The sequence below is a fragment of the Nocardia sichangensis genome, from assembly GCF_047200615.1.
Classification (GTDB): Bacteria; Actinomycetota; Actinomycetes; order Mycobacteriales; family Mycobacteriaceae; genus Nocardia; species Nocardia sichangensis.
On sequence record NZ_JBJZOK010000002.1, the window covers coordinates 228,062 to 283,824 of the forward strand.

The 55,763-nt window shown below is 69.4% G+C and carries 56 protein-coding genes, 1 tRNA gene and 2 pseudogenes (2 of these 59 running past the window's edge); 37 read left to right on the forward strand and 22 right to left on the reverse strand.

The features are described 5' to 3' along the window. Window positions 1-244: the end of an MFS transporter gene (locus ACL03I_RS03545; RefSeq protein ID WP_355070065.1), read on the forward strand. 1,217 nt of this gene lie to the left of the window's left edge; 244 of the gene's 1,461 nt are visible here — the last part of the coding sequence; its start codon lies off the left edge, out of view; it ends in the stop codon at window positions 242-244. A 2-nt stretch (window positions 245-246) separates the two neighbouring features. Here ACL03I_RS03545 and ACL03I_RS03550 read toward each other — a convergent pair whose 3' ends face one another. The 3 genes and pseudogenes from ACL03I_RS03550 to ACL03I_RS03560 form a co-directional block, all read right to left on the reverse strand. Beyond that, complete coding sequence (locus tag ACL03I_RS03550) at window positions 247-660, reverse strand: PPOX class F420-dependent oxidoreductase (RefSeq protein WP_412805135.1); 414 nt, start codon at window positions 658-660, stop codon at window positions 247-249. A gap of 61 nt (window positions 661-721) precedes the next feature. Further along, window positions 722-2,071 carry an aspartate aminotransferase family protein gene (locus ACL03I_RS03555; RefSeq protein ID WP_397275646.1) on the reverse strand — a complete coding sequence of 450 codons (1,350 nt, stop codon included), beginning with the start codon at window positions 2,069-2,071 and terminating at the stop codon, window positions 722-724. A 9-nt stretch (window positions 2,072-2,080) separates the two neighbouring features. Continuing rightward, a pseudogene (locus tag ACL03I_RS03560) lies at window positions 2,081-3,570 on the reverse strand (CoA-acylating methylmalonate-semialdehyde dehydrogenase). Between the two features lie 159 nt (window positions 3,571-3,729). Between ACL03I_RS03560 and ACL03I_RS03565 the strand changes: the two are divergent. Further along, window positions 3,730-5,325, forward strand: coding sequence for a PucR family transcriptional regulator (locus ACL03I_RS03565; protein ID WP_412805136.1), 1,596 nt, complete (start codon window positions 3,730-3,732; stop codon window positions 5,323-5,325). A gap of 107 nt (window positions 5,326-5,432) precedes the next feature. Here the strand turns inward: ACL03I_RS03565 and yaaA are convergent, their stop codons facing one another. After that, window positions 5,433-6,176, reverse strand: a complete 744-nt coding sequence (yaaA, locus tag ACL03I_RS03570; RefSeq protein WP_356961402.1) for a peroxide stress protein YaaA — start codon at window positions 6,174-6,176, stop codon at window positions 5,433-5,435. A gap of 58 nt (window positions 6,177-6,234) precedes the next feature. Between yaaA and ACL03I_RS03575 the strand changes: the two genes are divergently transcribed. Then, on the forward strand, window positions 6,235-7,992 hold the full coding sequence (locus ACL03I_RS03575; RefSeq protein WP_355070077.1) for a proline--tRNA ligase: 1,758 nt from the start codon (window positions 6,235-6,237) through the stop codon (window positions 7,990-7,992). A gap of 187 nt (window positions 7,993-8,179) precedes the next feature. Further along, window positions 8,180-9,931 carry an acyl-CoA dehydrogenase family protein gene (locus ACL03I_RS03580; RefSeq protein WP_355070079.1) on the forward strand — a complete coding sequence of 584 codons (1,752 nt, stop codon included), beginning with the start codon at window positions 8,180-8,182 and terminating at the stop codon, window positions 9,929-9,931. A 102-nt stretch (window positions 9,932-10,033) separates the two neighbouring features. Here the strand turns inward: ACL03I_RS03580 and ACL03I_RS03585 are convergent, their stop codons facing one another. Both ACL03I_RS03585 and ACL03I_RS03590 read right to left on the reverse strand, forming a co-directional pair. Then, complete coding sequence (locus ACL03I_RS03585; RefSeq protein WP_355070081.1) at window positions 10,034-10,468, reverse strand: ferritin-like domain-containing protein; 435 nt, start codon at window positions 10,466-10,468, stop codon at window positions 10,034-10,036. Continuing rightward, complete coding sequence (locus ACL03I_RS03590; protein WP_412805137.1) at window positions 10,465-11,061, reverse strand: hypothetical protein; 597 nt, start codon at window positions 11,059-11,061, stop codon at window positions 10,465-10,467. Before ACL03I_RS03590 ends, ACL03I_RS03585 begins: the two co-directional genes overlap by 4 nt. 160 nt (window positions 11,062-11,221) lie before the next feature. On the opposite strand from ACL03I_RS03590, the gene rimP reads away from it, so the two are divergent. The 12 genes and pseudogenes from rimP to truB all read left to right on the forward strand — a co-directional run bounded on the left by rimP (window position 11,222) and on the right by truB (window position 22,849). Next, window positions 11,222-11,887 (forward strand): ribosome maturation factor RimP, encoded by a 666-nt coding sequence (gene rimP / locus ACL03I_RS03595; protein WP_355070085.1) that lies wholly within the window; start codon window positions 11,222-11,224, stop codon window positions 11,885-11,887. Beyond that, complete coding sequence (gene nusA, locus ACL03I_RS03600) at window positions 11,884-12,912, forward strand: transcription termination factor NusA (protein WP_355070087.1); 1,029 nt, start codon at window positions 11,884-11,886, stop codon at window positions 12,910-12,912. Before rimP ends, nusA begins: the two co-directional genes overlap by 4 nt. A gap of 122 nt (window positions 12,913-13,034) precedes the next feature. Next, window positions 13,035-13,367 carry a YlxR family protein gene (locus ACL03I_RS03605; RefSeq protein ID WP_355070089.1) on the forward strand — a complete coding sequence of 111 codons (333 nt, stop codon included), beginning with the start codon at window positions 13,035-13,037 and terminating at the stop codon, window positions 13,365-13,367. Window positions 13,368-13,491: 124 nt separating this feature from the next. Continuing rightward, window positions 13,492-13,569 (forward strand): annotated as a pseudogene (locus ACL03I_RS03610) (translation initiation factor IF-2 N-terminal domain-containing protein); the annotation flags it as partial. A gap of 18 nt (window positions 13,570-13,587) precedes the next feature. Then, window positions 13,588-16,497 (forward strand): translation initiation factor IF-2, encoded by a 2,910-nt coding sequence (infB, locus tag ACL03I_RS03615; RefSeq protein WP_459561381.1) that lies wholly within the window; start codon window positions 13,588-13,590, stop codon window positions 16,495-16,497. Between the two features lie 74 nt (window positions 16,498-16,571). Further along, window positions 16,572-16,862, forward strand: a complete 291-nt coding sequence (locus tag ACL03I_RS03620) for a DUF503 domain-containing protein (protein WP_067810001.1) — start codon at window positions 16,572-16,574, stop codon at window positions 16,860-16,862. An 87-nt stretch (window positions 16,863-16,949) separates the two neighbouring features. Further along, window positions 16,950-17,393 (forward strand): 30S ribosome-binding factor RbfA, encoded by a 444-nt coding sequence (rbfA, locus tag ACL03I_RS03625; RefSeq protein ID WP_355070094.1) that lies wholly within the window; start codon window positions 16,950-16,952, stop codon window positions 17,391-17,393. Window positions 17,394-17,406: 13 nt separating this feature from the next. Then, window positions 17,407-18,408 (forward strand): DHH family phosphoesterase, encoded by a 1,002-nt coding sequence (locus ACL03I_RS03630; protein WP_412805138.1) that lies wholly within the window; start codon window positions 17,407-17,409, stop codon window positions 18,406-18,408. Window positions 18,409-18,880: 472 nt separating this feature from the next. Beyond that, window positions 18,881-20,206 (forward strand): MATE family efflux transporter, encoded by a 1,326-nt coding sequence (locus ACL03I_RS03635; protein WP_412805203.1) that lies wholly within the window; start codon window positions 18,881-18,883, stop codon window positions 20,204-20,206. Window positions 20,207-20,264: 58 nt separating this feature from the next. Further along, window positions 20,265-21,224: a metallophosphoesterase family protein gene (locus ACL03I_RS03640; protein WP_355070098.1), complete on the forward strand. Its 960-nt coding sequence runs from the start codon at window positions 20,265-20,267 to the stop codon at window positions 21,222-21,224. Between the two features lie 57 nt (window positions 21,225-21,281). After that, window positions 21,282-21,950, forward strand: coding sequence for a 4'-phosphopantetheinyl transferase Npt (gene npt, locus ACL03I_RS03645; protein WP_355070100.1), 669 nt, complete (start codon window positions 21,282-21,284; stop codon window positions 21,948-21,950). Then, window positions 21,950-22,849 (forward strand): tRNA pseudouridine(55) synthase TruB, encoded by a 900-nt coding sequence (truB, locus tag ACL03I_RS03650; protein WP_412805139.1) that lies wholly within the window; start codon window positions 21,950-21,952, stop codon window positions 22,847-22,849. Before npt ends, truB begins: the two co-directional genes overlap by 1 nt. A gap of 208 nt (window positions 22,850-23,057) precedes the next feature. On the opposite strand, the gene ACL03I_RS03655 is transcribed toward truB, so the two are convergent. From ACL03I_RS03655 to ACL03I_RS03665, 3 genes are read right to left on the reverse strand one after another with little or no spacing between them, the layout of a single operon-like run. Then, window positions 23,058-23,723, reverse strand: a complete 666-nt coding sequence (locus ACL03I_RS03655; RefSeq protein WP_355070104.1) for a GntR family transcriptional regulator — start codon at window positions 23,721-23,723, stop codon at window positions 23,058-23,060. Further along, complete coding sequence (locus tag ACL03I_RS03660) at window positions 23,710-24,441, reverse strand: maleate cis-trans isomerase family protein (protein WP_355070106.1); 732 nt, start codon at window positions 24,439-24,441, stop codon at window positions 23,710-23,712. The genes ACL03I_RS03655 and ACL03I_RS03660 overlap by 14 nt, the downstream gene beginning before the upstream one ends. A 14-nt stretch (window positions 24,442-24,455) precedes the next feature. Beyond that, the gene (locus ACL03I_RS03665; RefSeq protein ID WP_355070108.1) at window positions 24,456-25,196 is read right to left on the reverse strand and encodes a maleate cis-trans isomerase family protein; all 741 of its coding nucleotides are present in this window, start codon (window positions 25,194-25,196) and stop codon (window positions 24,456-24,458) included. An 86-nt stretch (window positions 25,197-25,282) separates the two neighbouring features. Between ACL03I_RS03665 and ACL03I_RS03670 the strand changes: the two genes are divergently transcribed. Together ACL03I_RS03670 and ACL03I_RS03675 are read left to right on the forward strand one after the other, a co-directional pair. Next, window positions 25,283-26,248, forward strand: a complete 966-nt coding sequence (locus tag ACL03I_RS03670; protein ID WP_412805140.1) for a D-2-hydroxyacid dehydrogenase — start codon at window positions 25,283-25,285, stop codon at window positions 26,246-26,248. Between the two features lie 12 nt (window positions 26,249-26,260). Then, on the forward strand, window positions 26,261-27,661 hold the full coding sequence (locus ACL03I_RS03675; RefSeq protein ID WP_412805141.1) for an amidase: 1,401 nt from the start codon (window positions 26,261-26,263) through the stop codon (window positions 27,659-27,661). A gap of 47 nt (window positions 27,662-27,708) precedes the next feature. Here ACL03I_RS03675 and ACL03I_RS03680 read toward each other — a convergent pair whose 3' ends face one another. Both ACL03I_RS03680 and ACL03I_RS03685 read right to left on the reverse strand, forming a co-directional pair. Further along, window positions 27,709-28,203, reverse strand: coding sequence for a DUF3830 family protein (locus ACL03I_RS03680; protein ID WP_355070114.1), 495 nt, complete (start codon window positions 28,201-28,203; stop codon window positions 27,709-27,711). Between the two features lie 59 nt (window positions 28,204-28,262). After that, window positions 28,263-29,504 carry an aspartate aminotransferase family protein gene (locus ACL03I_RS03685; protein WP_355070116.1) on the reverse strand — a complete coding sequence of 414 codons (1,242 nt, stop codon included), beginning with the start codon at window positions 29,502-29,504 and terminating at the stop codon, window positions 28,263-28,265. A gap of 134 nt (window positions 29,505-29,638) precedes the next feature. On the opposite strand from ACL03I_RS03685, the gene ACL03I_RS03690 reads away from it, so the two are divergent. Continuing rightward, window positions 29,639-31,111: an NAD-dependent succinate-semialdehyde dehydrogenase gene (locus ACL03I_RS03690; RefSeq protein ID WP_412805142.1), complete on the forward strand. Its 1,473-nt coding sequence runs from the start codon at window positions 29,639-29,641 to the stop codon at window positions 31,109-31,111. A gap of 10 nt (window positions 31,112-31,121) precedes the next feature. Beyond that, the gene (locus ACL03I_RS03695) at window positions 31,122-32,204 is read left to right on the forward strand and encodes a tartrate dehydrogenase (RefSeq protein WP_355070120.1); all 1,083 of its coding nucleotides are present in this window, start codon (window positions 31,122-31,124) and stop codon (window positions 32,202-32,204) included. Between the two features lie 271 nt (window positions 32,205-32,475). On the opposite strand, the gene ACL03I_RS03700 is transcribed toward ACL03I_RS03695, so the two are convergent. The 4 genes from ACL03I_RS03700 to ACL03I_RS03715 all read right to left on the reverse strand — a co-directional run bounded on the left by ACL03I_RS03700 (window position 32,476) and on the right by ACL03I_RS03715 (window position 35,514). Continuing rightward, the gene (locus ACL03I_RS03700) at window positions 32,476-33,144 is read right to left on the reverse strand and encodes a metal-dependent transcriptional regulator (protein ID WP_355071001.1); all 669 of its coding nucleotides are present in this window, start codon (window positions 33,142-33,144) and stop codon (window positions 32,476-32,478) included. A 210-nt stretch (window positions 33,145-33,354) separates the two neighbouring features. Continuing rightward, a complete protein-coding gene (locus ACL03I_RS03705; protein WP_355070122.1) occupies window positions 33,355-33,849 on the reverse strand; it encodes a hypothetical protein in 495 nt (164 codons plus the stop codon). Further along, window positions 33,846-35,033 carry an aminotransferase-like domain-containing protein gene (locus ACL03I_RS03710; RefSeq protein WP_355070124.1) on the reverse strand — a complete coding sequence of 396 codons (1,188 nt, stop codon included), beginning with the start codon at window positions 35,031-35,033 and terminating at the stop codon, window positions 33,846-33,848. Before ACL03I_RS03710 ends, ACL03I_RS03705 begins: the two co-directional genes overlap by 4 nt. 1 nt (window position 35,034) lies before the next feature. Then, the gene (locus ACL03I_RS03715; RefSeq protein ID WP_355070126.1) at window positions 35,035-35,514 is read right to left on the reverse strand and encodes a cupin domain-containing protein; all 480 of its coding nucleotides are present in this window, start codon (window positions 35,512-35,514) and stop codon (window positions 35,035-35,037) included. Window positions 35,515-35,917: 403 nt separating this feature from the next. Between ACL03I_RS03715 and ACL03I_RS03720 the strand changes: the two genes are divergently transcribed. From ACL03I_RS03720 to ACL03I_RS03740, 5 genes are all read left to right on the forward strand, one after another. Then, the gene (locus ACL03I_RS03720; RefSeq protein ID WP_355070128.1) at window positions 35,918-36,889 is read left to right on the forward strand and encodes a bifunctional riboflavin kinase/FAD synthetase; all 972 of its coding nucleotides are present in this window, start codon (window positions 35,918-35,920) and stop codon (window positions 36,887-36,889) included. 227 nt (window positions 36,890-37,116) lie between these two features. After that, entirely contained in the window at window positions 37,117-37,386 is a 270-nt protein-coding gene (gene rpsO / locus ACL03I_RS03725; RefSeq protein ID WP_039799352.1) for a 30S ribosomal protein S15, read from the forward strand. 956 nt (window positions 37,387-38,342) lie between these two features. Further along, entirely contained in the window at window positions 38,343-40,631 is a 2,289-nt protein-coding gene (locus ACL03I_RS03730; protein ID WP_355070130.1) for a polyribonucleotide nucleotidyltransferase, read from the forward strand. Window positions 40,632-40,669: 38 nt separating this feature from the next. Next, a complete protein-coding gene (locus tag ACL03I_RS03735) occupies window positions 40,670-42,010 on the forward strand; it encodes a M16 family metallopeptidase (protein WP_355071003.1) in 1,341 nt (446 codons plus the stop codon). A 146-nt stretch (window positions 42,011-42,156) separates the two neighbouring features. Then, complete coding sequence (locus tag ACL03I_RS03740; protein WP_412805143.1) at window positions 42,157-42,579, forward strand: hypothetical protein; 423 nt, start codon at window positions 42,157-42,159, stop codon at window positions 42,577-42,579. Between the two features lie 21 nt (window positions 42,580-42,600). Here ACL03I_RS03740 and ACL03I_RS03745 read toward each other — a convergent pair whose 3' ends face one another. Beyond that, complete coding sequence (locus ACL03I_RS03745; protein WP_355070134.1) at window positions 42,601-42,930, reverse strand: ArsR/SmtB family transcription factor; 330 nt, start codon at window positions 42,928-42,930, stop codon at window positions 42,601-42,603. Window positions 42,931-43,023: 93 nt separating this feature from the next. Here ACL03I_RS03745 and ACL03I_RS03750 point away from each other — a divergent pair, with 93 nt between their 5' ends. From ACL03I_RS03750 to ACL03I_RS03780, 7 genes are all read left to right on the forward strand, one after another. Then, window positions 43,024-44,238 carry an MFS transporter gene (locus ACL03I_RS03750; RefSeq protein WP_412805144.1) on the forward strand — a complete coding sequence of 405 codons (1,215 nt, stop codon included), beginning with the start codon at window positions 43,024-43,026 and terminating at the stop codon, window positions 44,236-44,238. 70 nt (window positions 44,239-44,308) lie between these two features. After that, window positions 44,309-44,384, forward strand: a tRNA-Gly gene (locus ACL03I_RS03755). Between the two features lie 387 nt (window positions 44,385-44,771). After that, window positions 44,772-44,903 carry a hypothetical protein gene (locus ACL03I_RS03760; protein ID WP_364426928.1) on the forward strand — a complete coding sequence of 44 codons (132 nt, stop codon included), beginning with the start codon at window positions 44,772-44,774 and terminating at the stop codon, window positions 44,901-44,903. Beyond that, on the forward strand, window positions 44,903-45,901 hold the full coding sequence (locus ACL03I_RS03765) for a PfkB family carbohydrate kinase (protein WP_412805145.1): 999 nt from the start codon (window positions 44,903-44,905) through the stop codon (window positions 45,899-45,901). The genes ACL03I_RS03760 and ACL03I_RS03765 overlap by 1 nt, the downstream gene beginning before the upstream one ends. Before the next feature lie 293 nt (window positions 45,902-46,194). Continuing rightward, the gene (locus ACL03I_RS03770; protein ID WP_355070142.1) at window positions 46,195-46,872 is read left to right on the forward strand and encodes a PAS and ANTAR domain-containing protein; all 678 of its coding nucleotides are present in this window, start codon (window positions 46,195-46,197) and stop codon (window positions 46,870-46,872) included. A 150-nt stretch (window positions 46,873-47,022) separates the two neighbouring features. Continuing rightward, window positions 47,023-47,520, forward strand: coding sequence for an STAS domain-containing protein (locus ACL03I_RS03775; RefSeq protein WP_412805146.1), 498 nt, complete (start codon window positions 47,023-47,025; stop codon window positions 47,518-47,520). Between the two features lie 89 nt (window positions 47,521-47,609). After that, the gene (locus ACL03I_RS03780; RefSeq protein WP_355070146.1) at window positions 47,610-48,431 is read left to right on the forward strand and encodes an RNA polymerase sigma factor SigF; all 822 of its coding nucleotides are present in this window, start codon (window positions 47,610-47,612) and stop codon (window positions 48,429-48,431) included. A gap of 43 nt (window positions 48,432-48,474) precedes the next feature. On the opposite strand, the gene ACL03I_RS03785 is transcribed toward ACL03I_RS03780, so the two are convergent. Together ACL03I_RS03785 and ACL03I_RS03790 are read right to left on the reverse strand one after the other, a co-directional pair. Continuing rightward, a complete protein-coding gene (locus tag ACL03I_RS03785) occupies window positions 48,475-49,428 on the reverse strand; it encodes a helix-turn-helix transcriptional regulator (RefSeq protein WP_355070148.1) in 954 nt (317 codons plus the stop codon). 218 nt (window positions 49,429-49,646) lie between these two features. Beyond that, complete coding sequence (locus ACL03I_RS03790) at window positions 49,647-49,799, reverse strand: hypothetical protein (protein ID WP_412805147.1); 153 nt, start codon at window positions 49,797-49,799, stop codon at window positions 49,647-49,649. 9 nt (window positions 49,800-49,808) lie between these two features. Between ACL03I_RS03790 and ACL03I_RS03795 the strand changes: the two genes are divergently transcribed. Then, window positions 49,809-49,958 (forward strand): hypothetical protein, encoded by a 150-nt coding sequence (locus ACL03I_RS03795; protein ID WP_355070152.1) that lies wholly within the window; start codon window positions 49,809-49,811, stop codon window positions 49,956-49,958. 46 nt (window positions 49,959-50,004) lie between these two features. Here the strand turns inward: ACL03I_RS03795 and ACL03I_RS03800 are convergent, their stop codons facing one another. Then, window positions 50,005-50,433: a low affinity iron permease family protein gene (locus tag ACL03I_RS03800; RefSeq protein WP_355070154.1), complete on the reverse strand. Its 429-nt coding sequence runs from the start codon at window positions 50,431-50,433 to the stop codon at window positions 50,005-50,007. Window positions 50,434-50,565: 132 nt separating this feature from the next. Then, on the reverse strand, window positions 50,566-51,522 hold the full coding sequence (locus ACL03I_RS03805) for a YihY/virulence factor BrkB family protein (RefSeq protein ID WP_355070156.1): 957 nt from the start codon (window positions 51,520-51,522) through the stop codon (window positions 50,566-50,568). Between the two features lie 198 nt (window positions 51,523-51,720). Between ACL03I_RS03805 and ACL03I_RS03810 the strand changes: the two genes are divergently transcribed. Then, window positions 51,721-52,209 (forward strand): FBP domain-containing protein, encoded by a 489-nt coding sequence (locus ACL03I_RS03810; protein WP_364426907.1) that lies wholly within the window; start codon window positions 51,721-51,723, stop codon window positions 52,207-52,209. 316 nt (window positions 52,210-52,525) lie between these two features. On the opposite strand, the gene ACL03I_RS03815 is transcribed toward ACL03I_RS03810, so the two are convergent. Beyond that, window positions 52,526-52,918 (reverse strand): DUF4440 domain-containing protein, encoded by a 393-nt coding sequence (locus tag ACL03I_RS03815; RefSeq protein WP_397275681.1) that lies wholly within the window; start codon window positions 52,916-52,918, stop codon window positions 52,526-52,528. A 91-nt stretch (window positions 52,919-53,009) separates the two neighbouring features. On the opposite strand from ACL03I_RS03815, the gene ACL03I_RS03820 reads away from it, so the two are divergent. Continuing rightward, window positions 53,010-54,122 (forward strand): alcohol dehydrogenase catalytic domain-containing protein, encoded by a 1,113-nt coding sequence (locus tag ACL03I_RS03820; protein WP_412805148.1) that lies wholly within the window; start codon window positions 53,010-53,012, stop codon window positions 54,120-54,122. Window positions 54,123-54,172: 50 nt separating this feature from the next. On the opposite strand, the gene ACL03I_RS03825 is transcribed toward ACL03I_RS03820, so the two are convergent. Continuing rightward, window positions 54,173-54,607 carry a MarR family winged helix-turn-helix transcriptional regulator gene (locus ACL03I_RS03825; RefSeq protein WP_356961451.1) on the reverse strand — a complete coding sequence of 145 codons (435 nt, stop codon included), beginning with the start codon at window positions 54,605-54,607 and terminating at the stop codon, window positions 54,173-54,175. A 55-nt stretch (window positions 54,608-54,662) separates the two neighbouring features. On the opposite strand from ACL03I_RS03825, the gene ACL03I_RS03830 reads away from it, so the two are divergent. Then, window positions 54,663-55,130: a hypothetical protein gene (locus ACL03I_RS03830; protein ID WP_412805149.1), complete on the forward strand. Its 468-nt coding sequence runs from the start codon at window positions 54,663-54,665 to the stop codon at window positions 55,128-55,130. 99 nt (window positions 55,131-55,229) lie between these two features. Further along, window positions 55,230-55,763 carry the 5' portion of a 4-hydroxy-tetrahydrodipicolinate reductase gene (gene dapB / locus ACL03I_RS03835; protein ID WP_397275686.1) on the forward strand. 213 nt of this gene lie beyond the right edge of the window, so the window shows 534 of its 747 coding nt (coding positions 1-534); the start codon lies at window positions 55,230-55,232; the stop codon falls past the right edge of the window.

The window sequence follows — 55,763 nt, forward strand, 5'->3', positions numbered from 1 at the left end:
CGTGGCCATCGGCCTGCTCACCCCGATCGCCGCCTCCCGCACCCTCTCGCTCGGCGGCCGCACCGAGAAGGTGGCCGGGATGACGTCCGCGGAGATCGCCGCGCTCGGCAACGGCTACACCCTGGTGCTGTTCGTCTGCGCCTTCGCCGCGTTCGCGGCCGGGCTGGTCGCCCTGACCCTGCGCTTCACCCCGCAGCAACTGGCCATGGCCCAGCACGCCCAAGAAGAAGCCCAGCAGGCCTGAACTCAGAACCTCCCCGCTACTCGACGGGGTGTCACGCGCACGATGACGCGCGGGCCGTCGTTGACGGAGGCGGGGTTGAAGTCCACGTACTTCTGTCCGGTGTACTTCGCCGACAGCTCGTTGGGCAGCGTCTTCTCCGGATCGGGCGTGAGGGTCGCGCTGCCCCGGATCTCCGCGTAGACGTACGGGTTGTCCGGCGGATTGATCAGCACGGTGATGCGCGGGTCGCGCGCGAGGTTCTTGCTCTGCTGGCGATCTGTCGTGGTGGAGAAGAGCAGGTCGTTGCCGTCGCGCTTCAGCCAGATCACGGTCAGGTGCGGCTGCCCGTTGGGGCCGATCGTGGCCGCGGTGGCGAAGACCTTCTCTTCGTCCAGGTACTTCTTCAGTTCGTCGGAGAACTCAGCGGTAGTGGTCACGCTCTGAGCGAACAGCGCCAGACGGCCCCGCATTCCCGTCGGCCGCGAAAGACGCTGTCACTCAGACGGTGTGCCGGTCCGCCGCCGCCAACGCGTGGTCCAGAATCGCCAGCCCCTCCTTCGCCTCGGTCTCGGTGAGCACGCACGGCGGCACGACGTGCAGCCGGTTGAAGTTCACCAGCGGCAGCAACCCGGCCGCCCGGCATGCCGCGACCAGTTCGGTCATCGCCGGGCTCGAGCCGCCGTACGGTGCCAGCGGCTCGCGGGTTTCCCGGTCGCGGACCAGCTCGACCGCCCAGAACACGCCCAGGCCGCGCACTTCGCCGACGCTGGGATGGCGTTGCGCGAGTTCCCGCAGGCCCGGTCCGAGCACGCGGGCGCCGATGTCGGCGGCGTTCTCCACGATCCACTCCTCGCGCATCGCGGTGATGGTGGCCACCGCCGCGGCCGTGGCCAGCGGATGCCCCGAGTAGGTGAGCCCGCCGGGGTAGGCCCGGTCGGCGAAGGTCGCGGCGATGGCCGGACCGATCGCGACCCCGCCCAGCGGCACGTATCCGGAGTTCACGCCCTTGGCGAAGGTGAGCAGGTCCGGCACGACGCCGTCGAAATGCTCGAGGGCGAACCATTTGCCGGTCCGGCCGAAGCCGCACATCACCTCATCGGCGATGAACACGATCCCGTACGCGTCGCACAGGGCCCGCACGCCGGCCAGGTATCCCGGCGGCGGGACCATGATGCCCGCGGTGCCGGGGACCGTTTCGAGCACGATCGCCGCGATCGTCTCCGGACCCTCGAACGCGATGGTCTGCTCGAGATGTGCGAGCGCGCGCTCGGCTTCCTCGGCCTCGGTGGTCGCGTGGAACTGGCTGCGGTACAAGAACGGTCCGAAGAAATGGACCACGCCGCTGTTGCCGTGGTCGTTGGGCCAGCGCCGCGGGTCGCCGGTCAGGTTGATCGCGGTCTCGGTGCCGCCGTGGTAGGAGCGATAACGCGAGAGCACCTTGTAGCGGCCGGTGTGCAGCCGCGCCATCCGCACCGCGTGCTCGACGGCGTCGGCGCCGCCGTTGGTGAAGAAGATCCGGTCGAGGTCGCCGGGAGTGCGCTCGGCGATGAGCCGCGCCGCCTCCGAACGGGCCTCGTTGACGTGCTGCGGCGCGACGGTGCACAGCTTCGCCGCCTGCTGCTGCACGGCCGCGACGACCTTCGGGTGCTGGTGGCCGATGTTGGTGTTGACCATCTGCGAGGAGAAGTCGAGCAGTCGGTTGCCCTCGCCGTCCCACACGTAGCAACCCGCCGCCGCGGTGATCGTCATGAGGTCCCGATGCGCCTGCGCCGACCAGGAGTGGAAGACGTGCCTGCGATCGAGGTCGTCGGCCCGGTCGACCGACGCCCGGGCCTTGCTTTCTGTCATCGCGTCCGCCTACCTGTTCCGGGGGAAGCCGAGGTTCAGTCCACCGTGGCTGGGATCGAGCCAGCGGGTGGTGACCGCTTTGGTGCGGGTGAAGAACCGCACGCCGTCGGCGCCGTGCGCGTGCGCGTCGCCGAACAGCGAGTTCTTCCAGCCGCCGAAGCTAGTAGGACATCGGAACCGGGATCGACACGTTGATGCCGACCATCCCGACTTCGACCTCGTTGTGGAAGCGCCGCGCCGCGCCGCCGTCGTTGGTGAACAGGGCGGTGCCGTTGCCGTAGGGGTTGGCGTTGATCAGCGCCAGCGCGTCGTCGTAGCTGTCGGCGCGCACCACCGACAGCACGGGTCCGAAGATCTCGTCGGTGTAGACGCTCATGTCGGTGGTGACCCGGTCCAGAATCGTCGGACCGAGCCAGAAGCCGTCGGCCGCGCCGTCCGCTTCGACGCCCCGGCCGTCGAGAACCACGGTGGCTCCGGCGGATTCACCGGCCGCGATGTACTCGGCGACCCGGTCGCGGTGCGCCCGGGTGACCAGCGGGCCCATGTCGGCGCCCCGGGTGCCGTCGCCGGTCTTGATGGTCCCGGCCCGCTCGGCGATCTTGCCGACCAGCGCGTCGCCCGCCCCGCCCACGGCGACCACCACGCTGATCGCCATGCACCGCTCGCCCGCCGAGCCGAACCCGGCGTTCACCGCGGCGTCGGCGGCCAGTTCCAGGTCCGCGTCCGGCAGTACCACCATGTGGTTCTTCGCGCCGCCGAGCGCCTGCACCCGCTTGCCCGCGGCGGTGCCGCGCTGGTAGACGTACCGGGCGATCGGCGTCGAGCCGACGAACGAGACGGCCTTGACGCCCGGGTTGTCCAGCAGTTCGTCGACCGCCACCTTGTCGCCTTGCAGCACGGTGAACACCCCCGCGGGCAGTTCGGCTTCGGCCCACAGCCGCGCCAGCCACAGCGACGGGGACGGGTCCTTCTCGCTCGGTTTGAGCACCACCGTGTTGCCCGCTGCGATGGCGATCGGGAAGAACCACATCGGAACCATCGCGGGAAAGTTGAACGGCGAGATGATCGCGACCGGTCCGAGCGGCTGGCGGATGGAGAAGATGTCGACCTTGGTCGAGGCGTTCTCGGTGTAGCCGCCCTGGAGCAGATGCGGTATGCCGCAGGCGAATTCGACGACTTCCAGGCCGCGGCTCACCTCGCCGACGGCATCGGCGACGACCTTGCCGTGTTCGGCGGTGATCAGCCGGGCCAGCTCCTCCTTGCGTTCGTTCAGCAGCTCACGGAACCGGAACAGGATCTGGGTGCGCCGGGTCAGCGAGGTGTCCCGCCAAGCCGGGAAGGCCTTCGCGGCGGAATCGATGGCCGCGCGGGTATCGGCGACGGTCGCCAGCGCGACCTGTCCCGTCACTTCGCCGGTCGCCGGGGTTGGTCACCGGGGCCGTCGTCTGGCTGGTGCCCGCGAAAGCTTTGCCGTCGAGCCAGTGCGCGATGGTTTGCATGTCTCCTCGATTCGATCGGTGAGCATCGGCGGTGCCGTGGTTCCCGCCTGGACCGGATCGGGGGCGAGAACGCGGCCTGACTACCACTGTCCGGCATACACCCTTCTCGATGTGCCGACGATCAGTAAGGAATTCGGGAGCGAGTATTACGATTCGTCAATGCTCCTCTCCGTCGCCGATGTGCTGGCGATGCCGGTGCTGCGTGCCGGTGAACCGGAGGTCGTCGGCGGGGGATCGCTGGCGCGGCCGGTGCGCTGGGTGCACGTGAGCGAGGTGGCCGACGTGGCGCATCTGCTGGTCGGCGGCGAGCTGATCTTGACCACCGGGCAGCCCATGAGCCACGGCGATGCGGCGACGACGCGGTATCTGACCGCGCTGGCCGGTGCGGGCGTGTCGGGACTGGTGGTCGAACTGGGCGACCACGTGCCCGAGGTGTCGCCCGCTGTCGGGGCGACGGCCGACGCGCTGGGGCTTCCTTTGATCGCGCTGCACCGGGTGACCCGATTCGTGGAGATCACCGAGGCGGTGCACCGGGTGATCGTCGCCGAGCAGTACGCGGAAGTGGAGTTCGCGCGCACCGTGCACGAGACGTTCACGGAGCTGAGTGTGCGTCGCGCCGCGCTGGCCGAGATCGTGCAGACCGCGGCGGCGATGCTCGACGCCTCGGTGGTGCTGGAGGACCTGGCGCACCGGGTGCTCGCCCTGTCCGCGCGCCACGCGTCCGCCTCGGCGGTGCTGGAGAACTGGGAGGCCACCTCCCGCCTGCTGCCGGACGACTGGAACGCGGTGGCCGTCGGCCCGCACCCGCAGCGCTGGGGACGGTTGATCCTGCGCGCCGACGGCGTGCCGACCGCACGGGCGCGCATGGTGCTCGAACGCGCCGCCCAGACGCTGACGTTGCACCGCATGATCGAGCGGGATCGCTTCGGCCTGCACCGCCAGGCGCAGACCGGACTGATCGACGACCTGGTCAACGGCAGACTGGACGAGCGCGACGCCCTCGCGCGCGCCGCCGCGCTCGGGTTGGCTCGCCGTGCCGTCTACGTGCCGCTGGCCGTCGAGGTCGCCGCGGCGGCCGAGTCCGATCCGCTGGCGGGTCAGCGCCGCACGGCGGGCATCGTGGACGCGGTGACGCACGGGCTGGGGCTGGCCAAGGTGACCGCGCTGGTCGCCACCGAGCCGGGCGACCGGGTGTCGTTGATCGTCGCGCTGCCCCGGGCCGGTGATCCGGACGAGGCATTGGCCGCCGCGTGCGCCGCGATGCTCGGCGAGGTCCGGCGCGTCGACGGCGTGCGCGGAGTGGTGATCGGCGCGGGCGCGGTATCCGACACACTGCTGGACACCGCCCACGGCCTCCCGCACGCCGCGCACGTCGCGGAAGTCGCGCTCTCGCTGCGAACTTCGGCGTCTCGGCCGTTCTATCGCAGCGGCGACGTGCGGCTACGCGGACTGCTGTCGCTGATCCGGGCGGAGCCGGGCGTGCAGCGCTTCGCCGAGACCGAGCTGAGCGCGCTGCTGCGCTACGACATCCGCCACGACGCGGATCTGACCCGCACGCTGCGGCAGTTCCTCGATCTCGCGGGCAACAAGACCGAACTCGCCCGCAGGCTCGGAATCAGCCGCCCCACCCTCTACGAACGGCTCGCCCGCATCGCGCGCATCCTCGAAGTCGATCTCGACCACGGCGAGTCCCGCACCTCCCTGCACACCGCGCTGTTGATCCGTGATCTCACGGCGGGCCCGGGTCAGGGGTGATCCCGGTCGCCACGCCGTTGTCGCGCGACCGCGGTTCGCGTGAGACTGGGCCCGAGCCAACCTCGCGGCCGAACTCGCCGCGCTCACCACGGAACAGCCGGACGCGCTCAGGTGATTATCAGAAGTTCGGTGGCAGAGGCGATCTCGGCTCGCAACCCCGCTTTGGCCGCCACCCGTGCGACGCCCCGCACGTCGGCTGGTTCGGCCCTGGTGAGCACGAGGGCACGCGCCAGCAGACCCTTGTGGTGTTTGTTGAAATGACTCACCACCGTGCGCGACCCATCCGGATGCTCGGTGAGGACGTTGGCGGTGATCGCGCCGGGCACCCGCCCCAACTGCTGATAGGTGCCCGAGCGCAGGTCGACGACGAGTTCGCCCGCCGCCTCGGCGTGCAGCGCCGCCGCGAGTTCGTCGCGCCAGACGGCCGAAAGAGTAGGTAGCCCGGGTAGTTTCGAGCCGCCGGACAGACGGTACGCGGGAATCGGGTCACCGGCGCGGACCGCGCCGAACAACGCGGAGCCGATACCGAGCCGGGCATCCGCCTTGGCCCGCTGCGCCTTGGTGAACGAGCGCGCGTCGAGCGCGTCGTAGAGCACGCCGGTGTAGCGCTCCAGCGCGGGCCGCGTCGGCGAGGTGCGCAGCGCGGCGTTGCGGGCGATCTCGCCGTCGGCCCCCTTGCCGAGGCCGAGCGCGTGCCGGGAGCGTTCCGGGTCGGCCGCCAGCCGCACCACTTCCTCGATCAGCCGGGCGCGCACCGCCGTGAGCTGCGGCATCGCCAGCGAGTCCAGGGTGAGCGGCGCCCCGGCGCCGCCGTCGGACTTGGTTTCGGAGGGAGGCAGCAGGACCAGCACGAACGAATACGGTAATGCGCTGGGACCTGCGTCCGGCCAGCGACTACCCTGTGCTTCCGTGATCACCCGCCTCTCCCGCCTGTTCCTGCGCACTCTCCGCGACGATCCCGCCGACGCGGAGGTGCCCAGCCACAAACTCTTGGTCCGTGCCGGCTACGTGCGCCGCGTCGCCCCGGGTGTCTACTCGTGGCTGCCGCTGGGCCTGCGTGTGCTGCGCAAGGTCGAGGACGTGGTGCGCGCGGAGATGGACGCGATCGGGGGGCAGGAGATCTCGCTACCCGCGCTGCTGCCACGCGAACCGTACGAGACCACCAACCGGTGGACCGAATACGGCGACGGCCTGTTCCGGCTGCGCGACCGCAAGGGCGCGGACTACCTGCTCGGGCCCACCCACGAGGAGCTCTTCGCGCTCACCGTGAAGGGCGAGTACAGCTCCTACAAGGACCTGCCGGTCACGCTGTACCAGATCCAGACCAAGTATCGCGACGAGGAGCGCCCGCGGGCGGGCATCCTGCGCGGGCGCGAGTTCGTGATGAAGGACTCCTACTCCTTCGATCTGGACGAGGACGGCCTCAAGGCCAGCTATCACGCGCACCGCCAGGCCTACCAGCGCATCTTCGACCGGCTGCGGGTCAAGTACGTCATCGTGGCCGCCACCTCGGGCGCGATGGGCGGCAGCGCGTCGGAGGAGTTCCTGGCCGACAGCCCGGTCGGCGAGGACACCTACGTGCGCTGCCCGGAATCCGGCTACGCGGCCAACGTGGAGGCGGTGGTCACGCCCGCTCCCGAACCGCTGCCCATCGAAGGACAGCCCGAGGCGGTCGTGCACGACACCCCGGACACTCCCACCATCGCGACGCTGGTGGACTGGGCCAACGGCGCGGGCATCGCCGAGCGCTACGGTCGCCCCGTCACCGCGGCCGACACCTTGAAGAACGTGATGGTCAAATTGCGCCACCCGGACGGGAAGACCGAGATCGTCGGCATCGGCGTCCCCGGTGACCGCGAGGTCGACGACAAGCGCCTCGGCGCCTCGGTCGAACCGGCTGAGGTCGAGCTGCTCACCGAAGCGGACTTCGCCGAGAATCCGTTCCTGGTCAAGGGCTACATCGGCCCGAAGGCGTTGCAGGCCAACGGCATTCGGTACCTGGTCGATCCCCGCGTCGGCACCGGCACCAGCTGGATCACCGGCGCCGACGAGCCGGGCAGGCACGTCGTCGGCCTGGTCGCGGGCCGCGACTTCGTCCCGGACGGCACCATCGAGGCCGCCGAGGTCCGTGACGGCGACCCCTCGCCCGACGGGCGCGGCACCCTGGTGGCGGCGCGCGGCATCGAGATCGGCCACATCTTCCAGCTCGGCAACAAGTACACCGACGCGTTCGAGGTGGACGTGCTCGGTGAGAACGGCAAGCCGGTGCGGCTGACCATGGGGTCCTACGGCATCGGCGTCTCCCGCATGGTCGCGGTGATCGCCGAGCAGCAGCACGACGACAAGGGGCTGCGCTGGCCCGCGGCGGTCGCGCCCTACGACGTGCACGTCGTCATCGCGAACAAGGACGACGCGGCCCGCGCGGGCGCCGAAGAGGTGGTGTCCGGCCTGCACGCGCAGGGCTTGGACGTGCTCTTCGACGATCGCACCGCCTCGCCGGGCGTGAAGTTCAAGGACGCCGAGCTGCTCGGCATGCCGCTGGTGCTGGTGATCGGCCGCGGCTGGGCCGAGGGCAAGGTCGAACTGCGCGACCGCTTCACCGGCGAGACCGAGGAACTGCCCGCCGCCTCCGCGGTGGACGCGGTGGTGGCCAGAGTTCGCGGCTGACTCGTTTCCCCGAACGGCCCCCGGCAGAAAATGCCGGGGGCCGTTCGCTATCGGCACGAAGGCCGCAGGAGAATGCGCACGCGGGAACGGGGACGGTGTCCACCTACGCGACCGTAACCTGAATTCGCTGGTCACAGATCCGCAGACCTCGTCCACGCTGCTGTTACCCGCTGGTAAGTTAACCCGCATGACAAACACCGACGTGCGGTTGTTCAACCCCGCCACCTATGATCCGCAGCAGTTCGACGCCGAGACGCGGCGCCTGCTGCGCGCCACGATCGAGTGGTTCGAGGGGCGGGGCAAGCAGCGTCTGCTCGCCGACGACGCGAATGCGGTGTGGACCGCGGACTTCCTCGACTTCGTGAAGAAGGAGAAGTTGTTCGCCACCTTCCTGACCCCCGCGGCGTACGCCGACGGTGATCCGGACCGCCGCTGGGACGCCGCGCGCAACGCGGCGCTGTCGGAGATCTTCGGCTTCTACGGTCTGGCGTACTGGTACGCCGAGCAGGTGACCATCCTCGGTCTCGGCCCGATCTGGCAGAGCGACAACGAGGCGGCCAAGAAGCGCGCGGCCGCCGACCTGGCCGCGGGTGAGGTGATGGCGTTCGGTCTGTCCGAGCAGACCCACGGCGCCGACATCTACAACACCGACCTGGTGCTGACCCCGACCGAGCCGGGAAGCGCGGACGCCGAAGCCGGAATCCTCTTCCGCGCCAACGGCGAGAAGTACTACATCGGCAACGGCAATGTGGCCAGCATGGTGTCGGTGTTCTCCCGCCGCGCCGACCTCGAAGGCGCCGACGCGTACGTCTGGTTCGCCGCCGACTCCCGGCACGAGAACTATCGCCTGCTCGGCAACGTCGTGCACCAGCAGATGTACGTGAGCACCTTCCGGCTGGAGAACTACCCGGTGCGCGCAGAGGACATCCTGCACACCGGCCCCGAGGCGTTCTCCGCGGCGCTGAACACCGTGAACGTGGGCAAGTTCAATCTGTGCCACGGCGGGATCGGCATGGTCGAGCACTCCTTCTACGAGGCGATCACCCATGCGAACAACCGCGTCCTCTACGGCAACCCGGTCACCGAATTCCCGCACGTGCGGGCGAATTTCGTCGACGCCTACGCGCGCATCATCGCGATGAAGCTGTTCAGCGACCGCGCGATCGACTACTTCCGCGGCGCGAGCCTGGAGGATCGCAGGTACCTGCTGTTCAACCCGATGACGAAGTCCAAGGTGACCTCCGAGGGCGAAACCGTCATGACGCTGCTGCTGGATGTGCTGGCCGCCAAGGGATTCGAGAAGAACACCTACTTCGCCGAGGTGCAACGGCTGATCAGCACGCTGCCCCGGCTCGAGGGCACGGTGCACGTGAACGTCGGGCAGATCCTGAAGTTCATGCCCAACTATCTGTTCGACCCGCAGGACTACCCGGAGATCGGCACCCGGCAGGACGCGGCCGACGACGCGTTCTTCTGGCGCCAGGGCCCGGCGCGGGGCGCGGGCAAGGTGCGCTTCGCCGACTGGGCGCCGATCTACGACAAGCACGCCGACATCCCGAATGTGAGCCGGTTCTACGAGCAGGCGCAGGCGCTGCGCACGCTGCTGACCACGGCGGCACCGGACGCCGCGCAGCAGAAGGACCTGGACTTCATGCTGACCATCGGCCACCTGTTCTCCCTGGTGGTCTACGGCCAGCTGATTCTGGAGCAGGCCGCGATCACCGGCTTGGACCGCGACCTGATCGACCAGATCTTCGACTTCCAGGTCCGCGACTTCAACGGCTACGCCACCGCACTGTACGGCAAGCCGTCGGCCACGCCGGACCAGCAGGGCTGGGCGGCATCCGCGTTGCGGCCGCCGGTCGCCGATCGCCCGCGCTTCGACCGGGTGTGGGCCGAGGTCGCGTCCTACGACGGCGCGTACGAGATGCGGCCGTAGGTCGGTTGTCGAGCGAACGGCGGCCCGGGTCGCCCGCGGCCGCCGTTCGCGTCGTCTCCTTTGCGGCGCATCAGATCTCGGGCAGTCGATCAGGTCGACGGGTCAGGCTTTGCCAGGAAACGCGACCGTGGGCGGATTCGCGCCGAGAATCGACTGCCACGCGGCCAGCCGGACGGCGGCCTCGGTGAGCGCTTCGACACCGGTGCGCCGGATAGCCATGGAGTCACCGCGCTCGACCACCGACCGCCAGGCCACGGCGGTGTCGGACTCGACCGTCACGGCCAGCTTGGCGGCCGAGATCGGATCGGTCACGGCGAACGGCACCGTGTAGGCCGCGTCCGGCGGCGGCGCCGTCGCGCCGCCCAGAGCGAGGGCGTCCACCGTGGTGTCGCGGCGAGCCCGGTGCGCGGCGGTGTGCTCGGCGACCAGCCTGGTGCGCTCGGAGGAGGCGTAGGCGGCGATCACCCCGTAGGCGTACACCGCGCCGTATTCGGCGTTCAGCGCGCCGATGAGCGCTCGGCGTTCGTCCTCGGTCATGCCAGCAACACCCCCGTCTGCACCGCGCAGGCCGCGCTGATCGAAGCGAGCAGACCGGCCCGATAGCCGGTCAGGGCGCGGGCGAGTTCGGCCGCCGATTTCTGGGAGGCGGTGAGCTGCGTGCGCAGCGTCTCGACGCTCGGCGGCGCGGTGGGCGGCACGGCGCTGCCCGAAGCCACGGCCGACGGGCCGGACGCACCGGCGCGGGTGCGGTGCGCCGGTTTGGTGCCGTCGGCGTAGACGCCGATCGCGCGGTCGATCTCGGTGCGCAAGGCGTCGGCGTGGGCGGTGCGCTCGGCCGCGATCGCCGCCAACGCGGCGTGCCGGTCGGGCGCGACGGCGATGGCCGCGGTCGCCGCCGCGGCGTCGGAGCGGGCCGCGACCTCTTGTGCGGCAAGCGGATCCGGCTCGTGGACCACGTCGTCACCGGTGCAGCCGACCAGCGCGCCGAGGGCGAGCACCCCGGCCGTTCCGCCGCCGGCGAGACGTAGCGCGCTGCGACGATCCAGGGCGGCGCGGCGGGGCTCGTGCCGGTCGGAGGGCATGCCGGTAGTGCGCCCGGCACGCGGCGGGGCGGGAAGGCGGATGGGCACGGCACTATCGTGCCAGACTCGCGGGGCGTCGCCGGACGAGCATCGGCCGTGGCGTGCGGACTCCGAGACCGCTGGTCCTTTACACTCTCGTGGCGCGTTACGCTAGACCTTCGGTAGAGAAATTTCCCGCCGCGTCACAACTGAACCAGGAGCCGCCCACATGCCGATGCCGACCGAGGAAAGGGTGAGCCAGCTAGTAGCTGGTCTCGTCGAACGCCGAGGATTCGATCTCGAGGGCGTCGAGATCTCGACGGCGGGCACGCGCGTGGACGCGCAGGCTCGGGTGCAGGTGACCGTGGACCGCGACACCTCCGATCTGGACTCCCTGGCGACTCTGAGTACGGAGCTGTCGGCGCTGCTGGACGACGCGGGGGAGTTCGGCGAGACGCCCTACCTGCTGGAAGTCACGACCCCCGGGATCGACCGCCCGTTGACCGCCGACCGGCACTGGCGTCGGGCGCGCGGGCGGAAGGTGCGCGTGCGACTACGCGAAGGCGCACAGCCGCCGGAGGGGTCGGCGACCTTCGAGGCCAGGGTCGGCGCGCTCACCGGTGATTCGGTGGCGCTGGTGCTCGGCGGCAAACGCGACCCGCACCGGGTGACGGTCCCGCTCGCCGACATCGCCACGGCCGTAGTCCAAGTCGAGTTCTCCCCGCCGAGTGCTCGAGAGCTGGAACTCACGGGCGGAGTCGTTCCGGGGCGGCCCGCTCCGGGTGCGGACGACGCGGTGGCGGTCGAGGACGCCGCGCAGCTCCGAGGAACACCGAATGCACTGTCCGAATCCGTAACAGCGTCCGATTCGCCGACCGAAGGGATCGTGGAATGAACATCGAAATCGAAGCCCTGCGCGCGATCGTCGCCGACAAGGGGATCTCGATCGAGACCGTGATCTCCGCGATCGAGTCGGCGCTGCTCACCGCGTACCGCCACACCGAGGGCCACCAGCCCAACGCGCGCATCGACATCAACCAGAGGACCGGCGTGGTCCGGGTGATGGCGCGCGAGGTGGACGCCGACGGCAACGTGATCTCCGAATGGGACGACACCCCGGAGGGGTTCGGCCGGATCGCGGCGACCACCGCCAGGCAGGTCGTACTGCAGCGGCTGCGCGACGCGGAGAACGAGAAGTCCTTCGGCGAGTTCTCCACCCACGAGGGCGACATCGTCGGCGGTGTGGTGCAGCGCGACGCGCGCGCCAACGCCCGCGGCACCATCGTGGTGCGCATCGGCAGCGAACTGCACGGCGCGGAGGGCTTGATCCCGCCCGCCGAGCAGGTGCCCGGCGAGACCTACGAGCACGGCGACCGGATCAAGTGCTACGTCGTCGGGGTCTCCCGTGGGCCGCGTGGACCGCAGATCACGCTGTCGCGCACCCACCCGAATCTGGTGCGGCGCCTGTTCGCGCTGGAGGTGCCGGAGATCGCCGACGGCTCGGTGGAGATCGTCGCCGTGGCGCGCGAGGCGGGGCACCGATCCAAGATCGCCGTGCGCACCACGGTGCCCGGCGTCAACGCCAAGGGCGCCTGTATCGGGCCCATGGGACAGCGCGTGCGCAACGTGATGAGCGAACTGGCCGGCGAGAAGATCGACATCATCGACTACGCCGACGATCCGGCGACCTTCGTCGGCAATGCGCTCTCTCCGTCGAAAGTGGTTTCGGTCACTATCGTCGACCCGGAGGCAAGGGCGGCCCGCGTAGTGGTCCCCGATTTCCAGCTTTCCCTGGCGATCGGCAAGGAGGGACAGAACGCCCGCCTGGCCGCGCGGCTGACCGGCTGGCGCATCGATATCCGCAGCGACGCCGCGCCCGACATGGGCGGATCCGTTCGGACGGAGGCGCATCGCAGTTGACCGGAGCCCGCCCGCGGAGTGCTCGGGATGACAGGTTCGTAACTTCCGCGGGGGAGGGGTTCGGCGTTCCGAGCGTGGCAGCGGTAGAGTGGTCCAAGGTTCAGTCCGAGTCTTCGGTTTCCATGCCCGACCGCACCACCGAGCAGCACCAGGCGCCCCGGCGCCGAGCGGCTCCGGTACGGACGTGTATCGGGTGCCGGAAGCGCGAGCTGGCCGTCGATCTGTTGCGGATCGTGGCTCGGGACCGTGAGACCGGAGACGGCTCCCACGTCATCGAGATCGTTCCCGATCCGCGGCGCAGACTTCCCGGACGGGGTGCCTGGCTGCACCCCCTTTCGGCTTGTCTGCGCGCGGCAGAGCGGCGCCGAGCGATCGGCAGAGCACTACGAGTGTCCGGACATCTGGATATCTCAGCCCTGGAGCATTACCTCGAGAACAGGCACGAGCACTCATGAGCACACCGTGAAGTACCAACGATGAACGTCCATCGGAGATAACCCGAGGTCGTGCGGGCCGCCGTCCCCAACGGTGGCGCTGCTCGGCCTCTCAGTGAGGAGAGCAGTGGCAGGCAAGGCCCGCGTGCACGAGTTGGCAAAAGAACTCGGTGTCACGAGCAAGGAACTACTCGCAACGCTCAAGGAGCAGGGCGAGTTCGTGAAGTCGGCGTCCTCGACGGTGGAAGCTCCCGTCGCCCGCCGGCTGCGTGAGTCGTTCGCGGCGAAATCCGCCCCGTCCAACGGCAACAAGCCGGGTGCACGCCCCGGACCGTCCGGTCGTCCGGCCCCCAAGCCCGCGGGCGGAGGCCCGCGTCCAGGTCCCCGTCCGTCGGCGCCCACTCCGGCGCCCACCGCGCAGGAGACCGCGGCCCCGGCCGCGCGTACCGGTGAATCCCCGGCCGTGAAGCCGGGCCCCGCCGCGCGTCCCGGACCGTCCCCGGCGCCCAAGCCCGCCGCCCGGGAATCGATCAACCCGCAGGCCGCCGCGGCTTCGGGCGCGAGCGCGAGTTCCGCGCCCGCCCCGGCCGGTCCGCGTCCGACGCCGGGCGGCGCGCGCCCCGGGCAGCAGCAGCGTCCCGGCGGCCCCGGCCAGGGTGGACATCGCCCGGGTGGCGCGGCTCCCGGCCCGCGTCCTGGGCCGAAGACCCCGCGTGTCGGTAACAACCCCTATTCCTCGGCTCCCGAGCGTCCCGCGCCGCGTCCGGCCCCCGGTCAGGGTGGTCCGCGTCCCGGTCCGTCCCAGGGTGGTCCGCGTCCCGGCCCCGCTCAGGGTGGTCCGCGTCCCGGTCCGTCCCAGGGTGGTCCGCGTCCCGGCCCCGCTCAGGGTGGCCCGCGTCCGGCGCCCGGCCCTGGTGGTCCGCGTCCCGGCGGCCCGCGGCCGAGCCCCGGCTCGATGCCGCCTCGTCCGAATCCCGGCGCGATGCCGTCGCGTGCGGCGCGTCCCGGCGGCGCCGGAGGCCCCGGTGCGGGTCGTCCCGGTCGTCCCGGTGGCGCCGGTGCCGGTCGTCCCGGTGGCGGCGGTGGCGGTGGCTACCGCGGTGGCGGTGGCGGCGCTCCCGGTGCGGGTGCGGGTGCGCCCGGTGCCGGTGGTGCGGCCGGTGGCTTCCGCGGTCGTCCCGGTGGCGGCGGTGGCGGCGGCGGTCGTCCTGGCGGTCCCGGTGGCCGCGGTGGTGCGGCAGGCGCGTTCGGCCGTCCCGGTGGCGCGCCCCGGCGTGGCCGCAAGTCGAAGCGGCAGAAGCGGCAAGAGTACGACTCGATGCAGGCGCCCGCCGTCGGCGGCGTGCGGCTGCCGCGCGGCAACGGCGAGATCATCCGGCTCGCTCGCGGCGCGTCGCTGTCGGACTTCGCCGAGAAGATCGATGCGAACCCGGCCGCGCTGGTGCAGGCCCTGTTCAACCTCGGTGAGATGGTCACCGCGACCCAGTCGGTGAACGACGAGACCCTCGAGCTGCTGGGCAGCGAGATGAACTACGTCGTCCACGTGGTCAGCCCCGAGGACGAGGACCGCGAGCTGCTGGAGTCGTTCGACCTCACCTACGGCGAGGACGAGGGCGGCGAGGAAGACCTCGAACAGCGTCCGCCGGTGGTGACCGTCATGGGTCACGTCGACCACGGTAAGACCCGCTTGCTGGACACCATCCGCAAGGCGAACGTCCGCGAGGGCGAGGCAGGCGGCATCACCCAGCACATCGGCGCCTACCAGGTGCTCACCCACCTCGGCGACGAGGACCGGCTGATCACCTTCATCGACACCCCGGGTCACGAGGCGTTCACCGCCATGCGCGCCCGTGGTGCGAAGGCCACCGACATCGCGATCCTGGTGGTCGCCGCCGACGACGGCGTCATGCCGCAGACGGTGGAGGCGATCAACCACGCGCAAGCGGCCGACGTGCCGATCGTCGTGGCGGTCAACAAGATCGACAAGGAAGGCGCCAACCCGCAGAAGGTGCGTCAGCAGCTCACCGAGTACGGCCTGGTCGCCGAGGAATACGGCGGCGAGACCATGTTCGTCGACATCTCCGCCAGGCAGAACATCAACATCGATGCGCTGCTCGAGGCGGTCCTGCTGACCGCGGACGCGGCGCTGGACCTGCGGGCCAACCCGGACATGGACGCGCAGGGTGTGGCCATCGAGGCGCACCTCGACCGTGGCCGCGGCCCGGTGGCGACCGTGCTCATCCAGCGCGGCACCCTGCGGGTCGGCGACTCGATCGTGGCGGGAGACGCCTACGGCCGGGTGCGCCGGATGGTCGACGAGCACGGCGACGACGTCGAGGCGGCGCTGCCGTCGCGGCCGGTTCAGGTCATCGGCTTCACGTCGGTGCCCGGCGCGGGTGACAACCTGCTCGTGGTCGACGAGGACCGGATCGCCCGGCAGATCGCCGATCGGCGCAACGCGCGCAAGCGCAATGCGCTGGCCGCACGCAGCCGCAAGCGGATCAGCCTGGAAGATCTGGATGCCGCGCTGAAGGAAACCAGCGAGCTGAACCTGATCCTCAAGGGCGACAACTCGGGTACGGTCGAGGCCCTCGAAGAGGCGCTGCTCGGGATTCAGGTGGGCGACGAGGTGCGGCTGCGGGTGATCGACCGCGGCGTCGGTGGCGTCACCGAGACCAACGTCAACCTCGCTTCGGCGTCGAACGCGATCATCATCGGATTCAACGTCCGCGCCGAGGGCAAAGCGACCGAGCTGGCCAACCGTGAGGGCGTCGACATCCGGTACTACTCGGTGATCTACCAGGCCATCGACGAGATCGAGAAGGCCCTCAAGGGCATGCTCAAGCCGATCTACGAAGAGGTCGAGCTGGGGCGGGCCGAGATCAGGGCGATCTTCCGTTCGTCGAAGATCGGCAACATCGCCGGTTGCATGGTCACGTCGGGCTCGGTCAAGCGCAACGCCAAGGCGCGCCTGCTCCGGGACAACGTGGTGATCGCCGAGACGATGTCGATCTCGTCGCTGCGCCGGGAGAAGGACGACGTCACCGAGGTCCGCGAGGGCTTCGAATGCGGTATGACGGTCACCTACTCCGACATCAAGGAAGGCGACATCATCGAGGCCTACGAACTGCGCGAGAAGCCGCGCGACTGATAGACCGAGACGAGTCCGGGCGCCGCGCGAAGTGCGCGGCGCCCGGCGGGTCTTCCTGACTGGGGAGGGTGTGGGTGTACCTGGGTGCACTGGAGTTCGACCTGCTGCTCGGCGATGTGCATTCACTGAAACAGAAGCGCTCGGTGATCCGGCCTATCCTGGCCGAATTGCAGCGTTTCGGTGTGAGTGCCGCCGAAGGCGGGGAACACGATCTATACCGTCGTTCGCTGCTGGGCGTGGCCATGGTCAGTGCGGGCATGGATCATCTGACCGAGGTGCTGGACAAATGTGAACGGCACGTCGCGGCCCGTCCGGAGTTACAGTTGCTGGCGGTGCGCCGCCGAATCTTCGGGCCCGAGGACTGACCGCGGCGCAGCGACGGAACTCGGGTGGCGGCCGCGAGCACGCTCCGACCGCCATCGAACAGAGTTGATAGTGAGGAGGAAACGGCCATGGTGGATCAAGCCAGGGCACGCCGACTCGCCAAGCGGATCTCCTCGATCGTCGCGACCGCGATCGAATACGAGGTGAAGGACCCGCGGCTGCGTTTCGTGACCGTGACCGACGCCAAGGTCACCGGCGATCTCCGGGAGGCGACGGTGTACTACACCGTGATGGGTGAAACCCTCGACGCCGAACCGGATTACGACGGTGCGGCGGCCGGACTGGAGAAGGCCAAGGGAGTTCTGCGCTCCAAGGTGGGCGCGGGAACCGGGGTGAAGTTCACCCCGACGCTGGCATTCGTACTGGACACCGTGCCCGACGCGGCACGGCAGATGGAGGAACTGCTCGCCAGGGCGCGGGCCGCGGACGACGAGGTCGCCAAGGTGGCCGCCACCGCCAGGCCCGCGGGCGACGCCGACCCATACAAGATCGAACGCGACGCCGACGAGTGACATGCGGTAGTCGATGACGACGATGCGAGAAACGGCCGGCTTGGACACGGCCGTGGCGGCGCTCGACGCCGCGCGCTCGGTGACCATCGTCTGCCATGTGCAGCCCGATGCGGACACCATAGGAAGTGGTCTGGCGCTGGCGCTGGTGCTGCACCGGCGCGGCGTCCCGGTGCAGGTGTCGTTCGCCGAGCCGGCGGAATTGCCCGTATCGATGCGGTCGCTGCCCGGCGTAAGGCACCTGGTGGCGCCCGCCGCAGTGCGCGCCGAGGTCGACCTGCTGGTCGCGGTCGACTGCGGCAGCGCGGGCAGGCTCGGTGCGCTCGCCGACCGATTGTCCGATGCCGCAACGACACTGGTGATCGATCACCATCGGTCGAACACGCGGTTCGGAGCGATCAACGTGGTCGATCCCGCCGCGGAGTCCACCACGAGCCTGATCGCGCGACTGCTCGACGCGTGGGGTGTGCCGATCGATGCGGACGTGGCGCATTGCCTGTATGCCGGTCTGGTCACCGACACGGGCTCGTTCCGGTGGGTGCGGCCGGGTACCCACGAACTGGCGGAGCGGCTGCTGGCCACCGGAATCGACGGCGCGCATATCGCCCGCACCTTGATGGACACGCACCCGTTCGGATGGCTGCCCATGTTGGCGCGGGTGCTCGGGACGGCGCAGCTCGTCCCGGAGGCGCGCGGCGGCGTCGGATTGGTGTACGCGTTCGTGCGGCGCGACGACATCGACGACGTGCGTTCGGAGGAAGTCGAGAGCGTCATAGATATCGTGCGCACGACCGCCGAAGCGGGAATCGCCGCGGTGTTCAAGCAATCTCGTGTGGTGCCGGATCGGTGGACGGTATCGCTGCGCTCACGGGACAGCGGAGCGTGTGCGGGCGACGGGGTGGACGTCGCAGAGGTGGCCACGACACTGGGTGGTGGTGGGCATCGCTTCGCGGCCGGGTACACCGCACACGGCGCGCCCGAGGACCTGATCGGCGCGCTGCTGACCGCGCTCGGATGATCGTGTTCGATCATCGGCGAATGCCGGGTCGGCTCTCACCAAAACGTCCCGGTCCGTCGGGTTTTCGAGTGCTGAGGCCGAATTCGTCGTCCGGACGGGTCGACGGATCGACCGGGGCGGTGTGCGGATGCGGCGCACTCTCGGCGTGTGCGGGGCGCCCCGCGTTCGTGCCCGGTGCCCTGCGGGCGTTTGCCTGTCGAGTGGCGCTGGAAGTCGAGCCGGTTCGCCCGCCTCGCCATCCGAGCCTGGTTCGGCGTCGTGCCACACATCCGGAATCACCGGTGATGCGACCCTCTCCGCGACCGGAGCCGGACGCCGCCGAGTTTGTCGGTGGGCCGTGCCAAGGTGGGAGCCGGATCGCAACGACGGTGGTCTCGAAGGACGACATGCGGGGGAGGTGTTCGTGAGCGCGCAGGGTTGTAGTGGGGCGGATATCGGTGACCCGGTCCTGCGCGCGAGCGAGCCGGAAACTATCGACCGGGCCGCCGCCGCCGGGCCCAAACGCATTCTCGGCCTCGCGGTGCCCACCCTCGGTGTACTGGTCGCCGAACCGATCTACCTGTTGTTCGACTTGGCCGTGGTCGGCAGGCTCGGCGCGCTCGCGCTGGCCGGGCTCGCCGTGGGCGGGTTGATCCTCGCGCAGACGAGTTCGCAGCTGACCTTCCTGTCCTATGGCACCACCGCGCGCTCGGCGCGCCGTCACGGCGCGGGCGACCATCAAGGAGCCGTCGCCGAGGGCGTGCAGGCCACGTGGATCGCGGTGGCCGTCGGCGTCGCGATCCTGCTGCTGGTCCAAGCGTTCGCCGTGCCGGTGACCAGCGCCATCGCGGGCGGTGGTGACATCGCGGCGCAGGCGCTGGACTGGGTGCGGATCGCGCTGTTCGGCGTGCCGCTGATCCTGATCTCCATGGCGGGGAACGGGTGGCTGCGTGGCGTCCAGGAGACGCGCAGGCCGTTGGTCTACGTCGTCGCCGGACTCGGGGTGTCGGCGGTGCTCTGCCCGGCGCTGGTGCACGGACTGTTCGGCGCACCGCGCCTGGGTCTGCCGGGCTCGGCCGCGGCGAACGTGGCGGGTCAGATCGTCACCGCGGTCCTGTTCCTGAACGCGCTGATCCGCGAGGAGGTTTCCCTCGCCCCGCATTGGTCGGTGATGCGTGCCCAGCTCGTCCTCGGACGCGACCTGATCGTCCGCAGTTTCGCCTTCCAGGCGTGCTTCGTCTCGGCGGCTGCCGTCGCCGCGCGTTTCGGCGCCGCGTCGGTAGCGGCCCACCAGTTGGTGCTGCAACTGTGGAACTTCCTGGCGCTCGCCTTGGACGCGCTGGCCATCGCCGCGCAGACGCTCACGGGCGCGGCTCTGGGCGCGGGTGATGCCACCGGCGCCCGAGGGATCGCCCGGCGCGTGACCCGCTGGTCGGAGATCTTCAGCCTGGGGCTCGCCGCCTGCTTCGCGGCGGGGGCGGTGGCGATCCCCGCGCTGTTCACCGATGACCCGGACGTGCTGGAGCGCGCGCACGTGGTGTGGTGGTTCTTCGTCGCGCTCATTCCGGTGGCGGGCATCGTCTTCGCGCTCGACGGCATCCTGCTCGGAGCCGGTGACGCGGCCTACCTGCGCACCACCACGCTCGGAGCGGCCCTGCTCGGCTTCCTGCCCGCTATCTGGTTGTCGCTGGCCTTCGACTGGGGCGTCGCCGGAATCTGGTCCGGCCTCGCCGCGTTCATGCTGTTGCGGCTGATCGCCGTCGCGGGGCGGGCGCTGTCGGGCCGCTGGGCCCTGGTCGGCGCCGAAGTACCGAGGTGAGCGACACCCGGCTCGGCCGGTGCGCGCGAATCCGAAACGATGTGCCAAGGTAGGTGTGGTGATACCCAAGTTGATGGCGGTGAGCGACATTCATGTCGGGCACCAGGGGAATCGGCCGGTCGTCGAGCAGATCAAGGCGGACTCGCCGGAGGACTGGCTCATCGTGGCCGGCGACGTGGGGGAGAAGACCGAGGACATCCGGTGGGCGCTGGAGCTGCTGCGCCGCCGGTTCGCCAAGGTGATCTGGGTGCCGGGCAATCACGAGCTGTGGACGACGGCGAAGGACCCGGTGCAGATGGTCGGGGTGGCACGCTACGACTACCTGGTGTCGATCTGCCGCGACCTGGATGTGTTGACGCCGGAGGATCCGTTTCCGGTGTGGCAGGGCGCGGGCGCGGAAGAGCACGGCGGAGCGGTCACGCTGGTTCCGATGTTCCTGTTGTACGACTACTCGTTCCTGCCGGAAGGAGCCACCACCAAAGCGGAGGGTCTGGCGATCGCGCGTGAGCGCAACGTGGTGGCCACCGACGAATTCCTGCTCTCGCCGGATCCGTACCTGACCAGGGACGCGTGGTGCCATGCCCGGGTGCAGGTGACCAAGCGCAAGCTCGACGCGCTCGCCCCGGGCACCCCGGTCGTCCTGATCAACCATTTCCCGCTGGTGCGGCAGCCGACCGACGTGCTGTTCTACCCGGAGTTCGCGCTGTGGTGCGGCACCGAACTCACCGCGGACTGGCACACCCGCTACAACGTGGTCTGCTCGGTCTACGGTCACCTGCACATCCCGCGGACCTCGCACTACGACGGCGTCCGATTCGAGGAGGTCTCGCTCGGCTACCCGCGCGAGTGGCAGCGCCGCGGCCTGCCCGAGCGATTGCTGCGCCAGATCCTGCCGACCCCGCAGTATCCGCCGGGCACGCTGAACAAGTGGGGCGGACACTTCCAGGTGACTCCCGAGATGGAAGCCGCCGCCGCGGAGATGCGCAGCAAAGCGCAGCAGCGGCGCGGGCTGGCGTAGTCCCACGCACATGGCGCTGCGATCCCACCCGGTGCGGCTCGACTACGCTCGTCGGTGATGATCGAGAACATTCTGCCCGCGGGTGTGGCCTCGGCCGAGTTGCTGGCGTACCCGGAGGATCTGCGGCCGCATCCGGCGGAGGAGCATCTCATCGCCAAGTCGGTGGAGAAGCGGCGCCGTGACTTCATCGGCGCGCGGCATTGCGCCCGCCTGGCGCTCACGCAACTCGGTGAGCAGCCGGTCGCGATCGGCAAGGGCGAGCGCGGCGCTCCGGTGTGGCCGCGCGGAATCGTCGGCAGCCTGACCCACTGCGACGGCTACCAGGCCGCCGCGCTCGGTCACAAACTGCGGTTCCGTTCCATCGGCATCGACGCCGAGCCGCACGCCACCCTGCCGGACGGCGTACTGGACTCGGTGAGTCTGCCGCCGGAGCGGGAATGGCTGAAGACCACCGAGTCCGAATTGCACCTGGACCGGTTGCTGTTCTGCGCCAAAGAGGCCACCTATAAGGCGTGGTTCCCGCTGACGCTGCGCTGGCTCGGCTTCGAGGACGCGCACATCACGTTCGAGATCGAGGACAGCTCCGCCGCTTCCGGGCGCGGCAGCTTCCATACCGAACTGCTGGTGCCGGGGCAGACCACCGACGGCGGCACGCCGCTGATCGCGTTCGACGGCCGTTGGCTGATCACCGACGGGTACATCCTGACCGCGATCGCGCACGTCTGATGGACGGACTCGGCGGGCTGCTCGTCATCGATAAGGCCGGTGGCTGGACCAGTCACGACGTCGTGGCGAAATGCCGGAAGCTGCTGCGCACCAAGAAGATCGGCCACGCGGGCACGCTCGATCCGATGGCGACCGGTGTGCTGGTGCTCGGCGTGGAACGCGCGACCAAACTGCTCGGCCTGCTCACCCTGACCACCAAGGCGTACACCGCGACCATCCGGCTGGGGCAGGCGACCAGCACCGACGACGCCGAGGGCGAGGTGCTGGCCACGACACGGGCCGGTCATCTCGCCGACGCCGACATCGCCACGCGCACAGCCGAACTGACCGGGAACATCGAGCAGGTGCCCGCCACCGTCAGCGCGATCAAGGTGAACGGCGAACGTGCCTATGCCCGCCACCGTGCGGGCGAGGACGTGCAGTTGGCCGCCCGCCCGGTCACGGTGTCGCGGTTCGACGTGCTCGCGCGGCGCGATGTCGGCGATTTCGTCGACCTGGACGTGGTGGTCGAATGTTCCTCGGGCACCTACGTGCGCGCGCTGGCCAGAGACCTGGGCGCCGGGCTCGGCGTCGGCGGCCACTTGACCGCGTTGCGCCGCACCGGCGTCGGGCCGTTCACGCTCGAGCATGCACGCACCTTGGACGATCTGGCCGCCTCCGCTGAGTCCGGCGTGCCGCCACTGAGCCTCGATATCGATGCCGCGGTGCGAACGGCGTTCCCGCGCCGCGACATCGATGACAAGCAGGCCGACGACCTGCGCAACGGACGCTGGCTGGCTCCGGCCGGAATGGCCGGTGTCTACGCCGCCATCGATCCGGAAGGCCGCGCTATCGCCCTGCTCCGGGAATCCGGTAATCGCGCGTCCTCGGTGATGGTCGTCCGCCCCGCCAATCTCTGATCCCGGGCGACAATGGTCGACCACCTCGCGGTCAGGAGTTGGTCGATGATGCGAACCGTTGCGGCGATGGCCGCGGTCCTGGTCGGTGGCGCGGCGCTGGTCGGCGGCGCCGCCGGGGTGGGAAAGCCGCCTGCGGCGGCCGTGGCCGGGTAGCGGCGGCGAAGGTGATCCGCGTGCTGCTGGACTTCTTGTCGCGGTGAGCCGGCGCTCAAGAGCCGATCTGGTGCCGGAGGCGTTGCACGGCGTCGTCCATGTGCTCGACGAGCAGAGCGCGGGCGCGCGCGGGGTCGCCCGCGCCGATCGCGTCGCGCAGGCCGATGTGTTCGCGGGACTGTTCCCGCAGGTCCGGATAGGTCGTCTGCAAGGCGCCCAAGCACATGCGCGTCTCGATCAGCAAGGTGCGAGCCGCGCGTACCAGCCGCGGACTGGCCGCACTCTCCACCAGCGCCTCGTGGAAGGCCTGGTCGGCCTCCGACACGCCGACCGCGTCGCCGCGTTCGGCGCACGCGATCATCTCCTCGACGCTGGGACCGAGCGCCTCGTAGGCGATGGGGCGGCGACCGTCCAGGATCAGCTCCAGCGCGCCGCCCTCCAGTGCCGTCCTGGCCCGGTAGATGTCGACGACGTCGTCGAGGCTCAGTTCGATGACGAAGATGCCGCGGTGGCGGATGCTGCGCAGCAGACCCTCGGACACCAAGCGCTGCATCGCCTCGCGCACCGGCCCGCGCGAGACCGCGAACCGCGCCGCGAGGTCGGCCTCGCCGAGCTGCGACCCTGGCGCGAGACTGCCGCGCATGATCGCCTCGCGGAGCCGATCTGCGATCATCTCCGCGGTCGACTGCCGGTTCACCGGCTCGAAATCAACGACGGACATCGATCTGCCTTTCCGCGAACAAGGTCCCGAATCCGGGAACGACCGGCTCGGCGCCGGCCAGCCGCAGCCCTGCCCAGATCGTGACCTGATTGGCCGTCAGCACCGGTTTGCCCAGCGTAGCCTCCAGGTCCGGCAGCACCGCCACGGTGTGCATCGCGGTGTCGGGGATGAGCAGCGCCTCCGCGTCGGGATGGTCGTTGTCCGCCGCCAGCCGCAGCACCTGGGCCGGGGTGAGGGTGCCGACCTCAGCGGCGGTGTCGATCCCCGCGCTGGACATCGAGACGACGTCGATGCGCGCGTCGGCGAGGAACTCCACGAACAGCCGGGCGACCTCGTCGGGATAGCTGGCGGCGACCGCGACGGTGCGCAGTCCCAGCGTGTGCACGGCGTCGGCGAACGCGATGCTGGTGCTTGTCGCCGGGACGCCCGCGACCTCGGCCAGCGCGCGCACCTGATCGCGCGCGCCCTCGGGTCCGTAGACGAAACTGCCCGACGTGCAGGCCCAGACGATCGCGTCGGGGCGGTGCCGGGCGAGCAGCGAGGCGCCGAGGCGCAATTTCTCCGGGCTGCCCAGTTCGAGCAGTTCGGGGACGGCGTGCAGATCGGTGCCGTAGATGTGGGCCACCGGAAGGTGCGCGCCGAGCGCTGCCGCCGCGAGCGGGTAGTCGTCCTCGGCCGCGTGGTCGGGGTAGATGAAACCGACGGTGGGTGCGTGCATGTGATGTTCTTCCTTCAGAAAACGTTGAGCAGCCACTTGCCCGGGCCCATCATCGGGAGCTTCATCCGGCCGAGACATGCCCACATGGTGAGTTGGTTGGCGGTGAGCACCGGCTTGCCGAGGGCTTTCTCCAGCGGCTCGATCACGTCGTACGTGGGCAGGTTGGTACAGCTGACGAAGACGGCCTGGGCCCCGGGGTCGTCGGCGCCGACGATGCGTTCGGCGATCGTGCGATAGCTGACCTTCCAGATGCCGCCGCCGAGCCCGAGGTGATCGGAGCGGACCACCGTGCAGCCGGCTTCGGCGAGGAACTCGTGCAGCCGGTGGGTGAGGATCTCGTCGTACGGGGTCAGTACCGAGATCCGGGTGAGGTCCAGATGGCGGATCGCTTCGAGCAACGCTCCTGAGGTGGTGACCGCGTCCAGCGCCCCGGCACGGCAGATGGTGTCGCGCAACGACTTCTCGTAGGCGAGGCCTTTGATGAAACTGCCCGATGTGCACAGGTAGGCCACGACTTCGGGTTCCACGTGCAGGACGTTGCGGGTGGCCGCGGTGAGATGCGCCGCGTCGGAGACCAATTCGGCCATCTCCAGCGACACCGGAACCGGTTCGTAGGGGGTACGGGCCAGGTGCAGACTCACCTCCAGAGGCGCCCAGCGCCAGAGCTCTCGTTCGAGGGCGAGGTCGAACGGTGCGATGATCCCGATACCCCGTTGTGCAACGGGCCCCTCGAGGTCGGGAAAGCTCAAATCCACTACGGCCCCTCTCGCGCTCAGCCGGGACGACCTCCGAACACGATCGGATTGTTGACAATCATACGATGTGATCTTAGTGTGTCAATGTGGAACAGGGCCCGATTGTCGTCGTCCTGCACAGTGACAGTGTGCCCGACGACGAACGAATGGACCGAGTAGCAGGCCGCGCCACCATCCGGTACACCGAGGCGCCCGGGTTGGCGAACGCCCTGCGCGGAGCGGAGATCTTGTTCGTCTACGACTTTCGCACCCGGGCGCTGCCCGGCGCCTGGTATGCCGCCGACCGGCTGCGCTGGGTGCACATGGGATCCACCGGCGTCGATCCGGCGATGTTTCCCGAACTGCGGGCGAGTGACGTGGTCGTGACCAACACCAGAGGCGTCTTCGACGCCGCGATCGCCGAGTACGTGCTCGGGCAGATTCTCGGTTTCGCCAAGGACCTGTCCGGTTCGTTGCTGCTGCAACAACGGCACGAGTGGCGGCATCGGGAATCCGAACGGGTCGCGGGGTCGACGGCGCTGATCGTGGGCACCGGCTCGATCGGGCGTCATATCGCCCGATTGCTGCGCGCGGTCGGCATGACCGTGCGCGCCGTCGGCAGGCGGGAGCGCGCGGCGGACCCGGATTTCGGCGAGGTCACCACCGATCTGCACGCCGAACTGGCCCGCGCCGATTACGTCGTCGCGATCGCTCCGCTCACCGAGCGGACCAGGAACATGTTCGACGCCGCCGCCTTCGCCGCGATGAAGCCGCACGCCAGGTTTGTCAACGTCGGCCGCGGGGAACTCGTTGTGACCGACGATCTCGTCGCCGCGCTGCGCACCGGATCGATCGCCGCGGCGGCGCTCGATGTGGTGGACCCCGAGCCGCTCCCCGCCGATCACCCTCTGTGGGAACTGCCGAACGTCCGGATCACCCCGCACAACTCCGGTGACTTCATCGGATGGCGCACCGAGATCGTCGACGCGTTCACCGAGAACTTCGACAACTGGATCGCCGGACGTCCGCTGGACAACGTGGTCGACAAAAGGCTGGGGTACGTGCCCGGCTGAAGGAGCCCATCCATGAGCTACCCCGACAAGAACCAACCCACCGACCCGACCGCCATGACCGCGGTCGAGCTGGTCTCGGCCTACGCGGCGGGCGCGCTGTCGCCCGTCGAGGCGACCGAGGCGATCCTGCGCGCGATCGCCGATCGCGACGGCGCGCTCAACGCCTTCTGTCTGGTCGATCCCGATCGCGCCCTGGTGCAGGCGAAGGACTCCGAGGCGCGCTGGCAGTCCGGTCATGCCAGAGGGCTGCTCGACGGCGTGCCGATCTCGATCAAGGACGTCTTCCTGACCGAGGGCTGGCCAACCCGGCGCGGCTCCACGTCCATCGACCCGGCGGGACCGTGGCTGGTGGACAGTCCGGTGGCCGCGCGGCTGCGCGAGGACGGCATGGTCTTCCTCGGCAAGACCACCACTCCGGAGATCGCGTGGAAGGCGGTCACCGACAGTCCGCTGGCGGGTGTCACGCGGAATCCGGCCGACCCGTCCACCACCGCGGGCGGCTCCTCCGGCGGCAGCGCCGCGGCCGTCGCCGCGGGCATGGGCCCGGTGTCGGTGGGCACGGACGGCGGTGGCAGCGTGCGCATTCCGGCCGCCTTCTGCGGCATCGTCGGCTTCAAGCCCACCTACGGCCGCATTCCGCTGTTCCCGGCCAGCCCGTTCGGTCCGCTGGCGCATGCGGGACCGATGACGCGCACCGTCGAGGACGCGGCGCTGCTGATGGACATCCTGTCGCTACCGGATCCGCGCGATCCCACCGCACTGGCTCCCACGCTCGCCGCCTTCCGCGCCGAAATGCAACGCGACGTGCGGGGATTGCGCGTGGCGTACTCACCTGCGCTCGGCTACGCCACGGTCGACCCCGAGGTTGCCGCGATCGTGGTAGCGGCGGTGACCCGGCTGGCCGACGCCGAACTCCGGGTGAGCGCCGCCGATCCCGGATTCGCCGATCCGCGCGAGGCGTTCGAGCTGCTGTGGGCGGCCGGCGCGGCCACCATGCTGTCCGGGTACCCGGAAGGTACGCGCGAACGGGTGGATCCGGGCCTGCGCGCGGTCTGGGAGCGCGGTGAAACCGTCACCGCCGTCGAGTATCTCGACGCGCGCAACGTCGCGGCCCAGATCGGTATCACCATGGGCGCCTTCCACAACGACTACGACATCCTGATCACTCCGACGGTGCCGATTCCCGCGTTCGAAGCGGGACACGACGTGCCACCGGGCAGCGGCCTGCGCAGCTGGCCCGAATGGACGCCGTTCACCTACCCGTTCAACATGACCCAGCAACCCGCGATCAGTATCCCGGCGGGCACGACTCGCGCGGGTCTACCGGTCGGGTTGCAGATCATCGGCCCACGCCACTCCGACGATCTGATCCTCGCGGTAGCCCGCTACGCCGAATTCGTGCTGGCTTCCTGAAAGCGAATGGCCCCGCGGAAGACCGCGGGGCCACTCGTCACCGTCGCTCAGGCGCGGGCGAAGGCGAGCGTCTCGCCCTGCACACCGTGCAACCACAGCGTGTTGCAGGCCGCGGCCATCTCGGCGAGCCCCTCCTCGATGGTGGCGAACACATTGCCCGGCACCCACCCCAGGTCGCCGTTGATCAGCAGGTTGTTGCGGCCATAGAACAGCGCGAGATCGGTCGCCCCGCGCTCATGCTCGGCCGCGGAACCGGGCTCGTAGCCGTAGGCCGGATTGCCGATCTCCCACGGCTCGAAATCGAACAGGCACACATCGCCGGGGATGGGCGTGACCGTCGGATTCTCCCGATGCGGGGCCGCGCCGATGCGCGGGAGCAGGGTGTACACCTCGTTGCGGGCGTACTTGGCGTGGAAGGCGTCGCCTTCCAGGGGCAGCGCGTTCCACACCGCGGCGCAGGTCTGCGGCGCTTCCTCGTCCAGCAAACGGGCGCGGCAGGTCACCGCGGCTTTGGTGAGCGTGATGGTGATGTAGCGGGCCATGCGGTCCTGCTTCCTGATCGGGCCCGCCGGGCGGGCACTGCGGACGGGTGGGGTGCGCGCTACAACTCGGCGAGCACCTCGGACCAGATCGCCAGAGCGTCCTCGATCTGAGTATCGGTCACGATCAGCGGCGGAATCATCCGCACCACGTTCATGTGCGCGCCGCAGGTCAACAGCAGCAGTCCCTTGTCCACCGCCGCGCGCTGGGCGGCCGCGGCGGTGGCCGTGTCGGGCTCGCCGGTGGCCGTGGTGAACTCGGCGCCCACGAGCAGTCCGAGGCCGCGGACGTCGCCGATCGCCTTGGTGGCGCTCTCGCGCATACCGCGCAGCAGTTGTGCCCCTCGGGCGGCCGCGTTGTCCACCAGCCCTTCGGATTCGATCACGTCGAGCGTGGCGATCGCCGCCGCGCACGCCACCGCGTTGCCACCGTAGGTGCCGCCCTGCGAACCCGGCCACGCCCGCGCCATCAGTTCGCGCGGCGCCGCGATGCCGGACAGGGGAAAGCCGCTGGCCAGACCCTTCGCGATGGTGATCACGTCGGGCCGGACGCCGAAGTGCTGATGCCCGAAGAACTTCCCGGTGCGGCCGAAACCGGTCTGGATCTCGTCGAAGACCAGCAGGATGCCGTGCCGGTCGGCGCGTTCGCGCAGCCCGTGGAAGAACTCGGTGTTGCCGGGGACGTAACCGCCCTCACCGAGCACCGGCTCCACGATGAACGCGGCGGTCTCGGCGGGCGAGGTGAGTGTGGCGAACAAGTAGTCGAGTTCGCGCAGCGCGAAGGCGGTGGCCTCCCGCTCGCTCCAGCCATAGCGGTAGGCGGTGGGGAAGGGCGCGACGTGCACGCCCGGCATGAGCGGGCTGAACCCGGCCGAGAAACGAGTGCCCGAGGTGGTCATGGTCGCGGCGGCCACGGTGCGGCCGTGGAAACCGCCGTGGAAGACGACGACGTTCGGCCGCCCGGTGGCCTGGCGCACCAGTCGCAGTGCGGCCTCGACCGCCTCACTGCCGGAGTTCGCGAAGAACAGCGTGTCCAGTCCTTCCGGAAGCACCGCGCCGAGCCGTTCGGTCAGCTCCAGCAGCGGCCGATGCAGCACGGTCGTGTACTGGCCGTGGATCAGCGAGGCCACCTGTGCCTGCGCGGCGGCGACCACTTTCGGATGGCAGTGGCCGGTGCTGGTCACGCCGATGCCGGCGGTGAAGTCCAGGTAGCGGCGTCCGTCGGTGCCGTAGAGGTAGCACCCCGCGCCGTGGTCGACGGTCACCGGAGTGGCCTGTTTCAGGATGGGCGAGAGCTCGGTCATGGTGGTTCGCCTCCCGGTGCGGGTGAGATGGAGGGCCATTGTCTATTGTCGGATTGTCGACAATATGCATAACATGGCCGCACGGGTCGCAGCAATGGCCGGACGCTGCGCGCTGCCGAAAGGAGCCACCGACCATGCTCACCGAAAGCGCGCTGAGCGCGCCCGAACGCGCCGCGATCGACACGGTGCCGCGCGGTTTGTTCGTCCAGGGGCAGTGGCGGGCGACGACCCGCACGCTGCCGGTCTTCGATCCGTCGACGGGTGGACTGCTGTGCGAAGTAGCCGACGCGACGCCGGACGAAGGTCGCGCGGCGCTGGACGCGGCGTGCGCGGCGCAGGCCGACTGGGCAGCCACCGCGCCGCGCGAGCGCAGCGATCTGCTGATGCGCGTGCATCGCGCGTTGCTGGCCGACACCGACCGGCTCGGGCTGATCGCGACCCTCGAAATGGGCAAGCCGCTGGCCGAGGCGCGCGGTGAGATCGCCTACGCCGCGGAGTTCTTCCGCTGGTTCGCCGAGGAAGCCGTCCGCCTGGACGGCGGGTACATGCCCGCGCCGACCGGCGGCTCGCGTTTTCTGGTGGCCCGGCAGCCGGTCGGTCCGAGCCTGCTCATCACGCCATGGAACTTTCCCGTCGCCATGGGCGCGCGCAAGATCGCGCCCGCGCTCGCCGCGGGCTGCACCTGCGTCGTGAAACCCGCGGAGCAGACGCCGCTTTCGATGCTGGCGCTGGCTCAGGTGCTGGCGGACGCCGGGTTGCCGGCCGGGGTGGTCAACGTCGTCACGACGGCGGATCCCGCCGCGGTGATGACTCCGCTGATCCTCGACGACCGCTCGCGCAAGCTGTCGTTCACCGGCTCGACGGCGGTCGGCAAGCAGTTGCTCGCGCAGTGCGCGCAGACGGTGATGCGCACCTCGATGGAACTGGGCGGCAACGCGCCGCTGCTGGTTTTCGACGACGCGGATCTCGACGAGGCGGTCGAGGGCACGGTGGCGGCGAAGATGCGCAACATCGGTCAGGCGTGCACCGCCGCCAATCGGATTCTGGTTCAGCGCGGCGTCGCCGAGGTCTTCGCGCGCAGGCTCGCCGAGCGGCTGGCGGCCCTGCCGATGGGCCGGGGCACCGAGCCGGACGTCGTGGTCGGCCCGCTGATCGATACCGAGGCCGTCGCCAAGGTGCAGCGCTTGGTCGACGATGCCCGCGCCCGGGGAGCCGGGGTGCTCACCGGAGGGGCGGCCTGGGACGGACCGGGCACTTTCTATCCCGCGACCGTCCTGGTCGACGTCCCCGACGACGCCGAGTTGTGCCACACCGAGATCTTCGGACCGGTCGCCGCGATCGGCGTCTTCGACACCGAGGACGAAGCCGTGCGCCGGGCCAACGACACTCCCTACGGGCTGGTGAGCTACGTGTTCACCGAGAATCTCCGGCGCGGACTGCGGGTGTGCGAGGCGCTGGAAACCGGGATGGTCGGGCTCAACCAGGGCGTGGTGTCGAATCCGGCCGCGCCCTTCGGCGGCGTCAAGGAATCCGGGCTCGGACGCGAGGGCGGGCTGACCGGGATCGACGAATTCCTGGAGACCAAGTACATCGGAGTGCGACTGTGAAGGAGTGCCAGTGAGCGAGTACCGCATCGCCACCATCCCGGGTGACGGGATCGGAGTCGACGTCACCGCGGCGGCGGTACGTGTGCTCGACGCCGTGCTGCCCGGTCTGGCATGGACCGAATTCGACTGGTCGTGCGAGAACTACGTGCGCACGGGCGCCATGATGCCGCCGGACGGCGCGCAGCGGCTCGCGGGCTTCGACGCGATCCTGCTCGGCGCTGTCGGCTTTCCCGGTGTGCCCGACCATGTTTCGCTGTGGGGCCTGCTGATCCCGCTGCGCCGCGCCTTCGGTCAGTACGTCAACCTGCGCCCGGTGCGCCTGCTGCCCGGCACGGAATCGGCACTGCGCGGCCGGACCGCCGACGATCTGGACATCCTCATCGTGCGGGAGAACTCCGAGGGCGAGTACTCGCGGATCGGCGGCATCCACAACGAGGGCCGCCCCGACGAATTCGTGCTCCAGGAATCGGTGTTCACCCGCACCGGATGCGAGCGAATCATCCGCTACGCCTTCGAGCGGGCCGCCGAACGATCCGGGCGATTGTGCTCGGCGACCAAGTCGAACGGGCTCATCCATTCGATGCCCTACTGGGACAGTGTGTTCGAACGCGTCGGGACCGAGTATCCCCAGGTGCGGACGCGGCAGATGCACGTCGACGCGCTGGCCGCCGAAATCGTGCTGCACCCGGACCGACTGGACGTGATCGTGGGCTCGAACCTGTTCGGCGACATCCTCTCCGACCTCGCCGCCGCGGTGACCGGCGGGCTCGGCTTGGCGCCGTCGGGCAACGTCAACCCCGAGCGCACCGGCCCCTCGATGTTCGAGGCCGTGCACGGCAGCGCGCCCGACATCGCCGGTCAGGGCATCGCGAACCCCGTCGCGCAGGTCCTCGCGGGCGCGATGCTGCTGGATCATCTCGGCGAGTCCGCCGCGGCGGCCGCGGTGGACCGAGCGGTGTGCGACGTGCTCGCCGCGGGGGAGGTCCGCACCCCGGACCTCGGTGGCACCTCGACCACCGACGAACTGGGCGACGCCATCGCTGCCCGCGCGGCCGAGTTGGTGCGTCCCGCCCTCGGGGCCGATCTGGGCTGAGCCCGCGGCCGGAACCCTTGAAACCGGGGGGTTCGGAAGCGGTCTGGGCGGGATCGTTTCGCCAGTTTTCGGGCATCGGGCTTCGCGGTGGTCATCTATCGCCGGGCTCGAGTCGTCGCGTGGCCGGCGGAGGGCTGCGTGACCCGGTCCTGCGCCATGCCGTTACCCAGTGCGGCACCGATGGCACGCCCGGCGGCATCCGAGCCCGACGCTGCCCGCCGCATCCGCTACCGCCGGTTCGGCGGAGTGGGCCTGATCTGTGGAGCCCCGGTCAGGCGGTGAGCCAGATGGCCTCGGCGGCGGGGCGCCCGAGGTCGGTCGGTGATTCGGTGGCGCCGATGCGGATGGCGATGGTGCCCGCGAAGTCGCGGCGTTCGACGACGGCGATGGCGGTGTCCAGGGCGATGCCGACGGAGTCGAAGTAGCGCAGCATGTCGGGATCGGCGTCGGAGATGCGCGCGACCCGGCCGGATTCACCGGCATGGAAGTCGCTGAGCTGGCGCGCGGGCGGGGTGGGCACCGCGCCGTCCACCGACGGGATCGGGTCGCCGTGCGGATCGCGATCGGGGTATCCGAGTTTGGCGTCGATCCGGGCCATCAGCAGCTCGGAGACCGCGTGCTCGAGCACCTCGGCTTCGTCGTGCACCTCGTCCCAGCCGTAGCCGAGCTCGTTCACCAGGAAGGTCTCGATGAGCCGATGCCTGCGCACCATCGCGACGGCGGCTCGGCGGCCCTCCGGGGTGAGGGCGATCGCGCCGTAGCGGGCGTGCTCGACCAACCCTTGGTCGGCGAGCTTGCGGACGGCTTCGGACACGGTCGAGGCCGATACGCCGATCCGTTCGGCGAGCAACTTGGTGGTCACCTTCTCCTGCGACCACTCCTGCGCGGTCCAGATGACCTTCAGGTAGTCCTGGGCGACCGACGAGAGCACAGGCGCGATCGTCGCGGTACCGCCGTGCGCATCGCCCGGCGCCGGGGCGTCGGCCAACTCGCGTCGAGTGGCGATATCTCGTTTACCTGGCACATACCCGAGCTTAGGCACTGGCGCGCCGATACACACATCCTCGACCTGCCGTCGGCCGATCGACAGCGAATCGCTATTCGCCGTTCACCCATTTGGAAGCGGTGGACCGATGCCGGTCCGCCTGGGTTATACCGTTCTCGACAGATCCAGCGTGTTCCGATGCGCGGCCACGCCGTCGAATCGGCGACCGGCCAACCGGGCGGTCGCGGGCGCGCCGACCGGCTCGCCGGACAACTCGTAGAACGTCGCCGTGGCGCGTCCGGTGAAGTCGTCGCCGGTCACGTCGAGTTCGAAGGCGACGATCCCTTTGCGGACTACGGCGGGGTCGGTGCGATCGACGGTGAACTCCAAGAAGGCGCCGGTGACCCGGTTGCCCGCGCCGTGCCAGGTGCCCATGCCGTTGCTGTCGCTCGTGGCGCGATTGCCGTGGTCGGGATTCGATTGCAGCATCGTGCCGCCAGGGTGGAACTGCATCACGTGGTAGCCGAACGGAGCGCCGTCGGCGCGAACCTCCCAGGTGCCGAGCACCGGATGCCGATCGCTCGCGCTGTGTTCGTTGCCGGCACGAGTTGGCCTCTGCGCGATCACGCTGCGCTGCCGCCTCCGGGCCTGACCACTCATACCGTCTCCCCGCAGACGAACGCCAGTGCGGCGATGCCCCGATCGATGGCGTCGCGCGGCACGTTCGCGAAACTCAGCCGCATGGTGTTGCGGTGCTCGGTGATGTCGTCGGCGTAGAACGCGCTGCCGGGCAGGAACGCGACTCCGTGCCGCAGTGCCCGCGCCAGCAGCGCGTCGGCATCGAAACCCGGCGGCCCCTCGACCCACAGGAACATCCCGCCCTCCGGCTCGACCCACCGGAACCCGGCCGGGAAATGCCGCTCGAGCGCGACCGTCAACGCGTCCAACTTGGCCGAATAGGCGTCGACGACATGAGCGAGGTGCGCGGCCCCGTCCGGACTGCCGAGAAATTCGGCCGCAATCGCCTGGCAGTATGTCGAGGTCTGCATGTCGATGCCCTGCTTCAACGCGAGCACGGTCCGCAGCAGATCCGGGGGCATAACGGTGATCCCGACGCGGATCGCAGGAGCGAGAGTTTTCGACAGGGACGTGATGTACACCGAGTTGTCCGGGGCGAAAGACGACAACGCGGGCGGTGCCACACCGCGATAGCGCAGGTCGGTGTAGACGTCGTCTTCGATGACCAGCGTGCCGTGGCGGACGACGATCTCGGCGATTCGTTCGCGCCGATCGACGGGCATCGTCCGGCCGGTCGGATTCTGGAAAGTCGGCAGTAGGTAGACGAACGCCGTATCGTATCGAGCCAGGGCTTCTTCGAGCGCTTCCGGAACGATGCCGAATTCGTCGGACGGCACCGCCACGACGGTCGCTCCGTGGCTGCGGAATTCCTTGACCGCCGGGCCGTAAGTGGGGGTTTCGACCAGAACCACGTCCTGCGGGTCGAGCAGCGCCAAACACACGTTGTGCAATGCGCCGGAGCCGCCGGTCGAGATATGCAGGCGCTCGAGCGTGCACTGAATATCGCGGCCGTGCAGAAGGTTTCGGGCTTCGTCCAACAGCGGAGCGAATCCCCGGGTCATGCCGTATTGGAGGACGGCGCTGCCGTATCTGCCGATGACCGTTTGCGCCAGCGTCGCCACGAGCTCGCTCGGCAGCAGAGCGGGATCGGGCGCTCCGACCGCGAAGGACACCACGTCGGGGCGGCCTGCCAGTGCCGCGAAGATATCGTCGATGGGACCGCTGGTCACCTCGGCCGCGCCGCGGCTGCGTTTGCCGACGGCCATGTCAGGCGCCGGCTGGCCCGCGCCGCCGCAGGCGGGCAACGGCTTCGGGCACGTGGGCGTCGTACTCCGGCGTCAGCACCACGTCGTCGTTGAACAGGGGATCGGTCCGCATTTCCACCGCGACCAGGTCCTCGGCATCGTCGAGGTTCACCGCCACGTGCACGACGCCGTCGGGGATGTAGATGAACTCACCGGGCCCGTGGAAATAGGGCGTCAGTTCCGGGCCGATCAAGGTGGCCGCTCGCCCGCGCAGGCAAACGACGACGATCTCGCTGTGCGCGTGATAATGCGCTTTCGACATCGCTCCCGGGGCCATGTTGACCATGCCCGCCGAAATGCCGGTGGCGCCACAGGTTTCCGTGGTGATGCAAGGAATGAGGCGTTGTCGTTGCCGTCCGATTGTTTCGGCCGCATCGGACGGTTTGATCACACGCACGTGCTTGACTGCGCTTTTCATGGCTACTCCGGGGCATTCCGTCATCGACGAATTGGACGCTAGACCATTCCCGCTGCTGGTGAGACGAGCTTGCGGGCCCGTGGAAAACCCGGGGTATATCGGCGCTTTCGCGAATCCGTCCGGTTAGTTTCCGGTGCGCGAAGACTTCCGCGGCGATGTCGCCGACCCCGACGTAGCGGCCCCGCGGCGCGCCGTCGTGCGACGGCCACGGCGACCTGCCGGTTATCCCACCGCCGCGGTTGCGGCACGAGTCGTGCCGCGGTTCGGATGATCCGACCGGTTCGCGGCGCGGCCGCGCGGCGCGCGACCTGCGCGCGGGGCCCCGGCGCGGTTCGCACTTCCACGTCGGCTCACGGCCGCGCAACCGTTGTGTGAGATCAGCACGCCCGAATACTGTTCGCTACCTGATTTGCGTAGGCTGCGCACTGTGCAGAGATGGCGAAGTCTCGACGAGGTGCCCGCGGACTGGGGGCGCTGTGTCCTCACGATCGGTGTGTTCGACGGTGTGCACCGCGGCCACGCGCAGCTGATCAGCCGGGCCGTGAAGTCCGCCGCCGCGCGCGGCGTGCCCGCGGTGCTGATGACGTTCGATCCGCACCCGATGGAAGTGGTCCGCCCCGGGTCACACCCCGCGCAATTGACCACCCTGACCCGCCGCGCCGAACTGGCCGAGGAACTGGGTGTCGACGTGTTCTGCGTCATGCCCTTCACCCAGGAGTTCATGAAGCTGACTCCGGCGAGCTATGTCCACGACCTGCTGGTGGAGCGGCTGCACGTGGTGGAGGTGGTGGTCGGCGACAACTTCACCTTCGGCAAGAAGGCCGCGGGCACGGTCGAGACCATGCGCGAGCTCGGCAAGCGATTCGGTTTCGAGGTCGACGGCGTGACGCTGCTCGCCGAACACGCCGTGACCTTCTCCTCGACTTATATCCGCTCGTGCGTCGACGCGGGGGACATGGCGGCCGCCGCCGAGGCGCTCGGGCGTCCGCACCGGGTGGAGGGCGTCGTCGTACACGGTGACGGCCGCGGCAAGCAACTCGGCTTCCCGACCGCGAACGTCGCGCCGCCGATGCATGCCGCCATTCCCGCCGACGGCGTGTACGCCGGGTGGTTCACCGTGCTCGGCCCCGGCCCCACCATCGGCACCGTCACCCCGGGCGAGCGGGCCATGGCCGCCGTCTCGGTGGGCACCAACCCGACCTTCTCCGGACGCGCCCGCACGGTGGAGGCGTACGTGCTCGACGGCGAGGCCGATCTCTACGGTCAGCACGTCGCGGTGGACTTCGTCGAGCACATCCGGGGCCAGCGCAAATTCGACTCGGTGGACGAGCTCATCGAGTGCATGGGCCGCGACGTGGAGACCGCGCGCAAAATCCTCACCGCCGTCGACGCCCGCTGAGCGTCGGGAATTCCGAACTCGAGCGGATCGCTGTAGCGGCGGGTCTCGTGCTCGATCAGCGCGGGCGAGCGTCGTTGCCCGGATGGGACTCGGTCGGCCCGCGATTTCGGCGGGAAGATCCCGGTCCGGTAGGGTGGTCCCTCGGGTTTGCTGCGGTCCGCGGTGGCGCCCGCACCCGGGTAACCGGACATTCGAGCGCGGAACTGAGAAACAGGAGTGGATGCCCCATGGCACTGACCACCGAGCAGAAGTCGGCGATTCTCGCCGAGTACGGCCTGCACGAGAAGGACACCGGTTCCCCGGAGGCGCAGATCGCGCTGCTTTCCAAGCGCATCGCCGACATCACCGAGCACCTGAAGAAGCACAAGCACGACCACCACACCCGCCACGGCCTGATGGCGCTGATCGGTCGTCGCAAGCGGCTGTCGAAGTACCTGCAGGACAACGACATCAACCGCTACCGTTCGCTGATCGAGCGGCTCGGGCTCAGGCGCTGATTTCCAGCGCCTGCGGCGCTGGGTGTTCGCCGCCCCTTCATGGCTCGCGTCCGAGCGGCCACTGCTGGCGACTTCGTCGCGGACGCAGCGGCCACTCGGACGCGAGCCGGGCGGCGAACGGAACAGGCTTGGTCTCGCTTCGCTCGAAAGACGTGGTCGAGGTGAGCTGAGCGCGCCTTGTGCTGACGGTGCGGTCCGGGTGGCGGGACCGTGTTGTCAAGGGTTATCCGTCGGCGGGGCCTTGTTGTCGGGAGTTATCCGTCGGCGAGGCCGTGTTGTTCGGGAAGTATCCGTTGGTGGGGCTGCGGTGTCGGTTTGTTCGTTCGCCGTCCGGCGGGGCCGTCGATGGAGAGTTGCTGTTCTAAGCGTTCGGGTCGCCGCTGGTAACCATTGCTCGTGGTGCTTTCGCGCTGCCGAGTCGTGCACGCCTACGTGCTCGTGAGGCGATCCGTCGTGGTTCATACGGACCCGACGCGGGCGGGGGGTTGTTGCGCCTGCCGCGTCAGAAATCAGGGGTATCGGTCCGGCCCTGCTTGCGCGGTTTCCGGCCGTGGCCACCGGGCAGCCGGTGCGCCGATGGACGGAGTGGTAGGCGGCTGCTCGACACGGGGGTGTCCGAGGCGGTCGCTGGTTCGGCCAACGGGGAGACGTACAATCGCACCGTTGGTTATATGTGTACAGGGGTGCGGATTGCCCCCGTCGCACGACAACATTGCACAGCCGTATGCACCCGTCGCGTGGCGTCGGTCTTCGGTAGTGGCCTATCGGCAGCGAGTTGGCGCCGTCGGGCTTCGATCGATGACCGCCTCCGCGTCGCCGTGTCCAAGGGGATTCGGCCGGGTGTGCGCGCCGCAGCCAGGAGGGTTGCCGCGCGTCCGTACCCGGTACGGCTGACGACAGCCGGATCGCGCCAGCGTGCGCTGGAGCCGGCGAAGACGAGAGGTTGAGAGAGAAGAATGACCGAAACAACTGAACGCAAGAGCTCGGCCGTCGAGGTCGAGCCGGGCGTGTTCGAATCCGTAGCGTTGATCGACAACGGCAGCTACGGCACCCGCACCATCCGGTTCGAGACCGGACGCCTCGCCAGGCAGGCCGCCGGTTCGGTCGTCGCCTACCTGGACGACGAGACCATGCTGCTGTCGGCTACCACCGCGGGCAAGCAGCCCAAGGACCAGTTCGACTTCTTCCCGCTGACGGTCGACGTCGAGGAGCGGATGTACGCCGCGGGCCGCATCCCCGGGTCGTTCTTCCGCCGCGAGGGCCGCCCCTCCACCGACGCGATCCTGACCTGCCGCCTGATCGACCGTCCGCTGCGTCCGTCGTTCGTCGACGGCCTGCGCAACGAGATCCAGGTCGTGGTCACCGTGCTGAGCCTGGACCCCAAGGACCTCTACGACGTGGTGGCCATCAACGCCGCGTCCGCGTCCACCCAGATCGCGGGCCTGCCGTTCTCCGGCCCGGTCGGCGGCGTGCGCGTCGCGCTGATCCACGACGGGGCGGGGTCCCAATGGGTGGCCTTCCCGACCACCGAGCAGCTCGAGGGCGCGGTATTCGACATGGTCGTCGCGGGCCGCGTGGTCGAGTCAGGTGACGTCGCGATCATGATGGTCGAGGCGGAGGCGACCGAGAACGTCATCGCGCTGGTCGACGGCGGTGCGCAGGCGCCGACCGAGGCCGTCGTCGCCGAGGGGCTCGAGGCCGCCAAGCCGTTCATCGCCCGCCTCTGCCGCGCGCAGCAGGACCTGGCCGAACTGGCCGCCAAGCCCACCGAGGAGTTCCCGCTCTTCCCGCCGTACGGCCGGGACGTGTACGAGGCCGTCGAGGGAACCGCGAAGCGTGAGCTGGGCGAGGCGCTGAGCATCTCCGGCAAGCAGGAGCGCGAGGAGAAGATCGACGAGATCAAGCTCGCCGTGCTCGACCGCCTGGCCGACGACTACGCCGGGCGGGAGAAGGAACTGGGCGCGGCATTCCGCTCCGTCACCAAGAAGCTGGTCCGTCAGCGGATCCTGTCCGACGGCTTCCGCATCGACGGCCGCGGGCTGGCCGATATCCGCGCGCTGTCCGCCGAGGTCGCTGTGGTGCCCCGGGCGCACGGCTCGGCGCTGTTCGAGCGTGGCGAGACCCAGATCCTGGGCGTCACCACGCTGGACATGGTGAAGATGGCCCAGCAGGTCGACTCGCTCGGCCCGGAGACCAGCAAGCGCTACATGCACCACTACAACTTCCCGCCGTTCTCCACCGGCGAGACCGGCCGGGTGGGTTCGCCCAAGCGTCGCGAGATCGGCCACGGCGCGCTGGCCGAGCGGGCGCTGATTCCCGTGCTGCCCAGCCAGGAGGAGTTCCCTTACGCCATCCGTCAGGTGTCGGAGGCGCTGGGATCCAACGGCTCCACCTCGATGGGTTCGGTGTGCGCCTCCACCCTGTCGCTGCTCAACGCCGGTGTGCCGCTGAAGGCGCCGGTCGCCGGCATCGCGATGGGTCTGGTGTCGGACACCATCACCAACGACCAGGGTGAGGAAGAAGTCCGCTACGTCGCGCTGACCGACATCCTCGGCGCCGAGGACGCCTTCGGCGACATGGACTTCAAGGTCGCAGGCACCCGCCAGTTCGTCACCGCGTTGCAGCTGGACACCAAGCTGGACGGCATCCCGTCGCAGGTGCTGGCCGGCGCGCTGAGCCAGGCCCACGACGCGCGCACCACGATCCTGGACGTGATGGCCGAGGCCATCACCACCCCGGACGAGATGAGCCCGTACGCGCCGCGCGTCACCGCGATCAAGATCCCGGTCGACAAGATCGGCGAGGTGATCGGCCCCAAGGGCAAGGTGATCAACCAGATCACCGAGGACACCGGCGCCAACATCTCCATCGAGGACGACGGCACCGTGTTCGTCGGCGCGACCGACGGCCCGTCCGCGCAGGCCGCGATCGACGCCATCAACGCCATCGCCAACCCGCAGCTGCCGAAGGTCGGCGAGCGCTTCCTGGGCACGGTCGTCAAGACCACCGCCTTCGGCGCGTTCGTCTCGCTGCTGCCGGGCCGCGACGGTCTGGTGCATATCTCCAAGCTGGGCAACGGCAAGCGCGTGGCGAAGGTCGAGGACGTGGTGAACGTCGGCGACAAGCTGCGGGTGGAGATCGCCGACATCGACAACCGCGGCAAGATCTCGCTCGTGCCGGTCGAGGAGAACGCCGAGGAGACCGGCGACGACACGGCCGATGCGGGTTCGGCCGGGACCGAGTAGTACTTGTCTCTGTGACGAAGAAGAAGACGACAACCCCTCTGCTCAGCACCGGGCAGGGGGGTTCGTCACTCGAGCTGCGGGCGGACTCGGACAGCGGCGTGCGGCGTACCGTACTGCCCGGCGGATTGCGGGTGGTCACCGAGCATCTGCCCGGGGTGCGCTCGGCGTCCGTGGGTGTTTGGGTCGGTGTCGGGTCGCGTGACGAGGGCCCGAGCGTCGCGGGAGCTGCCCACTTCCTGGAGCACCTGCTGTTCAAGGCGACGCCGACGCGGTCGGCCCTGGACATCGCCGAGGCGATGGACGCGGTCGGCGGCGAGCTGAACGCGTTCACCGCGAAGGAGCAGACCTGCTACTACGCGCATGTCCTGGACGACGACCTGCCCTTGGCGGTCGACATGGTCTCCGACGTGGTGCTCAACGGCTTGTGCCGGGCCTCGGACGTGGACGTGGAGCGGCAGGTGGTGCTCGAGGAGATCGCCATGCGCGACGACGACCCCGAGGACCTGGTCGGCGACTCCTTCTTGGCGGCGTTGTTCGGCGATCATCCGATCGGGCGTCCGGTGATCGGCTCGATCGAATCCATCGAGGGGATGCGGGCCGCGCAGCTGCGGTCGTTCCACCTGCGGCGTTACCGGCCGGACCGGATGGTGGTCGCGGTCGCGGGCAACGTGGAGCACGACCACACCGTGGAATTGGTGCATCGTGCCTTCGAGAACCGGCTCGACCTGGCGGCGGCGCCCGCCCGGCGGCGCGAGGGCCGGTTCCGCCCACACGGCGACCCGCAGCTGCACTGGAGCCATCGCGACAGCGAGCAGGCTCATCTGGTGTTCGGCGTGCGCGCCTTCGGGCGGCACGAAGGGGACCGGCGCTGGCCGCTGTCGGTGTTGAACACCGTGGTCGGCGGCGGGTTGAGTTCCCGTCTGTTCCAGCGCATCCGGGAGGAGCGCGGACTGGCCTATTCGGTGTATTCCAGCGTGGACACCTTCGCCGACACCGGAGCGTTCTCGGTCTACATCGGCTGCCAGCCGGAGAACCTCGGTCAGGTGGCGGCACTGGCCCGCGGCGTTCTCGAGGAAGTCGCAGCCGACGGCATCAGCGACGCCGAGTGCGCCCGCGCCAAGGGCTCGTTGCGCGGCGGGCTGGTGCTCGGTCTGGAGGATTCGGCCTCGCGCATGAACCGGTTGGGGCGCAGCGAACTCAGCTACGGCAACCACCGCACCGTGTCGGAGACCTTGGCCCGCATCGACGCCGTCACGACCGAGGAAGTGTCGGCCGTCGCGCGGACCTTGCTGGCGCGGCCGTTCGCCGCGTCGGTCGCCGGACCGTACAAGCGCACCCGTGATCTGCCCGCTGCCGTCCGGCGGCTGGTGCCGAGCTGATCCGCACGCGGGCGCGGGGTTGCCGCTTGGCGGAGCATCCCCCGCCGCGATACTGTTTCGGCCGCCCGGCCGTCGGTTCTTCGCCGGAGGGCGCTGAACTCGATTGTCCGGGTGTCGGATCCGGCGATCTCTGGCAAGGAGTCGAGATGAACCGAACAAGTCGTGTCCTTCGCCTGCTCGGCGCGGTTTCGCTGTCCGTCGTCGTGCTGGCCGGGTGCGGCGGAACGGACGCGGACGCGGGCAAGCCGGGTGAGCCGACCGAGGCCGCACTGCGCACGGAAGCCACGAAGATGACCGAGGCGCTGGCGAGTCACGACTACGCCGCCGCGTACCGATTCCGTTCCGCGCGTTGCAGGCTCACGCTCAACGAGGACGACTACGTGGCGTCCATGGCGCAGCTGTACGACGGCCGGGACCTGAAGTCGAAGCCGTCGGAGATCACGGTCACCACGTCCGGATCGACCGGGACGGTCACGGTCAAGAATTTCGACGCCCGCGCCGCCCAGGACGACTCGAAGCCCAAGACCTGGACATTCGTCGACGGGCAGTGGCGCTTCGACAACTGCTGACCGCAGACCCGCTCGGCCGGGTCATTCCGGCCGGGCGCGGTTGGCGGCCGCCACGATCGTCGGCACCAGTCCGGGCAGAGCGGACTCGAGGTCGTCGGTGCGCAGACGCTGGCAGGTCTGGCCGTCGATGACCAGACGCTCGATCACGCCCGCGTCGCGCAGGATCTTGAAATGGTGGGTGGCGGTCGACTTGTTGATCACCTCGTAGAGCGCGCCGCAGCGGACCGCCGTTCCCGCGTTGCTGAGCCGGCGCACCATTTCCAGGCGCACCGGGTCCTGCAGCGCGCTGAGCACCGCGGGCAGGGTGGCCACCGGGGGCGCCTGCTGGTCCGCGTCTCGGACATCGACCATGATCTGGCTCACTCTCGGGTTTGATGATCGTCGTACCGGATGTATCGTCGACTGCTGTTCGATCATCATCAAACCTACCTGATCGGAGTTCCGATGGCAGCGACGATGGCGGTGGCCGTCGACGAGCAGACCTCACAGCGCTGGGCTTACGCCCTGGTGCTGGCGGCCAGCGGCGTGGCGCTGGGGGTTTCGGGCGTTCCCGCGCCGCTCTACGGCATCTATCAGAAACAGTGGCATCTCTCGCCGCTCACCACGACCATCGTGTTCGCGGTCTACGCGGTGGCCGCCCTGGGCGCGGTGCTGGTATCCGGGCGGATCTCCGATGTGGTCGGCCGGAAACCGGTGCTGCTCGGCGCCTTCGCCACAATGGTCGCCGGATTGCTGGTATTCGTGCTCGCCGACAGCGTGCCCATGCTGCTGCTGGCCCGTGCGCTGCACGGCGTCGCGGTCGGCTCGACCGTGGTCGCGGGCGCGGCCGCGCTGCTGGATCTGCGTCCGCACCGCGGCGCGCGGTCCGGGCAACTCAGCGGCGTCGCGTTCAACGTGGGAATGGCGGTGGCGATCTTGGGCTCGGCGCTGCTGGCTCAGTACGCGCCGCATCCGTTGCGGACGCCGTACGTCGTGATCACCTTCGTCTGCCTCGCGATCGGCGTCGGCGTGCTCGCGCTGCGCGAACCGCATTCGGCCCGGGTGGCCGGGCGCATCCGGATCGCGAAACCCGCCGTGCCGCCGGAGATTCGGGCCGACTTCTGGTTCTCGGCCATCGGCGTGATGGCGGCCTGGTCGGTGCTGGGCGTGCTGCTGTCGCTGTACCCGTCGCTGGCCACGCAGCAGACCGGCATCCACAACTTGGTTTTCGGCGGCGCCGTCGTCGCCTCGACCGCCCTCTCCGGCGCCACCGCGCAACTGTTCGCGACCGGCGTGCCCGCTCGGCGGGCCGCGATCCTCGGCGACACCGGCATGGCGCTGGCGCTTGTGCTGACGGTGCCCGCGCTGGCCACACACAACTGGGTGGTGGTGCTCGCCGCGGGCGTCGCGCTGGGCGCGACCTTCGGACTCGGTTTCGGCGGATCGCTGCGCCACCTGTCGGATGTCGTGCCGCAACACAAGCGCGGCGAGACCATGTCGGCGTACTACTTGCTCGCCTATTCGGCCATGGCGCTGCCCACTATCGCGGCCGGTTGGGCGGCCACCACCTGGGGCCTGAGCGCCGTGTTCCCGTGGTTCGTCGGTGTCGTCGCCGTCGCCTGCCTGATCGCGGCCGGTCTCGGCCTGCGCCGCGACCGGTCTGGGGTCGTACGGGCATAGCGGCGATTGGCTTTTTGTCATGAGTGTCCGCTAATGTTCTGTGTCGCATCACGGTCACCGCGATGCGAATGCGGATGTAGCGCAGCTGGTAGCGCATCACCTTGCCAAGGTGAGGGTCGCGGGTTCGAATCCCGTCATCCGCTCCACGAAATCACCCGGCCGCTCCGCCGGATTCACGCGATCACATCCAGTCGATGGTCACTCGCCATCCCCCGGTGGACCTGCTGTGCGGTACCGGCCAACCAGCGTAGAACGTGTATCAGTCGCCTGGTGAGCGGTTCCCCGGACTCGCGCGGATGCGAGGGATCGATCGCGCTCGTCTGTCCCATGCGACCTCCTGTGGAGACGATCCGACGGCCCGGCACGAATGTCGTCGTTCTACCCGGGGTCCGAAGGCACAAACCGCGCCGCATCCGAGACGGAATGTTTCGGCGCGGTCGGTCCGGGCATGTCCGCACGTGCGGGCTTCGCCGTGAGGCCCGGATCGGTAACTGCGCGTTCCATCCAATCGTCCTCGGCGAACGGAGACAGCAGTGCAGATCGTCACGGTGTCCGAGCACGCGGGCCCGACGGCCGGATCCGGTGGCGACGGCCGTGGCGGGAGCGCCGCCGAAGCCCGGCACCTGTCGGCCGACTTCGGGTCTTCCCAGCTGGAGCGGCCGTGATGGCAGCGGGCGACCCGCTCGTCGTGATCGGCGACGCGCTGCTCGACATCGATGTCGAGGGCCGCGCCGACCGATGCAGCCCGGATACGACCGCTCCCGTCGTCGACGTCGCGCACCGGACGTTCCGCCCCGGTGGCGCGGGATTGGCGGCCCGGCTCGCCGCGGCGCAGGAGCGCGAAGTGGTGCTGATCGCGGGCTTCGCGGAAGACGAGGCGGCTGGCCGGCTGCGCGGGCTGCTGGACTCGCACGTGCGGGTCATCGCCCTTCCCCAGCGCGGTTCGACGGTCTGCAAGCAGCGAGTGCGGGCGATCGGCCCCTGCGCCCCGAACGGCCACGCCCGTGCCCGGCAGTCCCGGCGGCCCATCCTGATCACCAGAATCGACTCCGGCGCCGGGCAGGTCGGCGCCGACCTGCTTCCCGACGAGGCGGTCGCCGTGCTTGCGGCGGCGCGCGCGGTCCTGGTCTCGGACTATGGTGGCGGCGCCGCGGCCCACCCGCAGATCCGTGGGCTGCTGCGCGCCCACGCCGACCACGTTCCGATCGTCTGGGACCCCCATCCCCGCGGACCCGTACCGATCCCGGGCGCGGCCCTGGTCACCCCGAATCACGCGGAAGCGCTCACCCTGCTGTCCGGGCGGCTCGACGACGGACCTGACCTGTGGAGGCTCGCCAAAGGGTGGGCTGTCGGGGCGATCGCGGTGACCCTCGGAACGGAAGGGGCCCTGGTCTGCCTGCGCGCGTCGGGCAAACGCCTGCGCATCCCGCTTCCGTCCGTGGCAAAGGCGCCGGATGGCGCCGACACCTGCGGTGCGGGGGACAGCTTCGCCGTTGCCGCGGCAGCCCGCTTGGCCGAGGGGCGTGGACCGGAGAGCGCGGTGCGCCGCGCGGTGCTCGCGGCAGCCGAGTTCGTCGGGTCGGGCGCCGCCGCCGCGTTCTCGGAGACGGAAGCGGCGACGGTTTCCGGAGCGTCCGCAGCCTGGGACCGGCTGTGGACCTGATCCGCCTGCCTCGAAAACCTTGTGTACCAAGCGATCACCCCGAAGTTCGGAAACCGAGTCCTGCCTCGCTTTTCCGGCGGTAACCGAACCTCCTCGTGCCCGAGCCCGCCGCGGATGACATACTGGGTTCGCAGGTCACCGGCTGCCATCACGATGTGCGCGCGCCGGCCGTTGAGTCAACAGCGGATTCTCGGCCGAACGCGCCCGTGTCCGCGCGATCCCGTCGAAGGGATGGCGGCGGTGCCGTGGTGTCGCGGCCGCAAGCCCCTGTACCTCGGAGAGGCATTGCATTCATGACTCAACACGTGCAACCCCACATGTCCGACGTGCTCGCAGATAGCTCCATGCCGTCGGACCAGCCCGCGGTGGGAAGCTTCCGGTTCTGGTTCGCCACCCGTCGCTGGGAATGGTCGGCCGAGGTGTATCGCATGCACGGCTACCGGCCCGGTGAGATCGAGCCCACCACGGAGTTGTTGCTGGCGCACAAGCACCCGGACGACCGCACGCACGTCGCCGAGATCATCGAGCGCGCCATCGACCGAGGGGAGACCTTCTCGAGCAGGCACCGGTTCATCGACCTGTCCGGTCAGGAACACACCGTGCTCGTCGTCGCCGACCGGATCCTGGACGACGCCGGCACCGCCGTCGGCACCTCCGGTTTCTACGTCGACCTCTCCGGCACCATCGCCGAAGCGCACCAAGCCATGCTCGCCGCGACCCTGCCCGGACTCTACGAGAATCGCGCGGTGATCGAGCAGGCCAAAGGGGTGCTCATGCGCATCTATCAGATCAGCGCAGATCAGGCGTTCCAAGTGCTGCGCTGGCGTTCTCAGGAGACCAACACCAAATTGCGAGCGCTCGCCCAGCAACTGATCGCCGAACTTCCGCTCGTCCCGCCGCCACCTGCGGACCTGGTCGCCGCGTTCGACCACATCCTGCTCACCGTCCATCACCGGATACCGCCCGACTGATCGTGCGAGAGGCGGTCCCCCGGCGGTGCGGGCATTTCGTTTTTCGGACCGATGTTCCGTGGGACTTCGTCTAACGCGCTGACATGCACGTCGATGGCTGTCAGGCTCGAGCATGCGGTCTCGTGCCGACACCGGCCGCGGGAGGTGCGCATGACCTGTCAGTACGGCGTGAAAGGCATCCGGACCGCGGATGGTCTGCTCGTGGTGACGTACGGTGAACTGGACGCGGCGAACGCCGACGAGTGCTTCACCGCGATCATCGATGTCGTCGAAAACTACTGCGACACAACCGCGAATCCCACTTCGGTCGTGATCGACCTCTGCGGGCTGCGTTTTCTTTCCTGCGCGGGCGTCAGTATGGTGCTGCGGCTGGCGAGATGGGCTGCGCGAGCGGGCATCTCGGTCGGCGTGACCGTGCCCGACGACGGCCCCGTGCGGCGCATCGTGGACGTCCTCGGAGTGGGACGGAGCGTGCCGGTCGTCGCGTGCCCGGCGCCTGCGGTACATGGCGGCGCCCACGACCCGCGCGAGTGCCGTTCGTCCGGAGTTCCGCTCCGGCGGCGTCCGGCGCCGACCCGCGGTCCCGAGAACGCAGATCCACGCTGTCGGCCGTCCGATTTACGAACAAGACCGCCCACGAGCGCTTGAGGCAGCCGCCGGGCGGTACCCCGCGATCATCGCCTCGTTCACCACCGGTGAGCGCGTCGATCGCTGGACAACGGGAATCGAGGAAGCTCATGTCATTGGCGACCGCGAACCACAGGACCGCCACACCCCGCCGGACGCGGCGCGGAACCGACAGCTACGACGGCATCGAACCGTGGCTGGAGAAACTGTCCGCGATGGACGAGAACGATCCCGAACGCTCGCGATTGCGGGAAGCGATTCTGCGGCGGTGTCTACCGCTCGCCGAGCACATCGCCCGTCGCTTCGTCGGTCGCGGGGAAAACTACGACGATCTGTACCAGATCGCGACTGTGGGGCTGGTGCTCGCGGTCGATCGGTTCGACCCGGCGCGGGGACCGTCGTTCCTGTCGTTCGCGGTCCCCACGATCATGGGCGAGGTGCGTCGCCACTTCCGCGATCACAGCTGGGCGGTGCGGGTGCCGCGCCGGATCAAGGAGATCCAGTTGACGATCGGCCCGGCCGTGGAGCGGCTCTCCCAGCGCCTGGAACGGATGCCGACCGCTCTGGAGATCGCCGTGGAGTTGAACCTCGACCTGACGGAAGTCACGCAAGCGCTGCTGGCAGGCAACGCCTATTCCACGAACTCGATCGACGCCGTCGTCGAGGACGACGACACCGGCAGCACCTCGGTCCGGATCGCGGAGACCTTCGGCGAGGAGGACCCGTCCTACGAGTTGACCGACGAGGCCCTGGCGATCGCTCCGCTGCTCGCCGAACTGCCCGAGCGAGAGCGGCGCGTGCTGCACATGCGCTTTTTCGAATCGCGCACGCAAGCACAGATCGCCGCGGTGCTCGGCGTCTCGCAGATGCACATCTCCCGGGTGCTGGCACGGACGCTCGCCGAGCTGCGCGAGCGCGCCATGCGGGACTGACCGCGGTCGCCCGGACTCGTCGCGGGCCGAAGGCCCCGCCGCGTCACGCGCTGAGCGTCGTGTGCGGGGGTCGGCCGTACGCGCCGCGATAGGCGGTCGCGAATCGTCCCGGGTGAGCGAAGCCCCAAGCCGCGGCGATGGAGGTCACTGTGTGCCCGTCGTCGGGCGAGAAGTCGCGCAGTTGTTCGTGCGCCCCGCGCAGGCGAAGCCGCCGCAGATACGCCATGGGCGTGGTGTCCAGATGGCGGCGGAACGCCAGTTGCAGCGCACGGGCGCTGACATAGGAGGCCGCGGCGATGTCGGCCACGCTGATGTCCTCGCACACATGTGCCTCGAGGTACGCCACTGCGCGCCGCACGGTGTCGGGATGGGCGTCGTTGCGGTCGCCAGCCGTCGGATCCAGGTGTGCGGTGCTCGGCAGGGTGTGCAGCACGGTGGCGGCCAGGTACTGCACGGCGGTGGATGCGATCAGCGGCGCCTCGCTGGCCACAGGATCCGCGGCGACACCGCGCATATGCCCCAGTACGTCGGACAGATGCTTCGCCGCGACCGCGGAGACCGGGCGATGACCCGTCAGGCGAACCGGCTCCAGGTCGTGCTCGGGGCTCGCGGCCGCCACCCGGGTCAGCAGCGCGGGATCGAACATCGTGATGCGGTAGCGGGCGTGGTGGACCACCCCGGAGTACGGCAGGTCCGGTGGCGTGAGCAGCCCGAGTTCACCGGGCTGGAAGAAGTCGGTGGTGCCGTCGGCATAGTTCTCTTCGATCGATCCCGAGTCCACCTCGCACAGGCAGATCTTGCCCAGCGGCTGAGCGTCGTACTTCATGTCGAAGCTCAGGTCGAGATCATCCAGGCTGACCGGACCGAGCATTTTCCGGGTGATGTCCGTGCGCACCGCCACACCGGTGCTGGTGCCGATCCGCATCCTGGTGTAGTTGGAATTGAGGAATTCCTCTGTGTCGCCCAAACTGTCGCTGTGGAAGGCCAAGGACTCCATTGCTGCGACACTCCTGCTGTTTCGATAAGGCATCCCGCCCAGCACGTCGTAAAAGGTTTGTCGAGCAACTCTGCTTCGACGTGCGGCCTGGTCACAATCGTGGTCGATTCAGGCGAGGCGCGCGGTTGGTACCACCAACTGCGACGAGGCTCCGATCCCGCACGCACCGAGATGAGGTGAATACCCGCTCCGGCTGCGTTTCAACCGTCGGGAGACTCCTACTCTACCCGCCGCGCGGCGATCGCACCGGGCGCCTGGGACGGGCACGCGCGGGTGGCGCGGGCATCGACGTGTTTCGTCCGCACCTGAGCGGCCACCCTGACCACGAAGGGCGCGGTGGCGTCCTTCTGCAACGCCGTCCCGAGAGACAAGGAGGCCCTATGGTTTCGCAGGACACGATCGCGCAATTGCGCCAGGACATCACCACCGCCTCGGACGCGGGTGACGAGGCGAATGCCGAGCGCCTGCGCCGTGAGCTCGCCGAAGCGATCCGGGAAGCCGACAAGAGCGGCGAGACCGAGCAGCGGTGACGGATCGGCGGACGCGCAGGCCGGCTGCTGCCGGCCTGCGCGCCGATCATCCCGCGCTCTCCCGGTTCTCGAGGCCGACGGCGTCGGTGAGTTCGCGGCGGTGACGCAGGAGTTCGGGGTGCTCGGAACTCAGCTCGCGCATCAGATCGCCAAGCCCGTCGGCGATGGCGTTGAGCTTCTGCTGGATGGCGGCGTCGGAGCGGCTCTGGGTGTTCTGCAGCAACGCGACGAGCAGGAAGGTGATGATCGTCGTCGCGGTGTTGATGACCAGTTGCCAGGTGTCGACGCTCGGCAGCAGGAAGATCGTCGGCGCCCACACCAAGACCAGGATCACACAGAAGACGAAGAATCCCGCTTTGGAGGCCAGTGCGCTGGCCGCTGTCGCGAAGCGGTCGAACACCGACAGTTTTCCCTTGATGTCCGACGGCATGGTGGCGGGCTTTCCGGCGACGGGGTTTTCAGTGCGCTGAGCCATGCGAATCCTCTCGAAAATGCCCGATCCAGACGGGCTTCGATTTACCTGCCCGGACGGGTTCAAACGCCGTGTGCGGCGTGGCTGTGTCACCGATGCGCCGGCGCTTCCCCGCGAAACCCTTGCGGTTGTCGCTCATTCGTCCGGCTCGTCGCGCGGCGGCAAGTAGGGCTCGGCCTCCTCGGGGTGGCCGCCTGCGATGCTGCGCGCACGCGCGAGTTCGGCATCGAGTTCCGCCCCCAGCAGGATCGCGATGTTCGAGATCCACAGCCAGACGAGGAAGACGACCACGCCACCAAGAGAGCCGTAGACCCGGTTGTAGGAGCCGAAGTGGCCGACATAGAAAGCGAATCCCCAGGACGCGCCCGCCCAGAGGAGAACGGCTATGGCGCTACCGGGCGTCAGCCAGCGGAATCCCGGCTGCCGCACGTTCGGCGCCGCCCAGTACAGCAGGGCGAAGACCAGACCGATCAGTGCCATCATCACCGGCCACTTGACGATGCCCCACACTGTGATCGTCGCGTGCCCGAGGCCGAGCCACCGGCCGATCTGCTCGGCCAGCGAACCGCTGACGACGACGCCGACGGTGCAGGCGCCCAGCAGGACCACCACCGCGGCGGTCAGGGCGACCCGCACCGGCACGGTCTTCCAGACGGGCCGCCCCTCCGCGATGTCGTAGATGGCGTTGGTCGCGCGCATGAACGCGCCGATGTAGGCGGACGCGGTCCACAGCGCCGACGCCAATCCGAGCAATGCCAGCGGTCCGGCGGGTGCTTGCGCTTGCTCTATGTTGTTCACCGCGTCGACGAGCAGATCGGTACCGCTGCCCGGCGCGATCTCGCGCATGGTGTCGATCAGCGCCTTGGTGTCGTCGCGTCCCAGCATGCCCAGTCCTGCGGTCAGCACGATCAACCCCGGAAACAGCGACAGCACGCTGTAGTACGTCAGCGCCGCGGCCCAGTCGGTGAGATTGTCCCTTTGGAACTCGCCGACCGACCGCTCGACCACGCCCCACCACGACCGCCACGGCAGATCCGCGGGCCCGCGCAGCCGGCGTCGCACCGCAAACCTCTTCTGCAATCCCTGCGCCACCCGCCTCACCTCCGCTCGCGACGGATACCCGGCAGGTGGGCTCCGAAACAGATTCGGAGGCAGTGATGTTCGATGATTTCGGCGCACTCGATGGGTGCTGGGCGCGGTGCCCGGAGGGCGGAAAATCCGTTGTTCCCCGTAGCACGGAACCGTAACGTCGCTCGAGTTTGTCCACCGATCGACCGAAGGAGACCCATCGTGGAACCCGTCACCGAACGCGACATCAGGTCGTCGTTCGTCAACTGTTCGAAAGGCGACGCCAAACGGCTGCCGGTACCCAAGGACCTGGACGAACGGCCCTGGGCGGATCTGGACTTCCTCGGCTGGAGCGATCTGTCTCTGCCCGGCCGCGGCTACCTGGTCGTCCCGCGGGACGACCGCTTGGTGGGCGTGGCGCTGCGCTATGCGACCGGCGGCACCGGCCGGGCGCAGATGTGCACGATCTGCCTGACCACCCATACCGGCGGCGGGGTCTCGCTGATGACCGCGCACAAGGCGGGCGAATCCGGCCGCAGGGGCAACTCGGTCGGCACCTACATGTGCACCGATCTCGCTTGCTCGCTCTACGCGCGCAACAAGAAACGCCCCGCACTCGGGAGCCGATACCGCGAGGACCTCACGCCAGAAGAGAAGATCGAGCGGGTGCGCGACAACCTGAACACGTTCCTGGCGAAGCTGTACGCCTGATTCTCGCGCCCATCCACCGGCAGCCCGTGCGCTGCCCGCCAGAACGGAGGTAGATGCCATGTGCCGACATTCGACAACCGCACTATCGAGCCACCTCGAGTCGCCTACACCGCAACGGGACTCGGGGTGGCCGTGATTCCTCGCCGGTCGAGTCGGCCCGGAGCGCCCGGGTCGTCCCGTCCGGCGAGGAATCACCGCTCCGGAGATACCGAGCGCATCAGCCCGTCGGTTCGTCGTGCGCGGGTTCCCACACCGCGGGCAAGCTGGGAGCGCCGGGGACCAGAACGCATCGCGCGCATCCCGATGCTGGGAAGGGTCAGGTCGGTGCGGACTCGGTCTCGTGCACCGTCAGCCAGCGAACCGCGCCGGGGTCATCGGTGGTCAGCACGGCGGTCACCCGGCGGCTGTTGACGCTTCCGGCCGTCCGATGTGTCTCCAGGAATCGCACCACCGCGATGTCGCCGGAGCGCAGGAGTTCCTCGACTTCGGACACTTCGATCGCCAATCCGGGCAGAGCGTTTCGCGCGCCGCGGACACCCGCGAGCAACGCGCCGCGCCCGAGTACTTCGCCACCGGTCGTCACCATGCTGAACCGCTCGTGCTGCGCCGCGGCGAATCGCTCGAACACCTCCGCCTGCGCTTGCGACCCGAGCCACGTGGCGAGGTCGGCGTGCAACCGCTCGACCGCATCCACCAGATCCACACCCATGCGCGGCATCGTACGCAGGCGGCGACCGACGTGGCGAGGAGCGGCGACCGTCCCATGTGCCCGGACCGCAGGGCGCGGTAGCGTCGGCGGCATGAAGATTCGTGGAGCGGTCCTGGAGCAGATCGCGGCGCAGGCGCCCTTCGCCGAGTCGGCGCCCATCACCGTGTGCGATCTGGAGCTGCGCGAGCCGGGGCCGGGAGAACTGCTGGTCCGGATCGAGGCGGCGGGGATCTGCCATTCGGACCTGTCCGTGGTGGACGGCAACCGGGTCCGGCCGGTGCCCATGCTGCTTGGCCACGAGGCCGCGGGCCGGGTGGAAGCGGTCGGTCCCGGTGACGGCGATATCGCGGTCGGGCAGCGCGTGGTCATGACGTTCCTGCCGCGGTGCGGTGAGTGCGCGGGGTGCGCGACCGACGGTCGCACGCCTTGCGTGCCCGGCAGCGTCGCCAACAACGCGGGCGAATTGCTCAACGGCGGCAGGCGGTTGTCCCGTGACGGCGCCGAGGTGCACCACCACCTGGGTGTGTCCGCTTTCGCCACCCACGCGGTGGTGGATCGCAGGTCGGTCGTGCCGGTCGAGGACGACGTGCCCGCCGAGGTCGCCGCCGTCCTCGGTTGCGCCGTGCTGACCGGCGGTGGCGCTCTGCTGAACTCGGCGCGACCCGGCGCCGGTGACCGGGTGATGGTCGTCGGCCTGGGCGGCGTCGGGATGGCGGCGGTCCTGGTCGCGGTGTCGCTCGCCGCCGAGGGACACGAGGTGATCGCGGTCGACACCGTGCCGGAGAAGCTGGCGCTCGCCCGGGAATTGGGCGTGCACGCGGCGTACACCCCGGCCGAGGTCGCCGAGCTCGGTGCGCAGGCCGAGGTGGTGGTCGAGGCGGCGGGCAACGTCCGTGCCTTCGAGACCGCCGTCGCCGCGACCGCTCCGGGCGGCACGACCGTGACGGTCGGACTGCCCGCTCCCGACGCCCGTGCCAGCATCTCGCCGTTGGCGCTGGTCGCCCAGGGGCGCTCCATCGTCGGCAGCTACCTCGGTTCCGCGGTGCCGTCGCGGGACATCCCCGAGTATGTCCGCATGTGGCGGGCGGGAAGTCTGCCGGTGGAGCGGCTCGTCTCGGCGCACGTCGGGCTCGACGAAATCAACCACGCCATGGACGAACTCGCCGCGGGCCACGCCTTGCGGCAGGTCATCGTCTTCGACTGACCCGGCGCGCCGCAGGAGCCCGTTCGACCGCGGCGTGCGGCGCGCGTCGCTCAACCGGCGGGCCGGTCCATCCGGTCGACGAATCGCTCCAGCAGGCGGGCGAACTCGGCGCGCTCGGCGGGGGTCCAGTCGGCCATGGCGGCGGCCATGGCGGCGCGCCTGCCCGCTCTGGCCTCGGCCACCGCGTGGTTCCCGGCGGCGGTCAGGCGCAGGACCGAACGCCGTCCGTCGCGCTGATCGGCGACGCGTTCCAGCAGGCCGGAGGACACCGCCTGGGCTGCGAGGCGGCTGGCCCTCGGCTGATCCACGCCGAGCGCGGGAGCGAGCGCGCCGACCGTGTCGGCCGCGCCGTCGGCCACGGCGTCCAGCGCGCGGAACACCGCGACCGGAATCGCGCCGTCGCTCAGCGCACCGCGTGTCTGCCTGCGCCGGATCCGAACCATCGCCGCTTCGACGGCGACGGTGATCGCATCGTCCTCGTCCATTCGCTCACTTTGTCATGCCCTGAATTTATATGTAATACTACATGTAGTTGTTGACATGCATAGATTGGAAGTGGTCATGGCCGTTCATCGCCCCATCGGGTACTGGCTGGTGGAGCTCGATCGACTGATCAACCAGCGCTTCGACGAAGACCTCGCCTCGGGTCGACTCACTCGCAGGCGCTGGCAGGTGACGCACTCGCTGGCCGACGGACCGCAGCGCGCCGATGACATCCGCCACGCGCTCGACACGTTCTGGACCGACGACTCCGAATGGCCGACCGAACTGGCCGGACTCGTCGCCGACGGGCTGGTCTCCGACGACGGGGGCATGCTGTCGCTGACCGCTGAGGGCCGCATCACTCACGACCAGGCATTCGTTCGGATCGCCGAGCGTAGAAGGCAATTCGCGGAGGGAATCAGTGACGAACAGTTCGCCGCGACCGTGCGGACCCTGCAGCGGATGGTCGAGAATCTCGGCGGCGCGCCGAACTCGGAGATCGGGGAACCGCAGCGGGCGCGATAGGCGGTTGCCGCCCTTTCGCGGGGCACTGTCGGGCGGCGGGTTCGCGGTCGGCCCGGCCCATTAGGCTGATCACGACCGGAAACGGAACGAGGAGGTGCGGTGGCCATTCGGGTCGGAGTGCTCGGAGCGCGAGGCAAAGTCGGACAGGCGATCTGCGCGGCGGTGACGGCGGCGGACGATCTGGAACTGGTCGCCGCCGTCGACAAGGACGATTCGCTCGACGGGTTCGTCGCGGCGGATACCCAGGTGGTCGTCGACTTCACCCACCCCGACGTGGTGATGGGGAATCTGAAGTTCCTGGTGGAGCACGGCATCCACGCGGTGGTCGGCACCACCGGTTTCGATGAGGCTCGCTTGGCGGAGGTGCGGAGCTGGTTGTCGGGTCGCCCAGGAGTCGGCGTGCTGATCGCGCCGAACTTCGCCATCGGCGCGGTGCTGACCATGCGTTTCGCCGAGCAGGCCGCCCGGTTCTTCGAATCGGTGGAGGTCATCGAGTTGCACCACCCCAACAAAGCGGACGCGCCGTCCGGGACCGCCTACCGCACCGCGGGCTTGATCGCCGCCGCCCGGGACAAAGCGGGCCTGAACCGCAGTCCCGACGCGACGACAACCGAGCTGGAGGGTGCGCGCGGC

Excerpts from the sequence above, each read along its gene's own strand:
- ACL03I_RS03685 (WP_355070116.1), bottom strand. The coding sequence starts at position 29,504 with ATGACCGAGCTCTCGCCCATCCTGAAACAGGCCACTCCGGTGACCGTC.
- ACL03I_RS03750 (WP_412805144.1), top strand. The coding sequence starts at position 43,024 with ATGGCAGCGACGATGGCGGTGGCCGTCGACGAGCAGACCTCACAGCGC.
- ACL03I_RS03795 (WP_355070152.1), top strand. The coding sequence starts at position 49,809 with ATGGTTTCGCAGGACACGATCGCGCAATTGCGCCAGGACATCACCACC.
- ACL03I_RS03780 (WP_355070146.1), top strand. The coding sequence starts at position 47,610 with ATGTCATTGGCGACCGCGAACCACAGGACCGCCACACCCCGCCGGACG.
- ACL03I_RS03580 (WP_355070079.1), top strand. The coding sequence starts at position 8,180 with ATGACAAACACCGACGTGCGGTTGTTCAACCCCGCCACCTATGATCCG.
- ACL03I_RS03705 (WP_355070122.1), bottom strand. The coding sequence starts at position 33,849 with ATGAGTGGTCAGGCCCGGAGGCGGCAGCGCAGCGTGATCGCGCAGAGG.
- ACL03I_RS03585 (WP_355070081.1), bottom strand. The coding sequence starts at position 10,468 with ATGACCGAGGACGAACGCCGAGCGCTCATCGGCGCGCTGAACGCCGAA.
- ACL03I_RS03825 (WP_356961451.1), bottom strand. The coding sequence starts at position 54,607 with ATGGACGAGGACGATGCGATCACCGTCGCCGTCGAAGCGGCGATGGTT.
- ACL03I_RS03605 (WP_355070089.1), top strand. The coding sequence starts at position 13,035 with ATGCCCGACCGCACCACCGAGCAGCACCAGGCGCCCCGGCGCCGAGCG.
- ACL03I_RS03770 (WP_355070142.1), top strand. The coding sequence starts at position 46,195 with ATGACTCAACACGTGCAACCCCACATGTCCGACGTGCTCGCAGATAGC.
- rpsO (WP_039799352.1), top strand. The coding sequence starts at position 37,117 with ATGGCACTGACCACCGAGCAGAAGTCGGCGATTCTCGCCGAGTACGGC.
- truB (WP_412805139.1), top strand. The coding sequence starts at position 21,950 with ATGGACGGACTCGGCGGGCTGCTCGTCATCGATAAGGCCGGTGGCTGG.
- ACL03I_RS03785 (WP_355070148.1), bottom strand. The coding sequence starts at position 49,428 with ATGGAGTCCTTGGCCTTCCACAGCGACAGTTTGGGCGACACAGAGGAA.
- ACL03I_RS03555 (WP_397275646.1), bottom strand. The coding sequence starts at position 2,071 with ATGACAGAAAGCAAGGCCCGGGCGTCGGTCGACCGGGCCGACGACCTC.
- ACL03I_RS03680 (WP_355070114.1), bottom strand. The coding sequence starts at position 28,203 with ATGGCCCGCTACATCACCATCACGCTCACCAAAGCCGCGGTGACCTGC.
- rbfA (WP_355070094.1), top strand. The coding sequence starts at position 16,950 with ATGGTGGATCAAGCCAGGGCACGCCGACTCGCCAAGCGGATCTCCTCG.
- ACL03I_RS03775 (WP_412805146.1), top strand. The coding sequence starts at position 47,023 with ATGACCTGTCAGTACGGCGTGAAAGGCATCCGGACCGCGGATGGTCTG.
- ACL03I_RS03690 (WP_412805142.1), top strand. The coding sequence starts at position 29,639 with ATGCTCACCGAAAGCGCGCTGAGCGCGCCCGAACGCGCCGCGATCGAC.
- ACL03I_RS03660 (WP_355070106.1), bottom strand. The coding sequence starts at position 24,441 with ATGCACGCACCCACCGTCGGTTTCATCTACCCCGACCACGCGGCCGAG.
- ACL03I_RS03740 (WP_412805143.1), top strand. The coding sequence starts at position 42,157 with ATGAACCGAACAAGTCGTGTCCTTCGCCTGCTCGGCGCGGTTTCGCTG.
- ACL03I_RS03830 (WP_412805149.1), top strand. The coding sequence starts at position 54,663 with ATGCATAGATTGGAAGTGGTCATGGCCGTTCATCGCCCCATCGGGTAC.
- ACL03I_RS03655 (WP_355070104.1), bottom strand. The coding sequence starts at position 23,723 with ATGTCCGTCGTTGATTTCGAGCCGGTGAACCGGCAGTCGACCGCGGAG.
- ACL03I_RS03710 (WP_355070124.1), bottom strand. The coding sequence starts at position 35,033 with ATGGCCGTCGGCAAACGCAGCCGCGGCGCGGCCGAGGTGACCAGCGGT.
- npt (WP_355070100.1), top strand. The coding sequence starts at position 21,282 with ATGATCGAGAACATTCTGCCCGCGGGTGTGGCCTCGGCCGAGTTGCTG.
- ACL03I_RS03675 (WP_412805141.1), top strand. The coding sequence starts at position 26,261 with ATGAGCTACCCCGACAAGAACCAACCCACCGACCCGACCGCCATGACC.
- nusA (WP_355070087.1), top strand. The coding sequence starts at position 11,884 with ATGAACATCGAAATCGAAGCCCTGCGCGCGATCGTCGCCGACAAGGGG.
- ACL03I_RS03730 (WP_355070130.1), top strand. The coding sequence starts at position 38,343 with ATGACCGAAACAACTGAACGCAAGAGCTCGGCCGTCGAGGTCGAGCCG.
- ACL03I_RS03800 (WP_355070154.1), bottom strand. The coding sequence starts at position 50,433 with ATGGCTCAGCGCACTGAAAACCCCGTCGCCGGAAAGCCCGCCACCATG.
- ACL03I_RS03630 (WP_412805138.1), top strand. The coding sequence starts at position 17,407 with ATGACGACGATGCGAGAAACGGCCGGCTTGGACACGGCCGTGGCGGCG.
- ACL03I_RS03715 (WP_355070126.1), bottom strand. The coding sequence starts at position 35,514 with ATGACGGAATGCCCCGGAGTAGCCATGAAAAGCGCAGTCAAGCACGTG.
- ACL03I_RS03820 (WP_412805148.1), top strand. The coding sequence starts at position 53,010 with ATGAAGATTCGTGGAGCGGTCCTGGAGCAGATCGCGGCGCAGGCGCCC.
- ACL03I_RS03815 (WP_397275681.1), bottom strand. The coding sequence starts at position 52,918 with ATGGGTGTGGATCTGGTGGATGCGGTCGAGCGGTTGCACGCCGACCTC.
- ACL03I_RS03765 (WP_412805145.1), top strand. The coding sequence starts at position 44,903 with ATGGCAGCGGGCGACCCGCTCGTCGTGATCGGCGACGCGCTGCTCGAC.
- ACL03I_RS03565 (WP_412805136.1), top strand. The coding sequence starts at position 3,730 with ATGCTCCTCTCCGTCGCCGATGTGCTGGCGATGCCGGTGCTGCGTGCC.
- ACL03I_RS03745 (WP_355070134.1), bottom strand. The coding sequence starts at position 42,930 with ATGGTCGATGTCCGAGACGCGGACCAGCAGGCGCCCCCGGTGGCCACC.
- rimP (WP_355070085.1), top strand. The coding sequence starts at position 11,222 with ATGCCGATGCCGACCGAGGAAAGGGTGAGCCAGCTAGTAGCTGGTCTC.